The following is a 57,391-nucleotide window of genomic DNA, read 5'->3' on the forward strand; positions in this document are numbered from 1 at the left end:
CTTCCGACATCGCCAGAAGGAGACCGTCGGCGGAGACGACGACGGTGTGGGACACACCGGGGGTGTTGTCCACGAAGTTGGTGATCAACCAGTTGAGGTTCTGTGCCGCCTGGCTCATCTGGCTCAACTAACGCTCCTGCTGGTGAGTGGGGCTCGGGAAACTGCCGGTCTGACCGGTACCGGCCTGGCGACCCTGCGCGATGCCCCGACGGAGATTGGTCAGCCGGCCGCGTACGTCGTCAGGCGCACGCGAGACCTGCGGACCGGCTTGGTGCTGTTGCTGCTGAGCCGTGCCCGGAACGAGGTTCGCCCGGGGCACCCGGCGCGGCAGGCCGGAGGTGGTGACGCCGCCCGCCGCCGGCTGCCTGACACGCTCCGCCTGCCGGACGAGATCGTCGTTCGGGGAGGTGCGCCAGGAAGAGGTGGCGGGACGCTGTGAAGCCGCAGAGTGCTGCGGGGCCGCGGGAGCGGCAGGGGCGGCCGGAGCCTGCGGCTGCTGCGGGGCCGGTGCGGAGCCGTTGCTCTGCTGACCGCCCTGCTGGCTGCCGTGGAACCAGTTGGTCTCCAGAGTGTCGTACAGGGGCGTACGACCATCACCCGGGCCCGGCGCCGGCGGCAGTGCCTCGGGCTCCTGGCGGACGGGCCGCTGCTGCGGATGCTGCGGGGCCGGCGGCCTCGGAGCACCGAAGTCGCCACCCGGCTGCGGACGCTCGAACTGCCCTGGGTCACCGGGGTTCTGACGGCCCGGCAGGGAGTGCTGCCCGGTGGAGCCGTTGTCGTAGCCCGGCGTGGCGAACTGGCCCGTGGAGCTGCCGTCGTACGCCTGCGGACTCGCGAACTGTCCCGTGTTTGCGGGGTTGTTCGGGTTGTTCAGGTTGCTCTGGCCGCCTCGCCCGTTCTGGCCGGACGGAGCGCCGAAGACGTCCGAGCGGACGAACTGGCCCGTGTTCTGCGAACCGTTGCTGCTCGGCTGCTGCGCCCCGAAGTCCTGGGCGGCGAACTGGCCGGTGTGCTGCGGGTTGCCCGGCGCCGGGGCGCCGAAGTCGGGGCGCGCGAATTCCGAGGTGGAACCGGCGCCCTGACGGTCGTCGGACCGCGGGATCGCCGGCATCTCGGACGTCGAGTCGATGCGCGGCATCCGGGAGGTCTCGTCGTGGCCGCGCGGGGTGTCGAGCGAGTCACGCGGCACTGGCGGCTGCGCGTTCTCGTCACTCCAGCTCGGCCTGGACTGCGGGTTGCCGCCCGGCAGCTCGGCACGCGGACCGCCACGGCCCGGCAGCTGCGGCTGACGGCCACGTCGGCCGCGGCCCTGCTCCTTGCCGGCGTCGGCGTTGCTGGGGGACTGCGGCGGTACGGCGCCACGAGCGCCGCCGAAGCTGTCCTGCCCCATGCCCGCGGCCTGCAGGCCCTGCGGCGCACCAGGCGCCTGACCGAACCCGGCGCCCGCACCCGCGGGAGCCGGCCGGCCCTGCGGCGGGGCTGCCGGAGACTGCGGTCCACGCGGTCCGCCGGGCACACCCGGACGGCCGTCGCCGGCACCCGGCAGCGCGGCCCGCGGGCCCTGACCGGCACCGAGCAGACCACCACCGGAGGCACCGGCACCGAGGGCGCCACCACCGGGCGCACCGGCACCGGCCTGGCGCCGTGCGGCGGCCACACCTGCGGCGGCCTGCGCGGCGGCCGGACCGCCGGAGACACCGGGACCGCCCTGGCCGGGCTTGCCCGGAGCGGGCTTCTTGCCGCCCTGGGCGACATCGACGGGCAGCATGACCAGCGCGGTCGTACCACCGGAGTCGGACGGGCGCAGCTGGATACGGATGCCGTGGCGCTGCGACAGCCGGCCGACCACGAACAGACCCATGCGGCGGGAGACCGAGACGTCCACGGTGGGCGGCGAGGCGAGCCGCTCGTTGATCGCCGCGAGGTCCTCGGGGGAGAGACCGATACCGGTGTCGTGGATCTCGATCAGCACGCGGCCGTCGGGCAGCGCGTGACCGGTGACCTTGACCTTGGTCTGCGGCGAGGAGAACGAGGTCGCGTTCTCGAGCAGCTCGGCGAGGAGGTGCACGAGGTCGTTGACCACGCGGCCGGCGACCTCGGTCGTCGGCACGGCGGCCAGCTCGATGCGCTCGTACTGCTCCACCTCGGACGCGGCGGCGCGGAGCACGTCGACCAGCGGGACCGGGCGGGTCCAGCGACGGCCGGGCTCCTCACCCGCGAGGACGAGAAGGTTTTCACCGTTACGGCGCATACGCGTCGCGAGGTGGTCCAGCTTGAACAGCGAGGACAGCTGGTCCGGGTCGGCCTCACGGGACTCGAGCTCGGAGATCAGCGACAGCTGGCGCTGGATGAGGCCCTGGGAGCGGCGCGAGAGGTTGGTGAACATCGCGTTGACGTTGCCTCGCAGCAGGGCCTGCTCGGCGGCGAGGCGGACCGCCTCGCGGTGCACGTCGTCGAAGGCCGCGGCCACCTGGCCGATCTCGTCCCGGGAGTGCACACCGACCGACTCGACGGAGGTGTCGACGTCCTGCGGGTCCGACTCGGACAGCTGCTTGACCAGCTCGGGCAGCCGGTCCTGGGCGACCTTGTTGGCGGTCTCCTGCAGGCGGCGCAGGGAGCGGATCATGGAGCGGGCGATGACGAAGGCGCCGACGAGGGAGACGCCGAGCACGAGCAGGATCAGCGCACCGGAGATGATCGCCTCGCGCTCGGAGGCTGCACGCAGCTCGCGGGCCTTCTGCTCCATGTCCTCGAGCAGCGTGTGCTCGATCTTCTTCATCTGCTCGATCTTGGTCGAGCTGTCGTCCACCCAGTCCTGGTACGAGCGCTTCGGCAGGTCGTCCAGGGCGTTCTGGGAGGCGAGGGCACGGCTGGCGTACTTGTCGCTGGCCGTGATCGTCGTGTTGTTCTCCTCGATGGGCTTGAGGAGAGCGGTGGCCTTGTCGGTGCCGTAGATGCTCCGGAAGCTGCGCAGCTCGGACTTCTGGCTCTCCAGCGCCGACTGCGCGTACAGCCGGTCGTTCTCCGAGAGGTCGCCGACCACGGTGTTGTTCGCGGGGAGCGCCGCCGCCAGAACGGCGCGCTGCATCGACGCGTACTCCTTGGCGGAGGAGAAGGACGCCAGGGCGCGGGTGCGCTGGATCATCTCGGGGTTGCTGGTGGCCTCGGCCATGTCCTGGGAGAGGTCCAGCAGGTGCGTGACCAGACGGTGGTAGGCCTCGACCGTCTGGGTCGAGTTGTTCTTGGCCTGGTAGGCGCTGGAGCGGATCTTCGACAGCTGTTCGAGGTCGCCGACCACGCCGACGAGGCTCTCGCGGACGCCCTGGAGTGAGCCGTCCTTGTTGGAGGTGTCGATCTCCTCGGCCGCGTCGATGAAGTTGGTCTTGGCCCGGTCCGTCTTGTCCCGGTAGCCCTTGACCGTGTAGTCGCTCGCCCTGGAGCCGTGCGCCAGCGGACCGGAGGACAGGTCGCGCTCCTTCTGGAGCGCGTCGGCCAGCTCGGTGGCCTGCTTGGTCATGTCCGTCAGCAGCTTCATGTTGTCGAGCTGCTGGATGTCGTCCATGTTGTCGCTGATGCGCAGCGCGCCCAGCGAGGTGGCCGCCACCACGGGGAGCGCGAGCAGCGACACCAGGCGCGTGGAGATGCGCCAGTTGCGCAGTGCCACGCGGGATCCCGGACCGCTCGGGCCCTTGGGCGGCTTGACCGCCGGTGCGGCGGCGCCGGGGGACCCGGGAGGTGCCGACGCGCCGGGGCGCCCGGAGCGCTCTCCGCCGTCGCCGGACGGTGCCGGGCCCGGGTTCTGGGCGTGCTGGGGCGAGGAACTGCCGGCATTGGGGCCAGTCCCGCCGTGCGGCTCCGGCTCCGCCGAAGCACTGCCATCCCTCTTGAAACGTCCCTGCACTAGCGTCGCAACCTCTGGACCAGGCGCCCCTCCGCGTGAACGGAAAGACACGGTGTCGGCGTTTTTAGGCGGCGCCCTGAATGCGCCCCCATGTGGTCGTGAAGTGACCGGCGCTGGCTCCCCCTTCTCGCCGCAACGCGGCGCTCGTTGCGCCCCCTGTGCGCCGGCTCGATCCTGCGGCGGTCCGTGGAATTCCAGCACAGTGCCGGATCTCCAACAAGGGCCGAGCACTATGCCGTGACGCACGTGACTGCACGTGAGTGGAGGATTACCGGACGTAGAAAGTGATCTCGTCCATAACGGACTTATGCGGGCGAGTCATCCATGTGGGAGCGGTGTCCCAGTCGCCATGATCAGGAGCGGAATGATGGCTTCAGGGGGGCAATGTCCGTTTCGCGGGGGTCAATAGCGGGCCTGAATTGACCGTTTTGCCTGTCGCGTCGTGAGCAAACTCACATGCTGATCATGGGGTCTTCACGTCTTGGGAAGGGAATTGAATGTTTAGCCTGACGCTTTACAGGATGTAACACTTTGACAACCGCGCCTGCGCGAGGGGCCCGAGGGCCCGGCCGGGCGCCCGTAGACGACAAGGTCACGTACAACAGTGAAGACCACGATGATGTTCCGCAACATAGCCAACCCGCGGCGCACGACGCTGGCGCACCTCGAGGACGCCGACGCACTGCAGACGCCGCAGCAGCCGGAGCACTCCGTCGATCTCCCCACCCAGACCGCCAATCCCCGTCGCACCATCCTGGTGGAGGTCCCCGCCACGGCCTCCGTCGCGCAGTAGTACGCGCACCGGCCGTAGATCACTCACCGCGGCAGCGCACGCCTCAAATACGCGCGGCGCAGCCCTCTCACCGCGTTAGCCTGGAGCGTCAGACTCCAGCCGGCTCAAGTGAGGGGCGCAGGATCCCGTGCGCATCGCCAGGTTCTCCATCGACGGGAACGTCGCCTTCGGCGCGGTCGAGGGCGACAAGCCGGACGAGCTCGTCCTCGACATCATCAAGGGCATCCCGTTCGCGGACTTCGAGCTCTCCGGTACGAAGGTGCCGGTCAGCAAGGTCAGGCTGCTGCCCCCTGTGCTCCCCAACAAGGTCGTGGCCTTCGGCCGCAACTACGCCGAGCACGCGCGCGAACTCGGCAACGAGGTGCCCGACGCCCCGTTCGCCTTCTTCAAGCCCTCCACCTCGGTGATCGGCCCCGGCGACGAGATCCAGTACCCGCCCTTCTCCGAGGAACTGCACCACGAGGCCGAACTGGCCGTCGTCATCGGCCGCATGTGCCGCGAGGTCCCGCGCGAGCGCGTGGCGGACGTGATCTTCGGCTACACCTGCGCCAACGACGTCACCGCCCGCGACGTGCAGAAGCGCGAGAAGCAGTGGGCCAGGGCCAAGGGCTTCGACACCTCCTGCCCGCTCGGCCCCTGGGTGGAGACCGACCTCGACCTCGCCACCGCGTCCGACCTGACCGTCCAGCTCACGGTCAACGGCGAACAACGCCAGCTCGGCCGCACCAGCGAGATGATCCACTCCATCGAGGATCTGATCGTCAACATCTCCGAGGCCATGACGCTGCTCCCCGGCGACGTGATCCTCACGGGCACCCCGGCAGGCGTCGGACCGCTCACCGTCGGCGACGAGGTCGCCGTCACCATCGAAGGCATCGGCACTCTCACCAACAAGGTTGTCAAGCGTGGCTAGCGCACCCGGCTCCCCCGTACGCGTCCGTTTCTGCCCCTCGCCCACCGGTAACCCCCATGTGGGCCTGGTCCGCACCGCCCTGTTCAACTGGGCGTTCGCCCGGCACCACCAGGGCACCCTGGTCTTCCGCATCGAGGACACCGACGCCGCCCGCGACTCCGAGGAGTCGTACAACCAGTTGCTCGACTCGATGCGCTGGCTGGGCTTCGACTGGGACGAGGGCCCCGAGGTCGGCGGCCCGCACGCGCCGTACCGCCAGTCGCAGCGCATGGACCTCTACGCCGACGTCGCGCAGAAGCTCCTCGCCGCCGGTCACGCGTACCACTGTTACTGCTCCCAGGAGGAGCTGGACACCCGCCGTGAGGCCGCCCGCGCCGCCGGCAAGCCGTCCGGCTACGACGGCCACTGCCGCGACCTCACGGACGCGCAGGTCGAGGAGTACAAGGCCCAGGGCCGCACCCCGATCGTCCGTTTCCGCATGCCCGACGAGACGATCACCTTCACGGACCTGGTCCGCGGCGAGCTGACCTTCACACCGGAGAACGTCCCGGACTACGGCATCGTGCGCGCGAACGGCGCCCCGCTGTACACGCTCGTCAACCCGGTCGACGACGCCCTGATGGAGATCACCCACGTCCTGCGCGGCGAGGACCTGCTCTCCTCCACCCCCCGCCAGATCGCCCTCTACAAGGCGCTGATCGAGCTGGGCATCGCCAAGGAGGTCCCGCACTTCGGCCACCTGCCGTACGTCATGGGCGAGGGCAACAAGAAGCTCTCGAAGCGCGACCCGCAGTCCTCGCTGAACCTCTACCGCGAGCGCGGCTTCCTCCCGGAGGGCCTGCTCAACTACCTGTCCCTGCTGGGCTGGTCGCTCTCCGCGGACAAGGACATCTTCACCATCGAGGAGATGGTGGCTGCCTTCGACATCGCGGACGTGAACCCCAACCCGGCCCGCTTCGACCTCAAGAAGTGCGAGGCGATCAACGCCGACCACATCCGCCTGCTGGATGTGAAGGACTTCACGGAGCGCTGCGCCCCCTGGCTCAAGGCCCCCTTCGCCCCCTGGGCCCCGGAGGACTTCGACGAGGCCAAGTGGCAGGCGGTCGCCCCGCACGCCCAGACCCGCCTGAAGGTCCTCTCGGAGATCACGGACAACGTCGACTTCCTGTTCCTCGCCGAGCCGGTCTTCGACGAGCCGTCCTGGACGAAGGCGATGAAGGAGGGCTCCGACGCCCTCCTCCGCACGGCCCGCGAGAAGCTGGAGTCCGCCGACTGGACCTCCGCCGAGTCCCTCAAGGAGGCCGTCCTGGCCGCCGGTGAGGCTCACGGCCTCAAGCTCGGCAAGGCCCAGGCCCCGGTCCGCGTCGCCGTCACCGGCCGCACGGTCGGCCTGCCCCTGTTCGAGTCCCTGGAGATCCTGGGCAAGGAGAAGACCCTGGCCCGCATCGACGCGGCGCTGGTCAGGCTCACCGCAGGGTGACACCGGCCCGGTGACTCACAGGAGGGCGGCTTCCGCAACGGAAGCCGCCCTCCTGCCGTACACGGACTTGTCACCCGGAGTTCTCCCTTCCGTGCAACTCCCGATCCCCGGGCCGACGTTGCATGGTCGCCTCACAGGTGAGGCGCAAGCTCATCCTGCTCAGCATGTGACTTGGGGGAGGGGTCGTGACCCGTTCACGAAGATTTGCCGAGGCGGCGCTCACCGGGGCGGTGGCCCTGTCCTGCGCGGTGTCCGCCACACAGGCGCAGGCCGCGCCGAGCGCCGACACACCCGTGGCGACCGTGCAGTTGAGCAGGACCGTGCCGACCGAGGTGCAATACCGGTGGTCCGGGGCGTCCGGGTTCCAGTACTGGCTGCCCGAGGGCGGCTCGGGCGCGACGACGTCCGTCGACTACCCGGACTTCACCCCGCCGCAGCACGCCGGGCCCGACGACCTGGCCACCGGCAACGATGTCAGCAACACCCGCAGCGGCAGCACGGTCACGCAGAAGCACCTCTCCACCGGTGCCACCGCGACCGTGCAGATCCCGGACGGCCAGACCTACGAGGCCGCCACGGGCTGGAGCGTCCTCACCCAGGACGGCTCGGGCGCACCCCACGTCCTGCGCGCCGCCGCCGACGGCACCACCACCGACCTCCCGGTGACCGGCCTGCCCGCCGGCGCCAAGCCCACCAAGTACGTCACGGGCGGCTCGGTGCGCCGCGCCGCCGTCGTCTACACCGTGGACGGCACGACCGGCGTGGGCCTGGTCGACCTCGCGGACGGCTCCCTGCGCCCCTATGTGACCGGTCTGACCGCGGCACCCACGAAGGTCCTGTTCAACGACCGCTGGCTGGTCGCCGACAAGAAGGCGATCCGGGTGGACTCGGAGCCGGGCACCGCTCCCGGCACCATCACGGGCCAGTACTACGGCACCCCGCAGGCCGTGGTCGGCGACCACCTGCTCACCGGTATCAGCAAGGACGAGAACGACCCGATCTTCCTGCCCGCGGGAGTCGGCCCGGCCCTGTGGGACGTCTCACTCGCCGACAACAGCTCCCGGACGCTCCTCCCCGGCGCGGAGGGCCACTTCGGCATCACCCCGGACGGCGGCCTCCTCATCACCGCGGGCCCGTCCAGCGTCGACTGGCACGTCTACCGCGTCACGCCCACCGGCGACGGCGACGTCACCAGCAAGAACGTCCTCGACGTGCCGGCCTGGAAGACCCGTCCGGACGGCCTGGCGCTCGCGGGCGGCGAACTCCAGATGTACGGCAGCACCGGCAACACCGGCGCCTACGGCTTCTACACCATCCCGCTCGACACGACGGGCCGCCCGACCGCCCTCCAGACCCGCCGCGGCCCCGCGCTGGCCCCCGCGTCCCCGTGCCTGGCCGGCGACGCCGCCTGCCCGCAGATGGAGGCCCTCGGCGACGGCCGGGTCGCCTACCTGTGGACCGACTCCGCAGGCAAGGAGTCCATGAACGTCGTCGGCGAGGACGCGACCACCATCCGCAACCTGCCCACCGGCGACGCGGGCGGCCGCCTCCTCACCGGCACCGGCCGCTACGCGCTCTACAACGGCGGCACCGCCGGCGTGCAGGAGGTCGCCGACTTCCCGAAGGCCGCCGCCGGAACCATCATCCTGAACCGCACCCGCACCGCCGCCGCCCTCTGGGGCCAGCGCCTGTGGACCCCGGGCAGCACCCAGGGCACGGTCGTCGCCTACGACCTCAAGGCGAAGAAGAACGTGGCCACGGTCAGCACCGGCACCCCCTGCACCCCGAGCGAACTCCAGGCCGTGAACACCTGGCTGTACTGGAGCTGCGGCACCGCGGGACCGGCGGGCGTCTACGACCGCGCCACGGGCCGAGCGATCACCGTGCCCTCCGGCCCGGCCCGCCTCGCCGACGGCTACCTGGTCCGCGAGAACCGCACCACCCACGAACTGCTGCTCACCGACTTCCACACCGGTACGGCGACCACGCGCACCGTGGCCGTGCTCCCCACGACCGACCAGAACACCGGCGCCGGCAACGGACGGTGGGCCGTGGACCGCTTCGGCGGCAACGTCGCTTACCTCACGGACACGGCCAAGGTGGCGCTCGTCACCGCCAACGTCCCCACCTCGCCCCTGGCACAGATGGAGGCGCAGACGGACCCCGTGGCGGGCGGTCCGGCCACGTCCAACCCCTGGAAGCCGGTCTGGCAGCTCAGCAAGCCGTCGACCTGGACCCTGACCCTGACCACCGGCACCGGCACGCTCGTCCGCACCCTCACCGGCACCTCCACCGCCGCCACCGTCCGCGCCTCCTGGGACGGCTACCGCCAGGACGGCACCCGGGCCCCCGGCACCTACACCTGGACCCTCACCGCCGAACCCCGCGACGGCCAGGGCCCGAACCTCACCCTGACCGGCACGACCACGGTCAACTGAGAGACACGTCACGGACTGCCGCGTCACCGTCGGATCAAGCATTCGGCCGGGGCTGACCCCCGGACCCCCAGCCGGTCCGGGGGTACCGTCGGTGCCATGGTGATCAGAGCTGTCGTATGGGACGTGGACGACACCCTCTTCGACGCTGCGTACTTCGGGGGCTGACCCCCGGACCCCCAGCCGGTCCGCGGGTACCGTCGGAGTCATGGCGATCAGAGCTGTCGTATGGGACGTCGACGACACCCTCTTCGACTACACGACCGCGGACCGCGTCGGCATGGGTGCGCATCTCGCCGCCGAGGGCCTGCTCGACGGGTACGGCACCGTGGAGCAGGCCCTCGCCCACTGGCGTGAGATCACCGACCGGCAGTGGGCGCGGTTCTCGGCGGGTGAGGTGACCTTCGAGGGCCAGCGCCGCGATCGCGTAAGGGTGTTCCTCGGCGAGCAGTTGACCGATGCCCGGGCCGACGCCTGGTTCCAGCGGTACATGACGCACTACGAGGCCGCCTGGGCCCTCTTCCCGGACGTCCTGCCCGCCCTGGACGCCCTCGCCGCCAGCCACCGACACGCGGTGCTGTCCAACTCCAGCCTCACCGTCCAGGACCGCAAGCTGCGCACCCTCGGCGTGCACGACCGCTTCGAGGTCATCCTGTGCGCCGCCGAACTCGGCGTCTCCAAGCCCGAGGCCGGCGCCTTCCTGGCCGCCTGCGAGGCCCTGGAACTCGCACCGCACCAGGTCGCGTACGTCGGGGACCACCCGGAGATCGACGGGCGCGGTGCCGCCGAGGCCGGACTGCTGTCGGTGTGGATCGACCGCGACGGCGCGCACACCAGCGGTGACGCACCCACGGGCCCCCACCGGATCGCCTCCCTCGCCGAACTCCCCGCGATCCTCCGCGCCGATACCCGTTTTGGAGCCCCGTCCACCTTCAGGTAATGTTCTTCCTGCGCCGCCGGAGAGCGGGCCGAAAGGCCGGGAACCGGAGGAGCAAACTAGAACAAGATCCCCGCAAGGGCTTGCGTTCCAGTGGCCTATGGTGTAATTGGCAGCACGACTGATTCTGGTTCAGTTAGTCTTGGTTCGAGTCCAGGTAGGCCAGCTCGCGGAGCTCATCCGTAAACCGCGGATCCTTTCCGCAGGCCCCCGTTGTGTAGCGGCCTAGCACGCTGCCCTCTCAAGGCAGTAGCGCCGGTTCGAATCCGGTCGGGGGTACTGATCTCGATCAACTCGGGATCGCTAGGGCCCCCGTTGTGTAGCGGCCTAGCACGCCGCCCTCTCAAGGCGGTAGCGCCGGTTCGAATCCGGTCGGGGGTACAAACTGGTCTAAACCACATTGGTCTATGGTGTAATTGGCAGCACGACTGATTCTGGTTCAGTTAGTCTTGGTTCGAGTCCAGGTAGACCAGCTCGGACCTGCGGAAACGCAGGCTCCACGCCCCCGTTGTGTAGCGGCCTAGCACGCCGCCCTCTCAAGGCGGTAGCGCCGGTTCGAATCCGGTCGGGGGTACACCGAGAAGGCCCTTCGCTTCGGCGGGGGGCCTTCGCCGTGCCCTGCGACGGCTACGCGAAGCCGTACCGCCGCGTCGTCTCCTCCTCCTGCGCCAGTCGGTGCAGTGCCTGGAGCACCGGCTCGTTGAGGATCGCCCCCAGGATCGCGAACTCGATCTGCTCCTCCTGCTGCGAGGAGTGCGCCTCCATGTTGTCCAGGTCCTGGACCGCTGTCCGGTACATCAACTCGGCGTACGGCGTGAGCAGTTCGGTCCCGAAGTCGTAGCCGAGCCGGCGCAGCGCGGCCACTCCCACCACCAGTGAGCGGTATGCGGGGGAGAGGGACGTCAGCCGCTTGGCGTTCTGCCAGCCCAGCTGGTCCAGGAGTGCGGTGACCTCCTGGTGTGCGGCCTGGACGAACTCGTCGTCCTCGTCCGGCTCCGGCACCTGCGGCAACGCCCACACCGCGGCGCCGAGGCGGATCGCACGCGGCAGGGAGTCGTCGTCGACATGCCCCAGCACCTCCCGGACCGTCGCCACCGGCACCCGGCCCACCTGGATCATCGCCCGCACCAGCCGCAGCCGGCGCAGATGCTCCTCGTCGTACTCGGCCGTCGTGGCATTGATCTGGCGGCCCGGCGGCAACAGGCCTTCGCGCAGGTAGTACTTGATCGTCGCGGTGGACACCCCACTGCGCTCGCTGAGCTCGGCCAGCCGCATCTCTTGCGCCCTTCCTTGGGGAGTGCCACTATCCAAGCACCGAGCAGAAGGATAGTGCCGCTATCCGATGAGGGAACCAGGGGACCGCCATGTTCGCGAAGCCGGTACGAGGTCGCACGACCGCGGATGCGGAAGGTGATGTGGTGGTCCTGCTCATCGGCATGCGGGTGAACCACTTCTGGGCGGTGCACCAGTGGCTGCCGGTCATGCTGGCGATGTTCCGCATGCTTGGGGAGCTTGCGCGGAACCATGACCGGGGGCTGCTGGGGCATGTGATGCTGACGGCCTCGCCGCGGACGTACTACATCGTCCAGTACTGGGAGTCCAAGGAGAAGCTGTACGCCTACGCGCACTCGCCGGAGATGTTCCACCACCGGGCCTGGTCGATCTTCAACGGCAAGGAGCGCGCGGGGAAGGTGCACGGCCATGTGGGGCTGTGGCACGAGGCGTACGTGGTGCCCGAGGGGTCGTACGAGGCCATCTACTTCGACATGCCGGCCTTCGGACTCGCCGGGGCGCACGGACAGGTGCCGGTGGAGAAGCGGGGGCGGTACGCCAAGAACCGTTTCGCGTACCGGTCGGCGGCCGGGGCCGAGCAGAAGGCGGCCGAGAAGACCGGGTGACCAGGGGGGATCGGGGGAGCGGGGAGGGCCTGCCGCGGCGTTGAGGCGGGCTCTCCTCGCTGACGTTTCCCTGCGCCCTGTGGGTCAGCCCGTGCGGCGCAGCGCCTCGGAGAGGCGGGCGGCGGCGTCGATGACCGCCTGGGCGTGCATACGGCCCGGGTGGCGCGTCAGGCGCTCGATGGGGCCGGAGACGGACACGGCGGCCACCACGCGGTTGGACGGGCCGCGTACGGGCGCGGAGACGGACGCGACGCCCGGTTCCCGCTCGCCGATGGACTGGGCCCAGCCGCGGCGCCGTACGCCCGAGAGGGCGGTGGCGGTGAAGCGGGCGCCCTGCAGGCCGCGGTGCAGGCGCTCGGGCTCTTCCCAGGCCATCAGGATCTGCGCCGAGGAACCGGCCTTCATCGTGAGCGTCGAGCCGACCGGGACGGTGTCCCGCAGTCCGGACAGGCGCTCGGCCGCGGCGACGCAGATGCGCATGTCGCCCTGGCGGCGGTAGAGCTGGGCGCTCTCGCCCGTGATGTCCCGCAGATGCGTGAGCACAGGGCCCGCCGTCGCGAGGAGGCGGTCCTCGCCGGCGGCCGCGGCCAGCTCCGCCAGGCGCGGGCCGAGAATGAAACGGCCCTGCATGTCGCGTGCCACCATACGGTGGTGCTCCAGGGCCACGGCCAGTCTGTGGGCCGTCGGTCGTGCCAGTCCGGTGGCCGCCACCAGTCCCGCGAGGGTGGCCGGCCCGGACTCCAGGGCGCTGAGGACAAGGGCTGCCTTGTCCAGAACGCCCACGCCGCTGCTGTTGTCCATGAAACGATACTCACGTCTCACTCTGTGAAACGCAAGTTCCTTTTTTCGTGAGACGCGCAACCCTTGTATGCACAGCGGCCCGCTGACCGAACGGGCCGGATGACGGATGCCCGTGAATTGGGGCCGGGTGCCGTCTCTTCAAGATCTCTAGTTGGGCCGGTGGACGTTTGCCGGCCGGAGGGAAAGCGATGGGTAGGACACTCGCGGAGAAGGTCTGGGACGACCACGTCGTCCGGCGCGCCGAGGGCGAGCCCGACCTCCTCTTCATCGATCTCCACCTCCTGCACGAGGTGACCAGCCCGCAGGCCTTCGACGGCCTGCGTCAGAACGGCCGCCCGGTGCGCCGTCTCGACCTCACCATCGCGACCGAGGACCACAACACCCCGACCCTCGACATCGACAAGCCGATCGCGGACCCGGTCTCCCGGGTCCAGCTGGAGACGCTGCGCAAGAACTGCGCCGAGTTCGGCGTCCGGCTGCACTCGCTGGGCGACGTCGAGCAGGGCGTCGTGCACGTCGTCGGCCCGCAGCTGGGTCTGACCCAGCCCGGTACGACGGTTGTGTGCGGTGACTCCCACACCTCCACGCACGGTGCCTTCGGCGCGCTGGCGTTCGGCATCGGCACCTCGCAGGTCGAGCACGTGCTGGCCACCCAGACGCTGCCGCTGGCCCGTCCGAAGACCATGGCGATCACGGTCGACGGCGAACTGCCCGAGGGCGTCACGGCCAAGGACCTGATCCTGGCGATCATCGCCAAGATCGGTACGGGCGGCGGCCAGGGCTACATCCTGGAGTACCGCGGCTCCGCCATCGAGAAGCTCTCGATGGAGGCCCGCATGACCATCTGCAACATGTCGATCGAGGCCGGTGCCCGCGCGGGCATGATCGCCCCCGACGAGACCACCTTCGAGTACATCAAGGGCCGCGCCCACGCCCCCGAGGGCGAGGACTGGGACGCCGCCGTCGCGTACTGGAAGACGCTGAAGACGGACGAGGACGCCGAGTTCGACACCGAGGTCGTCATCGACGCCGCCTCGCTGTCGCCGTTCGTCACCTGGGGCACCAACCCCGGCCAGGGCGCGCCGCTTTCGGCGTCCGTCCCCGACCCGGCTTCGTACGAAGACGCTTCGGAGCGCCTCGCCGCCGAAAAGGCCCTGGAATACATGGGGTTGGAGGCCGGACAGGCGCTGCGCTCCATCAAGGTGGACACCGTCTTCGTAGGCTCCTGCACCAACGGCCGCATCGAGGACCTGCGGGCCGCCGCCGAGCTCGTGAAGGGCCGCAAAGTCGCCGACGGCGTACGGATGCTGGTCGTCCCGGGCTCCGCGCGGGTCGGTCTGCAGGCCGTCTCCGAGGGCCTGGACGTCGTCTTCAAGGAGGCCGGCGCCGAATGGCGGCACGCGGGCTGCTCGATGTGCCTCGGCATGAACCCCGACCAGCTGGCCCCGGGTGAGCGCTCCGCGTCCACCTCCAACCGCAACTTCGAGGGCCGGCAGGGCAAGGGCGGTCGTACGCACCTGGTGTCGCCGCAGGTCGCCGCCGCGACGGCGGTCCTGGGCCACCTGGCCTCCCCGGCTGACCTGTCCGACGCCGAGACCCGTACGCCCGCTGGAGTCTGAGAGTCATGGAAGCATTCACCACGCACACCGGCCGGGCCGTCCCGCTGCGCCGCTCCAACGTCGACACCGACCAGATCATCCCTGCTCACTGGCTCAAGAAGGTCACGCGGGACGGGTTCGAGGACGGGCTGTTCGAGGCCTGGCGCAAGGACGAGAACTTCATCCTCAACCGCCCCGAGCGGCAGGGCGCCACGGTCCTGGTCGCCGGCCCCGACTTCGGCACCGGTTCCTCCCGTGAGCACGCGGTGTGGGCGCTGCAGAACTACGGCTTCAAGGCCGTGATCTCCTCCCGCTTCGCCGACATCTTCCGCGGCAACTCGCTGAAGAACGGCCTGCTCACGGTGGTTCTGGACCAGAAGATCGTGGACGCGCTGCAGGAGCTCACGGAGAAGGACCCGCAGGCCGAGATCACCGTCGACCTGGAGGCCCGCGAGGTGCGCGCCGAGGGCATCACCGCCTCCTTCGAGCTGGACGAGAACTCCCGCTGGCGGCTGCTGAACGGGCTGGACGACATCTCCATCACCCTCCAGAACGAGGCCGACATCGCCGCGTACGAGGCCAAGCGCCCGTCGTACAAGCCGCGGACGCTCAAGGTCTGATCCGGAGCCCCTGAGCAGGTCGGGTTTCGGCCACCCGAACGCCCCCTCTGTACCCCCGATCAGCCCGATCGGGGGTACAGCCGTGTCCGGGCCCGAACGGACTCGGGGGCACTCGCGCTTGTTGCCAACTTCCCACGTTACGACGGTTGTTGCCGGGGTAGCCGAGCTGTGTAGGCGTGACTTCCGCCCGAGCCCGGAAGGCCGTTTGAGGCATCAGTTGCGACCCCCGCAGGCGACAACTCGCCCCAGATGGCACAATCTGTGCATGGAACACGACGGCCAACTCGAGCTCTATGCGGCAGTCGCGGACCAACTGAAGGAAGCGCACTCAAGGGTGCGCGCACTGCAAGTCCCGGAGGGCGTACGGATGGCGCTGACCCGGAAGCTGCTGGTCATTACGGCCGCGGCCAAGCACGATCTCGCCGACGCGGCAAGGCGTCTGGAGGCGTTCACCGTGGACCTCGACGAGGGTCGATTCCCTGAAGAGGACCGCTGAACGCGTTCGAGACAGCCGAGTTCGTTGCGGCGCACGGGTGATTAGCCCGTTTCGTGTTTGATTTGCGGTATATATCTGCCTAACGTGCGAAAAAGCTTGAACACTTTCGTTCTGGCAATGTCTCCGAAGGGGAAGACGTGAACAAGGCGCAGCTCGTAGAAGCGATTGCCGACAAGCTGGGCGGCCGCCAGCAGGCCGCCGAGGCTGTCGACGCGGTCCTGGACGCCATCGTCCGCGCGACCGTCGCCGGGGACCGGGTCTCGGTCACCGGCTTCGGCTCGTTCGAGAAGGTCGACCGTCCGGCCCGCTACGCCCGCAACCCGCAGACCGGCGAGCGGGTTCGGGTCAAGAAGACCTCCGTTCCGCGCTTCCGTGCGGGCCAGGGCTTCAAGGACCTGGTGAGCGGCTCGAAGAAGCTCCCGCGCGGCGGCGAGGTCGCCGTAAAGAAGGCGCCCAAGGGCAGCCTGACCGGTGGCGCTGCGGCGACCGTGAAGAAGGCGGCCGCAAAGAAGACCACCAAGGCGGCTGCCGCCAAGAAGACCACGGCGAAGAAGACGACGGCCAAGAAGACGACGCCCGCCGCGAAGAAGACGACCGCGAAGAAGACGACGGCCAAGAAGACCACGGGCGCCGCCAAGACCACCGCGGCGAAGAAGACCACGGCCAAGAAGGCGACCGCCAAGAAGGCCCCGGCGAAGAAGGCGACGGCCAAGAAGGCCCCCGCCAAGAAGTCGACGGCTCGCAAGACCACCGCCAAGACGGCCACGGCCCGCAAGAGGTAAGAGGTAAGGGCACAGGGGCACTCACGCGCCGGGCCGGACTCCGCATCGGAGTCCGGCCCGCGGCGTTTTTCGGGGGTCAGAGGGTCTGGAGTGTCACCAGGGTGATCCGGAGGCTGTCTTTGGCGCCCTCCGTCTCGATGCGGACCCGTTGCCCGGGGCGGAGCAGTCGCAGGCCGCCCGCGTCGAACGCCGGTGCGTCGAAGGGCACGGGGGTGCCGTCGTCCAGCAGCACGCTGCCGGTTCGGGTGTCGGCGTCGTACGTGTATGCGGTGGCTTGCATGGCGGCCAGCCTAATGTGCGCCGGTGCGGGATGCGCCGTAGGGGCGTAGGCCGTCTGCGGGGTGCGGATGTGTTGTGGCTGATCGCGCCCACGCGGCGGAGCCGCATATCGACACAGCCCCGCGCCCCTTCGGGGCGCTCAGCGTCACCTCAGGTCCCGGGAATCAGCAAACCCGCCGAAACAACAGCGGTGTACGGCCCCACCCCCAGCGCCAGCGCCGCGCGCAGGTCGGCACCCGTATCCACGTCCTGGCGTACGGAATCCACGCCCCCGAGCGTGAGCTCCACGGCTCCGGACGCCCGGTGCAGGGCGCGGGAATCCGGGCCGAATGCCGGCAGCAATTCCTGGGCGGGGGTTGCGGCCAGCAGCGTCGTGCCGATTGCTGCTGCGTCGGCGAGGAAAGCGCGGGGGAATTCCGCGGCCGCGTCCAGGACGCGGGACAATTCCAGCGGGCGTAGCGCCGGGAGATCGGCGTTCAGGGCCGCAACGGGGCTTGCAGGACGTGCGGCGCGTACGGCCGTCACTCCGTGCGTCAGGGCCGCGTTGAGGCCGCCCCGGGGCTCGTCGGGGACGATCCGGGCGCCCAGCGCGGTGAGCTCGCGGCCGGCCAGGGCGTCGTCCGTGACGACCGCCACATCCCCGACCACCGGGCAGGCCAGCGCCGCCGCCACGGTGTCCTGGGCGAAGGCGAGGGCGAGGCCGGGGCGCAGCCCGTCGGCCGCGGTGTCCGAGAGCCTGCTCTTGGCGCGCGTCAGGGGTTTCAGGGGTATGACCAAGGTCCACAGCACCGGCGTTCCGTCCCTCTCTTGTCGCGGCCATTGTCACTCAGCCGTCACCTGGACCATCTGGCGGTCGCGTCCTCGGGGCGTACCGTGTTCTCGACAGACCGGCGGCCTGGGGCGACACTTGTCCGGCCCCCAAGGCCCTAGAGGAAGGTGTCCGCGTGCCCCGCCGCAGAATCGGCTTCTGGTACCGCTTCGCAGCGGTGCTCTGCAAACCGCCACTGGTGGTTCTGATCAAGCGGGACTGGCGCGGAATGGAGCACATTCCGGCCGACGGCGGATTTATCACCGCGGTGAACCACAATTCCCATGTGGACCCCTTCGCGTATGCGCACTATCAGTACAACACCGGACGGGTTCCGCGATTCCTGGCGAAGAGCGGCCTTTTCAAGAAGGGATTCGTCGGCGCCGCGATGCGCGGCACCGGACAGATCCCCGTCTACCGCGAGACCACGGACGCGCTGAGCGCATTCCGGGCCGCGATCGCCGCCGTGGAGCGAGGCGAGTGCGTTGCGTTCTATCCGGAGGGCACCATCACCCGGGATCCCGCACAGTGGCCCATGACCGGCAAGACGGGGGCCGCGCGCGTGGCCCTGACCACCAAGTGCCCGGTGATTCCCGTCGCTCAGTGGGGCGCCAACGAACTGCTGCCGCCGTACGCCAAGAAGCCCAGCCTGCGCCCGCGCAAGACCCACCACGTGCTCGCAGGGCCGCCCGTCGATCTCTCGCGCTTCTACGACAAGGAGATGACCCCGGACCTCCTGAAGGAGGCGACCGAGGTCATCATGGCCGCCATCACCCGCCAGCTGGAGGAGATCCGCGGCGAGAAGGCGCCCGAGACGCCGTACGACCCGCGCCGCGAGCGGATCGAGCAGCGGCGCAGGACGCACGAGCAGAAGCAGGTCCAGGAGAGGGCCGAGCAGGAAGAGGGGCAGGGCACGTGAGCAAGCCCGTCAAGGCGGCCGTCTTCGGCACCGGTTCGTGGGGCACCGCCTTCGCCATGGTGCTCGCCGACGCGGGGTGCGAGGTCACTCTGTGGGGTCGGCGGGCCGAACTCGCGGATGCGGTCAACTCCACGCGTACGAACCCCGACTACCTTCCCGGTGTCGAACTTCCGGGCAACGTACGGGCGACGGCGGACGCCGCCGAGGCCGCCCGCGGCGCCGACTTCACCGTCCTCGCGATCCCCTCGCAGACGCTGCGCGGCAACCTCGCCGAATGGGCGCCGCTGCTCGCGCCAGGCACGACCCTCGTCTCCCTCATGAAGGGCGTCGAACTCGGCTCCGCCATGCGGATGAGCGAGGTGATCGAGGACGTCGCCAAGGTGGGTGCCGACCGGATCGCCGTCGTCACCGGGCCCAACCTCGCGCGTGAGATCGCCGCCCGGATGCCGGCCGCGGCCGTCGTCGCCTGCACCGACGAGGCGGTCGCCCAGCGGCTCCAGGCCGCCTGCCACACGCCGTACTTCCGGCCGTACACGAACACGGACGTGGTCGGCTGCGAACTGGGCGGTGCCGTCAAGAACGTGATCGGCCTCGCCGTCGGCATCGCGGACGGCATGGGCCTCGGCGACAACGCCAAGGGCTCGCTCATCACGCGCGGCCTCGCCGAGACCACCCGGCTCGGCGTCGCGCTGGGCGCCGACCCGCTGACCTTCTCCGGACTCGCGGGCCTGGGCGACCTGGTGGCGACCTGCTCCTCGCCGCTGTCGCGCAACCACACCTTCGGCACCAACCTCGGCAAGGGCATGACCCTGCAGGAGACCATCGCGGTCACCAAGCAGACCGCCGAGGGCGTCAAGTCCTGTGAGTCCGTGGCGGATCTGGCCCGCCGGCACGCCGTGGAGATGCCCATCACCGAGACCGTCGTGGACATCGTGCACGAGGGCAAGCCTCCCGTGGTCGCCCTCAAGGAGCTGATGTCGCGCAGCGCGAAGCCCGAACGACGCTGAGCGAACCTCCTGAGTCGACGCTGTATCGGGGCTCTACCAACGGGTACGCTCAACGCGATATGAGCACCGAGAACCTCCCCCAGAGCCCTGAGCAGCCGCCTCGCAAGCCGCGCGTGGCCGTCGTGTTCGGCGGGCGCAGCTCCGAACACGGGATCTCCGTGGTCACTGCCGGCGCCGTCCTCAAGGCCATCGACCGGACCAAGTACGACGTCCTGCCGATCGGCATCACGCGGGACGGCCGCTGGGCCCTCACCGCCGACGAGCCCGAACGCATGGCGATCACCGACCGCCGTACGCCCGAGGTGGAGGACGTGGCCGAGTCGGGCGAGGGCGGTGTGGTTCTCCCCCTCGACCCCGGCAACCGCGAAGTCGTCGTCAGCGAGCCCGGATCGGTGCCCAAGGCGCTCGGCGAGGTCGACGTGGTCTTCCCCGTCCTGCACGGCCCGTACGGCGAGGACGGCACCCTGCAGGGCCTGCTGGAGCTCTCCGGCGTCCCGTACGTGGGTTCGGGCGTGCTCGCCTCGGCCGTCGGCCAGGACAAGGAGTACATGAAGCGGGTGTTCACCTCCTTCGGGCTCAAGGTGGGCCCGTACGTGGTGATCCGGCCGCGCGAATGGGAGCAGGACGAGTCGGCCGCCCGCAAGAAGATCGTCGACTTCGCCGGCGAGCACGGCTGGCCGCTCTTCGTGAAGCCCGCGCGCGCGGGCTCGTCGATCGGCATCACCAAGGTCGACGACATCGCCGGTCTCGGCGAGGCGATCGCCGAGGCCCAGCGGCACGACCCGAAGATCCTCGTGGAGGCGGCGCTGCGCGGCCGCGAGATCGAGTGCGGGGTGCTGGAGTTCGCGGACGGTCCGAGGGCGAGCGTGCCCTCCGAGATCCCGCCGCCGGACACGCACGCGTACTACGACTTCGAGGCGAAGTACATCGACTCGACCCCGGGGATCGTGCCGGCGCCGCTGACGCCCGAGGAGACCGCCGAGGTGCAGCGGCTCGCGGTGGACGCCTTCGAGGCCGCGTCCTGCGAGGGCCTGGTGCGCGCGGACTTCTTCCTCACCGAGGACGGCGAGTTCGTGATCAACGAGATCAACACCATGCCCGGCATGACGCCGATCTCGATGTACCCGCAGATGTGGCAGGCGACCGGCATCAGCTACCCGGAGCTGGTCGACAAGCTCATCCAGGCTGCACTGCGCAGGTCCACAGGCCTGCGCTGAAGCGCCCCGGAAGGGGCGCGGGGCTGTATCTGATATGCGGCTCCGCCGCGTGGGCGCGACCAGCGCTCTGCGGCCCGCAGCCGGCGCACGGCCTCTCCGGCTACGGCGGCTAGTCGGCAATACCCGCCGGCACCGATTTCTTGATGGCAGGCGCCAGATCAACCAACGGCGCCATGCCATCGCCGGTACGCCCCGCAGGAATCGTCACCTCGACATACGCCTTCCGCAGCGTCGTCGTGAACCGGAACGATCCGTCGTTCTGCTTCTCCAGCAACCAGCCCACGCCGTTCACCTCGACCCCGTCGGCCTCGGGGTCACTCATCTTCGCGGGCCGCGCAACACCACAGCGCAGTATGATCGCCGGGTTCCCCCAGCCCGCGGTCAGCGTGGACGCGGGTGTGGGATCCCGGCGATCCTGACCGTCGACCTTGGCAGGCAGCGCCTTGTCCAGTTTCTGGCACAGCGCGGTGACCTTCGTGCCTGGACTGGGAACCGCAGCCCGGGCACCGTCGTCTGCTGATGAGCAGCCCGCCGCGGTGATCAGCAGGGCGAGCACGGGCAGACCGATGAGCCGGCGGCGCAAGAACTTCACCGGCCAAGGGTAGACGGGGGCTACAGATGGACGACCGGGCAGGTCAGGGTACGGGTGATGCCGTCCACTTGCTGGACCTTCGCGACCACCATGCGGCCGAGGTCGTCCACGGTGTCGGCCTGGGCCCGCACGATCACGTCATAAGGTCCTGTCACGTCCTCGGCCTGGATGACTCCAGGGATCTTGCTGATCGTCTCGGCGACGGTCGACGCCTTGCCGACCTCCGTCTGGATCAGGATGTACGCCTGTACCACGGAACCTCCAGGGCGGCCACGAGGATCATGTGGGGAAAAGGAACGCCACGGTATCGCGTCGCCGCTCGCCGCGGGGAGACCTGCGGAGGCCGGGGCTTGCGCGCCGGGGTGCGGGCACGGCAAAGGCTGACGGTCATCTCGACCGTATCGAGGACACTGATGACGCGCGACCGGGCACGGCCAGGGACAGAAGGGGAGCAAGGGCAATGAAGGGCACTGTTGGTGAGCTCGGGGAGTTCGGGCTCATCAGGGAGCTCACCTCCCGTCTCACCACCACCCCGGCGGTCCGGGTCGGCCCCGGCGACGACGCCGCGGTGGTGGCCGCACCCGACCGACGGGTCGTGGCCAGTACCGACATCCTCCTGGAGGGACGGCACTTCCGCCGCGACTGGTCCACCGCCTACGACGTCGGACGTAAGGCCGCTGCGCAGAACCTCGCGGACATCGCCGCCATGGGTGCCGTACCGACCGCACTGCTGCTCGGACTGGTGGTGCCCGCCGAACTCCCGGTGACCTGGCCGAGCGAGCTGATGGACGGCATCCGCGACGAGTGCCAGGTCGCGGGCGCCTCCGTGGTCGGCGGGGATGTCGTACGAGGCGACACGATCGTGGTGTCGATCACCGCGCTCGGCGATCTGCGCAACCAGGAGCCGATCACCCGGGGCGGCGCACAGCCCGGGGACCTGGTCGCGGTGACCGGCTGGCTGGGCTGGTCCGCCGCCGGTTACGCGGTGCTCTCCCGGGGCTTCCGCTCGCCCCGCGCTTTCGTGGAGGCGCACCGGCGCCCCGAACCGCCGTACCACGCGGGTCCCGCGGCCGCGGGGCTCGGCGCGACCGCGATGTGCGACGTCAGCGACGGACTCATCGCCGACCTCGGGCACATCGCCGAGGCCAGCAAGGTCCGTATCGACATCCGTTCCGGCGCGATCGACATCCCGTCCCAGATGAACGACATCGGGCAGGCCGTCGGCGTCGACCCCATGCAGTGGGTGCTGACCGGGGGAGAGGACCACGCGATCGTGGCGACCTTCCCGCCGGACGTGAAACTGCCGGCCCGCTGGAAGGTGATCGGCGAGGTGCTCAACCCCTCGGCGCTGCCCCAGGTGACGGTGGACGGGGCGCCGTGGACCAGCAAGGGCGGCTGGGACCACTTCGGGGACATCGAGTCATGAGCGCCCCGCCCAGGGTGCTGACGGTCGCGGGCTCCGATTCCGGCGGCGGGGCCGGGATCCAGGCCGACTTGAAGACGATGCTCGCGCTCGGCGTGCACGGCATGAGCGTCGTCACGGCGGTCACCGCGCAGAACTCCCTGGGCGTGCAGGGGGCTTGGGAGCTGCCGGTGGAGGCCGTGCGGGCCCAGTACCGGAGTGTGGTCGACGACATCGGCGTACAGGCGGTCAAGACCGGGATGCTGGCCTCGGCCGAACTCGTCGGGACGATCGCCGAGTTGATCGCCGCGACCGATGCTCCCGCGGTCGTCGACCCGGTCGGCATCTCGAAGCACGGTGACTCGCTGCTGGCGGCCTCCGCGCTGGACTCCGTACGGACGAAGCTGCTGCCCGCGGCGACCCTCGCGACGCCGAACCTCGACGAGGTGGCCCAACTCGCCGGTGTGCACGTCGGGTCGGAGTCGGATCTGCGCGAGGCCGCTGAGGCCGTGCTGTCGTACGGGCCGCGCTGGGTGCTCATCAAGGGCGGTCATCTGCCCGGTGACGCCGTCGACCTGCTCACCGACGGCACCGAGGAGCACTGGCTGCGCGCTCCCCGGCACGACAACCGGCACACGCACGGCACGGGCTGCACCCTCGCGTCGGCGATCGCGTCGCAGCTCGCCAAGGGGCAGTCCGTGCCGCAGGCCGTGACGGCGGCCAAGGAGTACGTCACCGGCGCGATCGCTGCCGGGTTCGCCCTCGGCGGCGGGATCGGGCCCGTGGACCACGGGTGGGCCCTCAGAAGGGGCATTCGCTCAGCTTGATGCCGGTGGCCGCGGGGGCCCGGCGGGCGGCTCCGCGCCGTACGGACCCGCGGGGTGAGGCGCTGCCTGGAGACCGCGTGACCGGCGCCCAGGAGCAGCGTTTTGGGCACAGCAAAAAGCCGGTCCACCGAGGTGGACCGGCTCAGTGCAGCGAACCAGCAGTGGCCGCGCGCTTAGCGGTGCGTCAGCGCGAGACCTTGCCGGCCTTGATGCACGAGGTGCAGGCGTTCACGCGCTTCGGCGTCCCGCCGACCACGGTACGAACACGCTGGATGTTCGGGTTCCAGCGACGGGACGTACGGCGGTGCGAAAACGAGACGCTGTTGCCGAAGCCCGGCCCCTTGCCGCAGACGTCGCAGTTGGCAGCCACGGGTCACTCCAAAGACTTCAGATGCACTTACGGTTAATCCCAGCATGCCGGGATCGAGATCGCAGGATCAAAGATCTGAGTGGCGGTGCCAGGGGAATGGCCCGATGTGGATCGGGCAACCGGAGCAGCATACAACGACTGCGCCAGTAAAACGAAACTACCATGGCTGATCAGGGCTCCGCTCCTGGCCCTCTTCCGGTGGTCACCCGCTCTGGGTCTACGCTGCGTCCAGTCCAGATCCTGAGGAGGCGCAGGTGGCGCAGGTGCCGCAGACATTCTTCGATGCTCTCGCGGTGCGCACCTGGTGCGGCCTCGCGCTCGAGGCGCTCGGCCGCGCCCGCGAGGAGATCGACGCGATCAACGTCTACCCCGTGGCCGACGGGGACACCGGCACCAATCTCTATCTGACCGTGGAGTCCGCCGTCGGCGCGGTGGAGGCCGTCTTCGCCGCCCATGAGGTGGACGGCGACGTCGCCGGGAAGCCTTCGCTGGCCGACGCCGCGCGCGCGATGGCGCACGGGGCGCTGATAGGCGCCCAGGGGAACTCCGGGACGATCCTCGCCCAGCTGCTGCGCGGCATGGCGCAGGTGCTGGCCGCCGAGGGTGAGACGCCTCACACCGACGGCTCCGGCCTCCGGCTCGCCCTGCGGCACGCGGCCGACGCCGCCCGCCAGGCCGTCGCCCACCCCGTCGAGGGCACGGTCCTGTCGGTCGCCTCCGCCGCCGCCGATGCGGCCATGGGAGCCGAGGGCGACTGCGGGGCGGTGGCACGCGCGGCCTACGAGGGAGCGCGCGCTGCGCTGGCCGCGACCCCGGGGCAGCTGGCCGTGCTGGGGCGGGCCGGGGTGGTCGACGCCGGCGGGCGGGGGCTGGTGGCGGTGCTCGCGGCGCTGGTGGAGACGTTCACGGGGGAGGTACCGGCGGCCGTCGCGCTTTCCGGCGGGCACGCGCGCGTGCAGACCGATACGGCCGCCGCCGAGAACCCCCTCGTCGCCGAGGACTGTGTCCTCCCTCCTCCGGCGGAGGGCGGCCCCGCCTTCGAGGTGATCTACCTGCTGGAGGCCGAGGACGCGGCCGTGGACCGGCTGCGGGCACGCCTCGACACCCTCGGGGACTCGCTCGTCGTGGTCGGCGGCGACGGCCTGTGGAACGTGCACGTGCACGTGGACGACGCGGGCGCCGCCGTCGAGGCGGGCGTCGAGGCGGGGCGGCCGTACCGGATCCGGATCACCCACTTCGGCGCCGGCGACGTGCACACCACCGGCGGGCAGCGGCCACCCAGGGAGCAGGTCCAGCGGGCGGTCGTGGCCGTCGTGCCGGGCGAGGGTCTGGCCGGGCTGTACACCGAGGCCGGTGCGACCACCGTGCTTGCGCGCCCGGGGGAGCCCCCTGCGAGCGGTGAGCTCGTCGACGCCGTACGGCGCGCCCACGCGCGCGAGGTCGTGCTGCTGCCCAACGACGCCGACCTGCGCCACACCGCCGCCGCGGCGGCCGAGCAGGCCCGGGTCGAGGGCATCCGGGTGGCCCTGATCCCGACCCGCTCCGCGGTCCAGGGGATCGCCGCGCTCGCCGTGCACGAGCCGGAGCGCCGCTTCGACGAGGACGTCGTGTCGATGACCTCGGCGGCCGGTGCGACCCGCTACGCCGAGGTCGCCGTCGCGGAGCGCCAGTCCTGGACCATGGCGGGAATCTGCCAGGCCGGGGACGTCCTCGGCCTCATCGACGGAGACGTGGCCGTGATCGGCACCGACGTCACGCTCACCGCCGAAACCGTCCTCGACCGCATGCTCCAGGCCGGCGGCGAACTGGTCACGCTCGTTCTCGGCGACGAGGCTCCCGACTCGGTCGCCGACCGCCTGGAGACACGCGTCCGCGAGTCGTACCTCGCCGTCGACACGGTGGTGTACCGGGGCGGCCGCCAGGGCGCCCTCCTACTGATCGGCGTCGAATAGCACCTCGACACCGTCCACGCTTGGCCTCTGCCGGCTCGCTACGGCTCTTGCGGTCCGGCGGCCTGCAGGCGCCGTTCGGCCGCCGCGCGGTGCTCGCCTTCCGGGCTTCCGGACTCCCCCCTCAGCCCGCCCCCTGCTCCTCCACCACCTGCAGCATCTGTTCTGCCTCCGCCTTTCGGTCCTGTGCCGTCTCGTCCTCGTCGTCCGCGCCGTCGTATGCGGCGAGGACTGCGTGCGCGCGTGCCGCTGCTCGGGTGGGGCGGGCGAGGTCGGCCTCCAGCCAGCCTGCGGCGAGTTCGGCGCCGGTGCGGCTGTCCAGGGCGTCGTCGCCGAGGGAGGCGAACACTGCGATCGCCTCGGTGACCTGGGACAGGGCGTCCTCGAGTGCCGCCCGGATCGAGTCGTCGTCGGCGTCCTCCGTGGCGGAGCGGGCGAGCAGGTCGCCGAACTGGCGGTGGGTGTGGCCGAGTTCGGCGACGAGCCGCTGCCGGGCCTCCTCGTCCGGGCCGGCGGTGCCCAGCGCCGCCTCGCACTCCCGCACCGCGCCCGCCATCAGTTCCCGTGCCGCGTCCGTTCCGTCCTCCGCGCGCAGCGCGAGCCAGGCACGCGCGCGCAGGGAGCGTACGAGGCCGTGGACGTTGCCGAGCGAGCGCCACAGTTCGCCCGCGCGCGCGTACGCCTGGTCCGCCTCGGCGGGCAGTCCCGCCGCTCCGAGGGACTCGGCCGCGAGGTGGGCGAGCGTGGCGTGGTCGTGCTGCTCGGGCCAGTGGCGGGCGATCTCGGCGGCCTGCAGCCGCCGTTCGGCCGCCTCGCGGTGCTCGCCGAGTTCGCTCAGACAGTCGCCGAGCCACCACTGCGTCTGCACGACGGCGCCGTCCCCGTGCGTCTCGGCACTCAGATCGGGCAGCGCCGACTCCAGCACCTCCGCCGCCTCGGCCCACCGCTCCTGCCGTAGCAGGAACCCGCCGAGCTGCTGCCGCGCCCAGGCGCCGATCGTCGGGCCCTCGCCCGCCTCGTCGGCCCAGTGCGCCGCCTCCAGGGCATGCTCGGCGGCCTCCACGGACAGCCCCCGGCCGCCCAGCACCTCGGCGAGCTGCAGGTGCAGCTGGGCCCGCCCGACCGCCTCCAGATGCGCCCCGCCGTGCTCCAGAGCCGCCCGCAGCGCCCGTTCCGCCCCCGAGATGTCGCCCAGGTGATGCGCCAGGCCGGCCAGCCGTGCCTCGTACTCCACCGCGAACCACGGCAGCCCGGCCCCGACGAACCCGGCCGTGGCCCGCCCGAACAGCTCCACGGCCGTCTCCAGGTCACCGCCGCGCACCGCCAGCTCCGCGAGCATGGCCTGAGCCTCGGCCTCCCGCGAGGCGATCCGCACATCGTCCCCGGTGTACCCGCCGACCAGCGCGAGCAGTTCACGTACGGCACTCTCGGCGTCGGCGAGAACCGTTTCCCCAGCCGGCTCGCCCGCCTCCTGCACCCGCCGCATCAGGATCCGCGCCCGGCCCATCAGCACGGACGCCGTCTGCCGTACGCCGGTGGCGTCGTCGGCGTACAGCGCCAGGACCTGGTCGTAGGGCTCGGCGACCGCCGCCAGCGCTTCGTCCACCCGGCCGGACAGTGCGCGTACGTAGGCCGCACGCGTGCGTGCCGCCAGCGCCTCACCGGGGTCGCCGGCCTCCGCGTACAGCTCGGCGGCCCGTTCGAAGAGTGCGGCGCCCTCCGGGCCCCGGTCCATCGCCTCGTGGTCCGCGATCTCCGCGCGGTCCCTGGCGTCCAGCTCGACGCCCTCGGCGGCACGCGAGACGGCCGCCCAGGCGTCCATGGCGTTCGGCTGGAGGGTGTGCGAGAGCCGGCGCGCCGCGGCCAGCAGGGCGGGCAGGTCCGGCGCTTCCTCCGTCACGGCGGTCGGCGCCGCCACCGGGGGCGCGGAGACCGGGCGCGTCGCCCGAACCCCGAGCGGCAGCCGATCGACCGGCGGCCGCTGCGCCATACGCGCGCGTGCCCGCTCGCTGACGTACGAGTTGCCGTTGCGCTCGTCGAAACGCGCGGCCAGGGCGAGCGCCTCGGTACGCGCGTGCGTGCCGAGTTCCCGCGCCGTCCACGTCCGGCCGGCCGGTCCGGGCACCTCACGGTCGCCCAGCTCCGCTTCGCCCAGCCGCTCCATGAGCAGCGCCACCACGCTCAGGAAGTCCAGCCTGCTGCGTGGATGCCCGGTGTCCGTGAAGTACGCCGGCCGCTCCGCGAGCAGTTCCAGGCCACGCGCCTCGTTGCCGGTCAGCGCGCAGAATTCCACGTGGTCCGCGTACGCGCCCCGCATGCTCTCCATGCCCCGCACCAGCCGGAAGCCCCGCAGATGGTTCGCGCGCGCCTCATCCGTGCGGCCCAGCCGCAGCAGGGGCACCAGGGACGACGCGAGCACCGTGTGCGGCTCGTGCGCGCACGTGAACTCGCCCTCCAGGACCGGCCGCCACAACAGCAGCGCCTCCGCGTCCCGCCCCTGCTCCGCCTGCCACCAGCCCTGCCCGTGCAGCTCGCACGCATGGCAGTCGGCCATGCTGTCCCGGTCGGCGGCCAGCCACGCGGCGTACGCCCGCTCCGCGCGCGCGATGTCCCCGATGTGCGCGGCCACGCTGAACTCGGCACTGCGCACGGCCCGTTCGGAGTGCCCGGCGAGCCGGTAGCGGTGCTCCATCTCGCCCAGCCACTTCTCGATCGAGGCGAGCGGCACATGCGGCTGGTCGAGCATGCCGGACGACATCCACTTGAAGACCCAGTGCAGCGAGTGCACCTCGTACTCGTCGAAGTCCCCGGGCCGCTCGTCCCACATACGCAGCAGACGCGCGAAGGGGACGAACATCTTGTCCTTCTCGGAGCTGTAGTTGTAGACCTTCAGCTGATGCCCGAGCGCCTCGATCACGGCGAGCGGGATTCCCAGCTTCTCGGCCTCGGCGAGCAGCTGCTCCGCGCGCGCGTTGCGTACGGGGCCCTCCGGCCGTTCGGAGTTCTCCGCCATCGCGCGGCGCAGGGAGTCGAAGTCCGTGATCCCGCTCATCAGTTGCCGTCCTCCCCGTGGGTCGCCCATTCCAGCAGGCCGATGAACGCCCGGTTCAGCAGCGCCGTGTCCGCCGGCCGCAGCGGGCGCTGCGCCATGAGCAGTGCCTGCCCGTACAGGGACTCGGTGGCGGTGCCGATCAGTTCCGGGTCGCCGAGCGAACTGATCCGCCGGATCAACGGGCTGAGGTGGTTGAGCACGAGACGCGCGCGTGGGGCGCTGCCGCGGAGCGACCCCAGGATGCCCGCCCAGAGGTCGTCGGCCTGTTCCTCGGCCTCGGCGCGGGCCTGTTCGTGGCGGGCCGCCCGGTCGTCCAGGTGCAGGGCGGGAACGGAGAGCGGGTGGAAGGCCCGCAGGACCACATCGCACCCCAGGGGGTCGAGTTTCGCCCGCGCGGCCGCCAGGAAGCCGGACAGGGCCAGCTCCTCGGCCGGGTCCACCGCGTCCAGATGCGCGGTCACCGTGTCGGCGTCCAGCTCCGCGACCACCGTCCCGGGCCGCACCGACGGCAGCGCCTCGACCAGCTCACTGTCGTACGTGTAACCGCCGTTGATCACCCCGACGCCCTGCGCGGACGCGATCGGTGCGACCTGCCGGTACTCCTCCACGGTCCGCGTGAAGTGCACCACCGGGTGCCGCTGCGCGAACTCCTCCAGCGACAGTTGTCCGTCGGTGGTCTCGAAGGGCAGCCACGGCAGCATCGTCCGCAGCATCTCCTTGTCGTGCCGCGCCAGGGACTTCACACCCAGGTGGTGCACCGACAGGAAGGCCGCCAGCCGTTCCGGATCGCCGGCCGCAAGCCCGGTCAGCCAGGACCGAATCCTTGTCCCCAGCGCCTCCCGTACGGCCGCCAGCGTCTCGTCCTCGTACAGCGACTCGCGCGAGGCCGTGGGCCGCAGACTGTCGGTGTCCAGCACGCACCGCACGAAGAACGCCCAGTCCGGCAGCAGCTGTTCGGCCCGCTCGGTCAGCAGCATGCCCTTCAGGTGCACGCGATGCGTCGCCCGCTGGGCGGGGCTCACGGCCGAAGGCAGAACGTACGCCACACCGCGGATCCCGGCGAGCGGCACGTTCAGCTCGATCGAGTCGAGCGGGGTGAAGCCGAACAACTCATGACAGTGCCGCGCCAGGGCCACACGCCGGTTGGCGGGGGAGGGGTACGACCGGTCCCAGGGCGCCGGGAGGTCGGTGACCGCCTCGTCGCCGACCCGGACGTCGTACGGCAGCAGTGACCCGAAGTCCCGCGCCAGGGTGAGCACCCGCTCGGGCGCGAGCCACTCGCCGGCCCCCGCCCGCGCCACCAGGTGCACGGTGGTGCCCGGTTCGGGCCGCGCCTCCTGGGGCAGCGTCCGCACGGTGTACGAACCGTCGTCGCTCGCCGTCCACTCCACGACAGCCGCGTCCGGCGTACGGGCGCTGCGGCTGACGACCCGGATCCGCTCGGCGACCACGAAGCAGGCCAGCAGTCCGATGCCGAACTGCCCGAGGAAGTCGGAGCGGACCTCCTGGATGCCGTCGGCGATCCCGTCGGTCCGCTTGGAACTGCGCCCGATCGTGGCCAACAGGGTGTGCACGTCAGCCTCGGTGAGCCCGACTCCTGTGTCCTCGACCCGGAGGGCACCCGTCTCCGCGTACAGCCGCACCCGCGCCGGCGCGTCGGGCTGCTCCGCGCGTCGGGCGGTGATGGCGTCCACGGCGTTCTGCAGCAGCTCCCGCAGATAGACCTTGGGACTGGAGTAGAGGTGATGGGAGAGCAGATCCACCAGCCCACGCAGGTCGACCTGGAACGTATGAGGCGGCTGGGGTGACTGGGACGGCTGGGATGACTTCGAGGTCTGGGAGTCCATCGTCGCAGCGCCGGTGGGGGGAAGTTCGCGACGGCGCGGGGTCGGGCGGTCCCAGGTGGGGCGGTGACCGCGGGGGATGGCCGGAGCGCGCCATCCTAAGGCCGGAACGAGCCGTCTGACCAGGGGTTTCACGGGACGTATACGGGATTGTCAGTGGCGTGGTGTGCAATGGATCTCGTGCCCGCACTGGAAGAACCACTGAAGCAACCACTGAAGTCAGTGCTCGGCCCCGCCACCGCGAAGGTGATGGCCGAGCACCTCGGCCTGCACTCCGTCGGCGACCTCCTGCACCACTACCCGCGCAGATACGAGGAGCGCGGTCAGCTCACCCACCTCGCCGACCTCCCCATGGACGAGCACGTCACGGTGGTCGCGATGGTCGCCGACGCCCGCCTGCACACCTTCGCCTCCGCCAAGGCCCCCCGCGGCAAGGGCCAGCGCCTCGAGGTCACCATCACCGACGGCAGTGGCCGCCTCCAACTGGTCTTCTTCGGTCATGGCGTCCACAAGCCCCACAAGGAACTCCTGCCGGGCACACGCGCGATGTTCGCGGGCAAGGTCTCGGTCTTCAACCGCCGCCTGCAACTCGCCCATCCCGCCTACGAGTTGCTACGAGGAGACAGTGACGAGACGGTCGAGACCTGGGCCGGCGCCCTCATCCCGATCTACCCCGCCACGGCCAAACTGGAGTCCTGGAAGATCGGCAAGGCGCTCCAGACGGTCCTGCCCACCGCCCAGGAGGCCATCGACCCGCTGCCGGAGGGACTCCGCGAGGGCCGCGGCCTGGTCTCCCTCCCGGAGGCCCTGCTCAAGATCCACCGCCCGCACACCAAGGCCGACATCGAGGACGCCCGCTCCCGCCTCAAGTGGGACGAGGCCTTCGTCCTCCAGGTGGCCCTCGCCCGCCGCAGGCACGCCGACGCCCAACTCCCGGCGGTCGCCCGCAAACCCAAACCCGACGGCCTCCTCACCGCCTTCGACGACCGCCTCCCCTTCACCCTCACCGAGGGCCAGCAGAAGGTCTCCAAGGAGATCTTCGACGACCTGGCGACCGAGCATCCGATGCACCGGCTGTTGCAGGGCGAGGTCGGATCGGGAAAAACCATGGTGGCCCTCCGCGCCATGCTCGCCACGGTGGACGCCGGCGGCCAGGCCGCCATGCTCGCGCCCACCGAGGTGCTCGCCCAGCAGCACCACCGGTCCGTCGTCGAGATGATGGGCGACCTGGCCGAGGGCGGGATGCTGGGCGGGACCGAGCACTCCACCAAGGTGGTGCTGCTGACCGGATCCATGGGCGCCGCCGCCCGCCGCCAGGCCCTGCTCGACCTGGTCACCGGCGAGGCCGGAATCGTGATCGGCACGCACGCGCTGATCGAGGACAAGGTCCAGTTCCACGACCTGGGCCTGGTCGTCGTCGACGAACAGCACCGCTTCGGCGTCGAACAGCGCGACGCCCTGCGCGGCAAGGGGAAGCAGCCCCCGCACCTCCTCGTCATGACGGCCACCCCCATCCCGCGCACGGTCGCCATGACCGTCTTCGGCGACCTGGAGACCTCCGTCCTCGACCAGCTCCCCGCAGGCCGCTCGCCCATCGCCTCGCACGTCGTCCCGGCCGCCGACAAGCCCCACTTCCTTTCCCGCGCCTGGGAGCGGGTCCGCGAGGAGGTGGGCAACGGCCATCAGGCATACGTCGTGTGCCCCCGCATCGGCGACGAGGAGGACGATCCGAAGAAGTCCGGCAAGAAGAAATCCCCGGAGGACGAGGCCGAGAAGCGCCCCCCGCTCGCCGTCCTCGAAGTGGCCGACCAGCTCGCCAAGGGCCCGCTCCAGGGCCTCCGCGTCGAGGTCCTGCACGGCAGGATGCACCCCGACGACAAGGACGCGGTCATGCGCCGCTTCGCCGCCGGCGACACCGACGTCCTGGTGGCCACCACGGTCATCGAGGTCGGCGTCAACGTCCCGAACGCCACCGCCATGGTGATCATGGACGCAGACCGCTTCGGCGTCTCCCAGCTCCACCAGCTGCGCGGCCGCGTCGGCCGCGGCTCGGCCCCCGGCCTCTGCCTCCTGGTCACCGAGATGCCCGAGGCGAGCGCAGCCCGCCAGCGCCTGACCGCGGTCGCCTCCACCCTCGACGGCTTCGAACTCTCCCGCATCGACCTGGAGCAGCGCCGCGAGGGCGACGTCCTGGGCCAGGCCCAGTCGGGCGCCCGCACCAGCCTCCGCGTCCTGGCGGTCATCGAGGACGAGGAGGTCATCGCGGAGGCGAGGGAGGAGGCGGCGGCAGTGGTGGCGGCGGATCCGGAGCTGAGCAGCCTTCCGGGCCTGCGTACGGCCCTGGACGCCCTTTTGGACGAGGAACGGGAGCAGTACTTGGAAAAGGGGTAAGCGGAAGCGCCCCTGTAAGGGGCGCGGGGCTGCACTCCATGTGCGGCTACCGCCGCCGGGGCGCGACCAGCCACAATGGACCTGAAGCCGCCCCACAAACGAGGACCAAAGATGACCCGCGTGATCGCCGGCGCAGCCGGCGGACGTCGCCTCGCCGTGCCGCCAGGCAATGGCACCCGCCCCACCTCCGACCGCGCACGCGAGGGCCTCTTCTCCACCTGGCAGTCCCTCCTGGGCAGCCCTCTGGAAGGCGAACGCGTCCTCGACCTCTACGCCGGCTCCGGCGCCGTAGGCCTGGAGGCCCTCTCCCGAGGCGCGAGCCACACCCTCCTCGTCGAGGCGGACGCCCGCGCCGCCCGGGTCATCCGCGAGAACGTCAGATCTCTCGGACTCCCCGGCGCCGAAGTAAGGGCAGGCAAAGCCGAACAGATCATCCAGGCCCCGGCGCCGACACCGCCGTACGACCTCGTCTTCCTCGACCCCCCGTACCGAGTCACGGATCACGATCTTCGCGAGATTCTCCTCACACTCCGCTCGGGAGGCTGGCTCGCGCCGGAGGCGATCGTCACCGTGGAGCGCAGCACCAGAGGCGGCGAATTCAGGTGGCCCGAGGGTTTCGACGCGGTCAAGGCCCGTCGCTACGGCGAGGGAACGTTTTGGTACGGTCGCGCCGCCTCTACGTGCGAAGACGCACGATGACCGGACCGGAGAGCGAGGGATCACTAGTGCGCCGCGCCGTCTGTCCCGGGTCGTTCGACCCGATCACCAACGGACACCTCGACATCATTTCCCGTGCCTCTCGTCTGTACGACGAGGTCTATGTCGCGGTCATGATCAACAAGTCCAAGAAGGGCCTGTTCGAGATCGACGAGCGGATCGACATGATCCGTGAGGTCACCGCCGAGTACGGCAACGTGATCGTCGAGGCCTTCCACGGTCTCCTGGTCGACTACTGCAAGGAACGCGACATCCCGGCCATCGTCAAGGGCCTCAGGGCGGTCAGCGACTTCGACTACGAGCTGCAGATGGCCCAGATGAACAACGGCCTCTCGGGCGTCGAGACGCTCTTCGTGCCGACCAACCCCACCTACAGCTTCCTCTCCTCCTCGCTCGTCAAGGAGGTCGCGACCTGGGGCGGAGACGTCTCCCACCTGGTGCCGCCGATGGTCCTGGAGGCCCTCAACAAGCGCCTCCGCAAGGACTGATGGGGCTACAGTCGTCCCGTCCGTCTCCAACACAGCTGTAGAGAGTGGCGAGCACACGGTGGACGTGCAGAAGAAGCTCGACGAGATCGTCGCCGCGGTCTCCGGCGCCCGGTCGATGCCCATGTCGGCCTCGTGCGTGGTCAACCGCGCCGACCTGCTCTCGATGCTCGAAGAGCTGCGCGAGGCGCTGCCCGGCTCCCTCGCCCAGGCCCAGGAGCTGATCGGCGACCGCGAGCAGATGGTCGAGCAGGCCCGTCAGGAGGCCGACCGCATCATCGGCCAGGCGCACCAGGAACGCGGCTCGCTGATCTCCGACACCGAGGTCGCCCGCCGTTCCCAGGCCGAGGCCGAGCGCATCCTCGCCGAGGCCCGTCAGGAGGCCGAGGAGGTCCGGGCGGAGGCCGACGACTACGTCGACTCCAAGCTCGCCAACTTCGAGGTCGTCCTCACCAAGACCCTCGGCTCCGTGGGCCGCGGCCGCGAGAAGCTCCTCGGCACCGGGCCGGGCCTCGACGAACAGGGCTACGAGGACGAGGACGCCCCCGAGCGCAGCCACGACCCCGAGACCCTGCGCAAGGACGCCGATGCCTACGTCGACGTCAAGCTCGGCGCCTTCGAGGCGGTCCTCGCCAAGACCCTGGAGGCCGTCGGCCGCGGCCGCCAGAAGCTGCACGGCCGTATCGCCACCGACGACCTCGGTGCCCTCGCCGACGACGTCACGTCCTTCCAGCACTCCAGCGACGCCGACTACCTGGCCGACCTCGCCGCCGTCGCGGAGCCGAAGCCCCCGGCCGAGCAGCCCGCCCAGCAGCAGGACTACGGCCGGCCGCAGCCGGCGTACGGCTATCAGCAGCAGACCGACCCGTACGGCGGCGCGTACCAGCAGCAGGCGTACGGCCAGCAGGACGCGTACGGCTACCAGCAGGCCGACCCCTATGCCTACCAGGGCTACGACGCCCAGCAGGCGGCGTACGACCCCGGCCAGGCGCAGCAGGGGCATCAGGCGCATCAGGCGCACCAGTCGTACGCCCTCGACGAGACCAGTCTCTTCGACACCGGCATGATCACGCCCGAGCAGCTGAGGGCCTACGAACAGGGGCGCGGCCAGTAAGCAGCCACCGGATTGGGCCGTGAGCGAATGGTCCAGTATCCTGGCTCTTCGGTCGCGTGTACGTCCGCGATCAGCGCTGCCCAGGGACACCGAGGGGCAGCGTCCCCCTGAGCTGGAAGATCGAAAGCAGGAATGGCTCTGAACGCCCGCCTCGACCACCGCAAGCCTCTCGTGTTCGACACACACGAGCTGGGGCGGCGGCCTGGTGCGCTGCAGCGCCTGACCCGCGAGATCGACGCTCCCAGGGATCTCGGGATCGCGGGAGTCATCGGAGTGCCGGAAGGCGCCCCGGTGGAGCTCGAACTCCGCCTCGAGTCGGTCATGGAAGGTGTGCTTGTCACAGGCACCGCCCGTGCACAGGCCGAGGGGGAGTGCGTAAGGTGTCTGGAGCCGCTTCAGCTGGACCTCGAAGCGGAATTCCAGGAGATGTTCTCGTACCCTGACGCCGATGACCGGGGCCGCCCCAAAGCGGAGCCGGCCGACGACGCCGAGGAAGACGAGGACAGGCTCTTCATCGAGGACGGCCTGTTCGACCTCGAGCCCGTGCTGCGCGATGCGGTGGTGCTCGCACTGCCGATGCAGCCGGTGTGCCAGGAAGACTGTCCCGGTCTGTGCTCCGAGTGCGGAGCACGGCTGGCGGACGACCCGGACCACCACCATGACGCCGTCGACATCCGTTGGGCGGCACTGCAGGGACTCGCCGGTTCACTCGGAGACGGCGAGAAGGACGAGATGAGCGGCGCCGAAGCGGGCGTCGACGAGAAGCAGGAGAAGTAGCCGTGGCTGTTCCGAAGCGGAAGATGTCGCGCAGCAACACGCGCCACCGCCGGTCGCAGTGGAAGGCTGCGGTCCCCACCCTGGTTGCGTGCGAGCGCTGCCACGAGCCCAAGCTGCAGCACATCGCGTGCCCGTCTTGCGGCACCTACAACAAGCGCCAGGTCCTCGAGGTCTGAGCGGCTGGTGAGAGGCACCGTGTCCACTGCCAAGAAGGCGGATGACGCCAAGGCGGACCCAACCGCCAGGAAAAAGTCGGACAACACAGCCTCGTCCCACACGCTTCTGGAAGGGCGGCTCGGGTACAAGCTCGAGTCCGCCCTTCTGGTGCGAGCGCTGACCCACCGTTCGTACGCGTACGAGAACGGCGGTCTGCCGACCAACGAGCGGCTGGAGTTCCTCGGGGACTCCGTGCTCGGTCTCGTGGTCACGGACACGCTGTACACCACCCACCCCGACCTGCCCGAAGGCCAGCTGGCCAAGTTGCGGGCCGCGGTGGTCAACTCGCGTGCGCTGGCGGAGGTCAGCCGAGGGCTCGACCTGGGCTCCTTCATCCGGCTCGGCCGGGGTGAAGAGGGCACGGGCGGCCGGGACAAGGCGTCCATCCTCGCCGACACCCTTGAAGCGGTGATCGGCGCTGTCTATCTCGACCAGGGTCTCGATGCGGCGAGCGAGCTCGTCCACCGGCTCTTCGACCCGCTGATCGAGAAGTCCTCCAACCTCGGAGCCGGCCTGGACTGGAAGACCAGCCTCCAGGAGCTCACCGCGACCGAGAGTCTCGGCGTGCCCGAGTACCTGGTCACGGAGACCGGCCCCGACCACGAGAAGACCTTCACTGCTGCCGCCCGCGTCGGAGGCGTCTCGTACGGCACCGGCACCGGCCGCAGCAAGAAAGAGGCGGAGCAGCAGGCCGCGGAATCCGCGTGGCGGTCCATCCGGGCCGCAGCGGACGAGCGCGCCAAGGCGGCGGCCGAGGAGGTCGCAGCCGAGAAGGCTGCCCAGGACGGCGAAGGACCGTCGTCCGTCTCCGCCTGACGAACGTCTCTGTCTGACGAACAGCGACCCGAGCGCCCATCCCACCCCGGGGCGGGCGCTCGGCTCATCCACAGTCCGTACGGGGGGTCCGATGCCCGAGTTGCCCGAGGTCGAGGTCGTCCGGCGCGGCCTGGAGCGGTGGGTCGCCCACCGCGTCGTCGCCGACGCCGAGGTGCTGCACCCGCGTGCCGTACGCCGTCATGTGGCCGGCGCCGACGACTTCGCGCACCGCCTCAAGGGTCACCGCATCGGCGTCCCCAGCCGCCGCGGCAAGTACCTGTGGCTGCCCCTGGAGGACACCCACCAGTCGGTCCTAGCTCACCTCGGCATGAGCGGCCAGCTGCTGGTCCAGCCGAACGCGGCCCCGGACGAGAAGCACCTCAGGATCCGCGTCCGCTTCGCCGACGACCTCAAGACGGAACTCCGCTTCGTCGACCAACGCACCTTCGGCGGCCTGTCGTTGCACGACAACACCCCCGAGGGCCTGCCCGATGTCATCGCGCACATCGCGCGCGACCCCCTCGACCCGCTGTTCGACGACGAGGCCTTCCACCAGGCGCTGCGCCGCAAGCGCAGCACCATCAAACGGGCCCTGCTGGACCAGTCGTTGATCAGCGGAGTCGGCAACATCTATGCGGACGAGGCCCTTTGGCGCGCCCGCATCCACTACGAACGTCCCACCGCGAGCTTCACCCGCCCGCGCACCGCCGAACTCCTCGGCCACATCAGGGATGTGATGAACCAGGCCCTCGCCGTGGGCGGCACCAGCTTCGACAGCCTGTACGTCAACGTCAACGGGGAGTCCGGCTACTTCGACCGGTCGCTGGATGCGTACGGCCGGGAGGGTCTGCCCTGCAAGAGGTGCGCCACGCCGATGCGGCGGCGCCCCTGGATGAACCGGTCCAGCTACTTCTGCCCGAAGTGTCAGAGGTCGCCGCGCGTGGTGTCGTAGCGCTCGCGTGCCGAAAGGACGTCGGTCATGCGGCCCTCCAGCAGGTGGATGAGGCTCAGCAGCCGCTCGGCGACCTCGTGTCCGAGAGGGGTCAGCTCGTAGTCCACGCGGGGCGGGTTCGTCGGCTGGGCCTCGCGGTGCACCAGGCCGTCGCGCTCCAGCGCGTGCAGGGTCTGGGAGAGCATCTTCTCGCTCACGCCGTCGACACGGCGGCGCAGCTCGTTGAAGCGCAGCGAGCCCTCGTGCAGGGCGCCGAGGGTGAGAGTGCCCCAGCGTCCCGTGACGTGCTCCAGGGTGCCGCGCGAGGGACACGCCTTGGCGAACACGTTGAACGGGAGGTCCTGCGCCTGCGGGCGCTCCTGCGTGCTGTCCATTCCTCAAGCGTACTCGAACGCAGCGCTAACCGGCAGGTTGCACTAACTGAAAGTTAGTGCTTTCCTTTCGTCATTGTCAGCGACCCGCTCATCTCAGGAGTACGCATCGTGACCATCCCTGTTGTCTCCATCGCCTACCACTCCGGCTACGGCCACACCGCCGTCCTCGCCGAGGCCGTCCGTGCCGGTGCCGTCGAGGCGGGCGCCGAGGTGCATCTGATCAAGGTCGACGAGATCACCGACGAGCAGTGGGCGCTGCTGGACGGCTCGGACGCCATCGTCTTCGGCTCGCCGACCTACATGGGTACGGCGTCCGGCGCCTTCCATGTCTTCGCCGAGGCGTCGTCGAAGCGCTGGTTCGGGCAGGACTGGAAGGACAAGCTGGCGGCCGGCTTCACCAACTCCGGCTCCAAGAGTGGCGACAAGCTGCACACCCTGCAGTTCTTCCAGATCCTCGCCGGTCAGCACGGCATGCACTGGGTCAACCTGGGCCTGCACCCGGGCTGGAACAACAGCGAGGGCTCCGAGCACGACCTCAACCGCCTCGGCGTCTTCGCCGGCGCTGCGGCCCAGACCAACGTCGACGAGGGCCCGGACGCCGTACACAAGGCGGACATCCAGACCGCCGAGCACCTCGGCCGCCGGGTCACGGAGACGGCGCGGGTGTTCCTGCTGGGTCACGCCGCCTGACGTCCGTAAGGGGCGTGAAGGGGAGCAGAAGGGAGTAGAGGGGAACAGAGGGGACTAGTACCCGAAGTCCTGCGTCCACCACGGGCCGCCCGACCCGAAGTGCACACCGACGCCCAGCGTCTTGAAGTCGCAGTTCAGGATGTTGGCCCGGTGGCCGGGGCTGTTCATCCAGGCCTCCATCACGGCGGCCGCATCGGTCTGGCCCCGGGCTATGTTCTCGCCGCCGAGGTTGGATATGCCGAGCTTCGCCGCCCGGTCCCACGGCGAGGCGCCGCTGGGGTCGGTGTGGTCGAAGAAACCGTCGGCGGCCATGGCGTCGCTGAACTTCTCCGCCAGCTCCGACAGGGTGCTGTTGGCGGAGACCGCGCTGCAGCCGACCTTGGCCCGCTCCTCGTTGACCAGCTTGAGCACCTCCGCCTCGGCGGCGGCCTGTGCGGAGACCGCCACCGGGGCGGTGGTCTGCTTGGGCGGCTTGGTCTGCTTCGCCGGAGGCGTCGTCTTCGGCTTCTTGGTGGGCGTGGTCTTCTGCTTCTTCGGCGGCGCCTCGGTCGGCGCGGCCGAAGAGGTCGAGGGGCTGGGCGAGGGTGAGGCCGAGCGGTCGGCGTCGCGGCTCGTCGAGGAGCCCTCGTCGCGGCCGGCGGCGCTGCCGGACGTGCCGCCCTGCTCGGTCGCCGAGTTGGTCGGCGTGTTCGCGGCCTGCACCTTGTCGGAGCTGCCGCTGCCGCCCAGCTTGTAGTTGTCGAGGCCGGGCATGGCACCCGTGGCGACCGCGACCGTACCGATGGCGACGGCGGCGGAGACCCCGAGCAGACCGGTACGCATCGGAGTCACGGCCTTCCTCCGGCGGCGCGATCCCCCTCGCCGGGAGCCCTTGTCGGGTGTGTACCCGTGCTCCGGGAACACCGTCGCGTAGTCGTCCTCGCTGGCGAACAGGTACGCGGCGCTTCGCGCGGAGGCCTCGGCGTACTCCGTGGAGTGCAGATACGGGGCGGTGCCCAGGGTGGGCCGCTCGTCGCCCGCGCCGGCCTCCGGCGGGTCGTAGCTGTACGAGTACTGCTGGGGGTCGTAGCTGCTCGCGTACGAGCCGTCCCTACCTGTGACCCCCGTGGCGCGGCCCGTGGCGGCGCGGCCGGCGGCGGAGCGTCGGTGGCGTCCCATGTCTTGGCCTTCCTCGTCCTTGCGATCAACGTGTCCCATATGATCTTGCGGGTGACCCAACTCACTCGATCGAGTGAGTTTCATATGAGATTCATTGGGTGGGGACGGTACCGCATGGCGTCAGAGGAGGAAGTGTCCCGAGAGACATTGGCCGGTTAGGTTGCACCCATGAGCGAGGATGTGCGACTGGTTGCCTGGGTGCGGGGACGCGTCCAAGGTGTGGGTTTTCGCTGGTTCACGCGGGCCAAGGCCCTCGAGCTCGGCGGCCTGAGTGGTTTTGCTCTCAATTTGGGCGACGGACGGGTCCAGGTGGTCGCCGAGGGCCCCCGGGAGCGGTGCGAGGGACTGCTCGGCTGGCTCCAGGGCGACGACACGCCCGGCCGCGTCGAGGGTGTCACCGAGATCTGGGACACACCTCGCGGGGGGTACGACGGCTTCGCCATCCGCTGAGCCGATTCTGTAAAGAGCCCCGGGTGCAAGCGGACGGACATGCCGCGGGCAGGTGCCCGGAGCAGAAATTGCCTGGTGGTTGCCAAGAACTGCTTGTCGTGGCAGGCTGCGCACCCAAGAATGATCGCCACGCCCTGAGAGCCCCGCAGGAGCCGCAGCGCCGCCGTCTCAGGCCGCGCGCCCACGGGTTGCCCGCCAATACAGGGCGTGATCGTGTTGACCGTCAAACTTTTTGGTGAGACGCTGAAAGCACCCCGCGCACCTTAGCTGTTTGGCATGGATGAACGGCAGCATGAACTCAAGAGTGTCAAGCACCGCGGGTGCGATTCCCTCACGACCCACACCGCTTCGGTCGGTCACTCAGTGTGGAGGACCATCCATCATGGCAAAGGCGCTTCTCGGTTACGTCGGCGGCTCCGACCCTCGACTCCTCGCCGAGATGCGACGGCTCCAGCAGCGCGTCCAGGACCTGGAATCCGAGCTCGTACGGATCCAGGCTGAGAACGACGCGCTCGCGGCTGCCGCTTCTCACGACAGGATCATGGAGAGCATCGACGCACACCAGGCGGAGCCTGCGCTCACCTGATCACTGCATCGCACCACGACAGCAGTGGTTGGGCCGCCCGTATCAACCGCTAAGTTGTCAGAGTTCAGAGTTTGCAAGGGACGCTTCGGCGTCCCTTCTTTCTTTCCCCCGCGCATCCTTTCACTCTCTTTAACGTTTGGTGTGCCCTGCACGTTCAAGGGTGAAACCGCGGGTTCATGGAGTGGGATACCGGCGGAAGGTAGAGTCCAGCGGCGTGCACCTCAAGGCCCTGACCCTCCGCGGGTTCAAGTCTTTCGCCTCGGCGACCACGCTCCGGTTCGAGCCGGGCATCACGTGTGTCGTGGGACCGAACGGCTCGGGCAAGTCCAATGTCGTGGACGCCCTGAGCTGGGTGATGGGCGAGCAGGGTGCCAAGTCGCTGCGCGGCGGCAAGATGGAGGACGTCATCTTCGCCGGCACCACCGGGCGCCCGCCGCTGGGCCGCGCCGAGGTGTCCCTCACCATCGACAACTCCGACGGGGCCCTGCCCATCGAGTACGCCGAGGTCACCATCACGCGGATCATGTTCCGCAACGGCGGCAGCGAGTACCAGATCAACGGCGACACCTGCCGTCTCCTGGACATCCAGGAACTCCTCTCCGACTCCGGCATCGGCCGCGAGATGCACGTCATCGTCGGCCAGGGCCAGCTCGACTCCGTCCTGCACGCCGACCCCATGGGCCGCCGCGCCTTCATCGAGGAGGCGGCCGGCGTCCTCAAGCACCGCAAGCGCAAGGAGAAGGCCCTCCGCAAGCTCGACGCGATGCAGGCCAACCTCGCGCGCGTGCAGGACCTGACCGACGAACTGCGCAGACAGCTCAAGCCGCTTGGCCGGCAGGCCGCCGTCGCCCGGCGGGCGGCCGTCATCCAGGCCGACCTCCGCGACGCGCGTCTGCGCCTCCTCGCCGACGATCTCGTACGGCTGCGGGAAGCACTGAAAGCCGAGGTCGCGGACGAGGCCGCGCTCAAGGAACGCAAGGAAGCCGCCGAGCAGGACCTGAAGAAGGCGCTGCAGCGCGAGGCGCTCCTGGAGGACGAGGTACGACAGCTCGCTCCCCGGCTCCAACGGGCCCAGCAGACCTGGTACGAGCTGTCGCAGTTGGCCGAGCGGGTGCGCGGCACGATCTCGCTGGCCGACGCGCGCGTGAAGAGCGCCACCTCGGCGCCGCCGGAGGAGCGCCGCGGTCGCGACCCCGAGGACATGGAGCGCGAGGCCGCCCGTATCCGTGAGCAGGAGGCCGAGCTCGAAGCAGCGCTGGAGGCGGCCGAGCGGGCGCTGGAGGACACGGTCGCGCACCGGGCCGAGCTGGAGCGCGAACTCACGCAGGAAGAACGGCGTCTGAAGGACGTCGCCCGTGCCATCGCCGACCGCCGCGAGGGCCTCGCCCGGCTGAACGGCCAGGTGGGCGCGGCCCGTTCGCGCGCCGCCTCCGCACAGGCGGAGATCGACCGCCTGGCAGCGGCCCGGGACGAGGCCCAGGAGCGGGCCGTCGCAGCGCAGGAGGAGTACGAGGCGCTCAAGGCCGAGGTCGACGGCCTCGACGCGGGCGACGCGGAACTGGGCGAGCAGCACGCGGCGGCGAAAGAGCAGCTGGCCGAGGCGGAGGCCGCCCTGACCGCCGCCCGCGAGGCGGCCACCGCGGTGGAGCGGAAACGGGCCGCGACGCAGGCCCGGCACGAGGCGCTCGCACTGGGCCTGCGCCGCAAGGACGGCACGGGCGCGCTCCTCGGCGCGAAGGACCGTCTCTCCGGCCTGCTCGGTCCGGCGGCCGAACTGCTGACGATCACTCCCGGCTACGAGGTCCCCCTGGCGGCGGCTTTCGGTGCGGCGGCAGACGCCCTGGCGGTGACCTCACCGTCGGCCGCGGCCGACGCGATCCGCTTGCTGCGCAAGCAGGACGGCGGCCGCGCATCGTTGCTTCTGGCGGGGGCGCCTGAGGAGCCGCCGCTGACGGACGCGGCCCATAGGGGCGCGGGGCTGTATCAATATGAGGCTCCGCCGCGGGGCGCGACCAGCCACAACGAACCCGCAGACGCCCAATCACCAAGCGCCCCCCTTCCTGCGGCGAACCTGGTCCGAGCTCCCTCCGACCTGATGGCCGCCGTGAGGCGCCTCCTGCACGGCATCGTCGTAGTCGACACCCTCGAAGACGCCGAAAACGTCGTATACACGCACCCCCACCTCACCGCCGTAACCGCCGAAGGCGACCTCCTCGGCGCACACTTCGCACACGGCGGTTCCGCAGGCGCACCCAGCCTGCTGGAGGTACAGGCCTCCGTCGACGAGGCCGCCGCCGAGCTCGAAGAGCTCGCCGTACGCTGCGAGGAACTCACCGAGGCCCAGCACGCGGCGGGGGAGCGGCGCAAGGAATGTGCCGCGACGGTCGAGGAGCTGGGGGAGCGGCGCCGCGCCGCCGACCGGGAGAAGTCGGCCGTGGCCCAGCAGCTGGGACGGCTCGCCGGGCAGGCACGGGGTGCCGCGGGCGAAGCGGAACGGACCGTCGCCGCTGCCGCACGGGCGCAGGACGCGCTGGACAAGGCCCTCGAAGAGGTCGAGGTCCTCGCCGAACGCCTCGCCGTCGCCGAGGAGATGCCCGTCGAGGAGGAGCCGGACACGTCGGTACGAGACCGTCTCGCCGCCGACGGCGCCAACGCCCGCCAGACCGAGATGGAGGCCCGGCTTCAGGTCCGTACGCACGAAGAGCGCGTCAAAGGACTCGCCGGCCGCGCCGACTCCCTCGACCGCGCCGCCCGAGCGGAGCGTGACGCACGCGCGCGTGCCGAGCAGCGCCGGGCGCGGCTGCGGCACGAGGCCGCCGTGGCGGAAGCCGTCGCCTCCGGTGCACGCCAGTTGCTCGCGCACGTCGAGGTCTCCCTCGCACGGGCCGAGGAGGAACGCACCGCGGCCGACGCCGCCAAGGCCCGGCGCGAGCAGGAGCTGACCGCTGCCCGGAGCGCCGGCCGCGACCTCAAGGGCGAGCTCGACAAGCTGACCGACTCCGTCCACCGCGGCGAGGTGCTCGGTGCCGAGAAGCGCATGAGGATCGAGCAGTTGGAGACCAAGGCGCTGGAGGAGCTGGGCGTGGAGCCGGCCGGGCTCGTCTCCGAGTACGGCCCGCACCAGCTCGTACCGCCCTCCCCGCCCGCCGAGGGCGAGGAGCTGCCCGAGGACCCGGAGCATCCCCGCAACCAGCCCAAGACCTTCCACCGCGCCGAGCAGGAGAAGCGGCTCAAGGCCGCCGAGCGGGCCTACCAGCAGCTCGGCAAGGTCAATCCGCTCGCCCTGGAGGAGTTCGCCGCACTGGAGGAACGCCACAAGTTCCTCAGCGAGCAGCTCGAAGACCTGAAGAAGACCCGCGCCGACCTGCTCCAGGTCGTCAAGGAGGTCGACGAGCGCGTCGAGCAGGTCTTCACCGAGGCCTACCGGGACACGGCCCGGGAGTTCGAGGGTGTCTTCAGCCGGCTGTTCCCGGGCGGCGAGGGGCGGCTGATCCTGACCGACCCCGACAACATGCTCACCACGGGTGTCGATGTCGAGGCCCGGCCGCCGGGCAAGAAGGTCAAGCGGCTGTCGTTGCTCTCGGGTGGCGAGCGCTCACTCACCGCCGTCGCGCTGCTGGTGTCCATCTTCAAGGCCCGGCCGAGCCCGTTCTACGTCATGGACGAGGTCGAGGCCGCGCTCGACGACACCAACCTGCAGCGGCTGATCCGCATCATGCAGGAGCTGCAGGAAGCCTCGCAGCTGATCGTGATCACGCACCAGAAGCGGACCATGGAGGTCGCCGACGCGCTGTACGGCGTCTCCATGCAGGGCGATGGTGTGTCGAAGGTCATCAGCCAGCGGTTGCGCTGAACATCAACTTCAAGAGTTGAACACATTCCCCTCACGAGTGCACTGAAAAGTCACAGACCTGCCCTCTTGACTTCGAAACTTGAAGGCATAGTCTCGGCAACGTTGTTTTTACCTTCAGGTATTACCTACCGGGAAGGGTCCCCCACCCGGCAGCGCTGCCGGTGGCCCGAGGAGTTGAACGTGACCAGCACAGTGCAGGCACAGAAGTCAGGAGCCAGAACGGCGCGTCCCGAGCACCTCGGGCGCGTCACCTTCATCGCGGCGGCGGCCGCGATGGGCGGTTTCCTGTTCGGCTACGACAGCTCCGTGATCAACGGCGCGGTCGAAGCCATCCGGGACCGCTACGGCATCGGCTCCGCGGCCCTGGCCCAGGTCATCGCCATCGCCCTGATCGGCTGTGCCATCGGCGCCGCGACCGCCGGCCGTATCGCCGACCGGATCGGCCGCATCCGGGTCATGCAGATCGCCGCCGTGCTGTTCACCGTCAGCGCCGTCGGCTCGGCGCTGCCCTTCGCGCTGTGGGACTTCGCGCTCTGGCGCGTCGTCGGCGGCTTCGCCATCGGCATGGCCTCCGTCATCGGCCCCGCCTATATCGCCGAGGTCGCCCCGCCCGCGTACCGCGGCCGTCTCGGTTCCTTCCAGCAGGCCGCGATCGTCATCGGCATCGCGATCTCGCAGCTGGTCAACTGGGGTCTGCTGAACGCCGCCGACGGCGACCAGCGCGGCAAGCTGATGGGCCTGGAGGCCTGGCAGGTCATGCTCGGCGTCATGGTGGTGCCAGCCGTCCTCTACGGCCTGCTCTCCTTCGCCATCCCCGAGTCGCCCCGCTTCCTGATCTCCGTCGGCAGGCATGAGCGTGCCCGCGAGATCCTCGCCGAGGTCGAGGGCGAGCACGGCAACCTGGACGCCCGCGTGAACGAGATCGAGCACGCGATGAAGAGCGAGCACAAGTCCGCCTTCAAGGACCTGCTCGGCGGTGGCTTCTTCTTCAAGCCGATCGTCTGGGTCGGCATCGGCCTCTCGGTGTTCCAGCAGTTCGTCGGCATCAACGTCGCGTTCTACTACTCCTCGACCCTGTGGCAGTCGGTCGGCGTCGACCCGACGGACTCGTTCTTCTACTCCTTCACGACGTCGATCATCAACATCCTCGGCACCGTGATCGCCATGATCTTCGTGGACCGCGTCGGCCGTAAGCCGCTGGCCCTGATCGGCTCGATCGGCATGGTGATCGGACTCGCGCTGGAGGCCTGGGCCTTCTCGTACCACTTGGTCGACGGCAAGCTGCCGGCCGCACAGGGCTGGACCGCCCTGATCGCCGCGCACATCTTCGTCCTCTTCTTCGCCCTGTCCTGGGGTGTGGTCGTCTGGGTCATGCTCGGCGAGATGTTCCCGAACAAGATCCGCGCCGCCGCCCTGGGCGTGGCCGCCTCCGCGCAGTGGATCGCCAACTGGGCCATCACCGCTAGCTTCCCGTCCCTGTCCGACTGGAACCTCTCCGCGACCTACGTGATCTACACGGTCTTCGCAGCGCTCTCCGTCCCGTTCGTCCTGAAGTTCGTCAAGGAGACGAAGGGCAAGGCGCTGGAGGAGATGGGCTGAGCAGCCCCGCACACTCGGGGAGAAGGGCCAAGTCCCCGCTGCCCCTCTCCTCGTACCGTCCGCCGCCCCCGCCCGGCACTGCCCGGGCGGGGGCGGCGGCCTCTTGTCTCACCAGATGAGGACGCCCCCGCCGATCTCCAGGGCCTTGCGGATGCTCTCCTCGATGATCCGCAGCCGCGTTTCGATCTGGTGCCGGCGCTCCTCGACCGTCCCCGGCCGGTCGGTGCGGTGGGCGAGCTCGTCGAGACGGGAGCGCAGCAGGGCGACCTCGCGCCGGAACTCCGGCACTTCCTCGGCCTCGACGCAGAGGTCGTCGTCCGCTAGCACCGGCAGGAAGCGGGCACCCAGCGAGCGTACGAACTCCGATCCCCACACCGTCGTACGCCAGGACTCGAACCCGCCGGACTGGTATACGTCGTCCGGTACGTCGAGGATCCGTATGCCGCCGTCCGGCTCGCGGGCGAAGACCTCCACCAACAGGCTCATGGGAGTCAGTGGATCACCCGTGCACCGGACCGGACCAGCGGATATCGCTCCGCATCAGCCCCCCAGCGCCGGAAGCACCCGCTCGGCGAACAGCCGCAGGCTCCGCCAGCCCTCCTCCACCGGCATCCCCCCGGCCAGCGGATGCAGTACGAGGTTGTCCAGCCCCTGCTCCACGCACTGGCCCGGCGTCAGGATCCGGTAGACGCCCTCCGCGCGCAGCTCGTCCACGCTCGTGGCCGCAGACTTCACCGCCGACCGGATGTCCCCGGACTGCCAGGAGGCGTACGTCCGCGCCTCGTGCAGGAAGTGCTCGCCGTGCTCGGCCCACACCCGGTCGGGATCCTCGGCGAGGTGCAGCAGCGGGGTCTCGGCGGCGGGCATCATGGTCCAGCCCTCGGTGCCGTACTCGACGAGCCGCTCCTTGTAGTACGCCTCCAGCTCCGGCAGATGCGCGCTAGGGAAGAAGGGGAGACCGAGGCGGGCCGCGCGGCGGGCGGCGGCCTTGGACGAGCCGCCGACCAGGAGCAGGGGGTGCGGCTCGGTGAAGGGGCGCGGGGTGACCCGTACCATGCGGCCCCGGTACTCGAACTCCTCCCCGGTCCAGGCCTTGAGCACCGTCTCCAGCAGCTCGTCCTGAAGCCTGCCGCGCCGCTTCCAGTCCACGTCGAACTGGGCGTACTCCTCGGGCCGGTACCCGATGCCGGCGACGGTCACCAGCCGGCCGCCGCTCAGCAGATCCAGTACGGCGATGTCCTCGGCCAGCCGCAGCGGGTCGTGCAGCGGGCCGATCACCGCCGAGACGGTGACCGCGATCCGGCGGGTCGCGCCGAAGACGGCGCCCGCGAAGGCGAACGGCGACGGCAGCCAGTTGTTGTCGACGCCGTGGTGTTCCTCGGTCTGCACGGTGGTGACGCCGTGCTCGTCGGCGTACGCGGCCATCTCCAGGGCGGCCCGGTAGCGGGCGCGGAGCGAGGCGGGGGTGGCACCGGGTTCGACGAGGTTGAAACGTACGACGGAGACGGGCATGGGGGTCCCCCTTCACCGGGCGGGTGTGCACGGGGACGTTAGCTGACGGAGTGTCAGACATCCAGAGGGGTGTCGCAGGACTCCATGACTGATACTGGACGCGTTATGGAAACCGTCATCCTTGCTGTAGTCATCGCCGTGGTCGTGCTCGGCGCGCTCGGCGGGCTCGTCATCGGCAGCCGACGGAAGAAGTCGCTGCCCCCGCCGCCGCCCGCCGCGCCCGACATCACCGCCCCTCCGGCCGAGCCGCACGTCGGCGACGAGGCCGAGACACCCCGCGACGAACCGCGCCGGACGATAGAGGAGGTGGATCTTCCGGACGGCTCGGCGCCGGTCGCCGTCGAGGAACCGCCCGCTCTCGAAATCCCCGAGATCGAGGTCCCGGAGCCGACGGCCGGACGTCTCGTCCGCCTCCGCGCCCGCCTCTCGCGCTCCCAGAACGCGCTCGGCAAGGGGCTGCTCACGCTCCTGTCGCGCGAGCACCTCGACGAGGAGACCTGGGAGGAGATCGAGGACATCCTGCTCACCGCCGACGTCGGCGTGGCTCCCACCCAGGAGCTGGTCGAGGGCCTGCGTGAGCGAGTGAAGGTGCTCGGCACCCGCACCCCCGCCGAGCTGCGCGGCCTGCTGCGCGAGGAACTCCTCAAGCTGGTCGGCACCGACTTCGACCGCACGGTGAAGACCGAGCCCGAGACCAGCAAGCCCGGCATCGTGATGGTCGTCGGTGTCAACGGCACCGGCAAGACCACCACCACCGGCAAGCTCGCCCGCGTCCTGGTCGCCGACGGCCGCAGTGTCGTCCTCGGTGCCGCCGACACCTTCCGTGCCGCCGCCGCGGACCAGCTGCAGACCTGGGGCGAGCGGGTCGGCGCCCACACCGTGCGCGGGCCGGAGGGCGGCGACCCCGCCTCCGTCGCCTTCGACGCGGTGAAGGAGGGCAAGGAGATGGGCTCCGACGTCGTCCTCATCGACACCGCCGGGCGCCTGCACACCAAGACCGGGCTCATGGACGAGCTCGGCAAGGTCAAGCGCGTGGTCGAGAAGCACGCCCCGCTGGACGAGATCCTCCTCGTCCTCGACGCCACGACCGGGCAGAACGGCCTGGTGCAGGCCCGAGTGTTCGCCGAGGTCGTCGACATCACCGGCATCGTGCTCACCAAGCTGGACGGCACGGCGAAGGGCGGCATCGTGGTCGCGGTCCAGCGCGAGCTGGGCGTGCCGGTCAAGCTGGTGGGTCTCGGCGAGGGCGCCGACGATCTGGCGCCGTTCGAGCCGGAGGCGTTCGTGGATGCGCTTATCGGCGACTGAGCGCCGGACACGTGGTTGTTTTACTACCCGCCCGGAATGCCCGAAATGTAAAGAAGCGCCCGCCCCCAAGGTGCAGTTGGGGCCGGGCGCTTCGCTGTGTACGTATGTGCAGATACGGCTATGCCCGCGACCGATGCGCCACATAGGCCAGCGTCCCCAGCAGTAGCCGGGCCGCCGGCGGTTTCGTGGCCGAATCCAGCGCCGGGGGCCGCAGCCAGCGCACCGGCCCCAGGCCGCCCCGGTCGGAGGGCGGGGCCGTGATGTACGTGCCGAGGCCCAGGCCGCGGAGGTCGAGGGAGGTCGGGTCGTCCCAGCCCATGCGGTACAGGAGCTCGGGGAGCTCGGCGGCGGCGCCGGGGGCGACGAAGAACTGGGCGCGGCCCTCGGGGGTCGCGGTGACCGGGCCGACCGGGAGGCCCATGCGCTCCAGGCGGACCAGGGCGCGGCGGCCGGCGGGCTCGGCCACCTCGAGGACGTCGAACGCCCGGCCGACCGCGAGCATGACCGACGCCCCGGGGAACTCGCCCCATGTCTTGGTCACTTCGTCGAGCGTGGCGCCGGCCTGGACCTGGGGCGCGAACTCCAGGGGATGCGCCCCTGGTGCGCTGCAGTCCGCCCGGCCGCAGGAGCAGTCGCCTGCCGCGGCCCGGGCCCCCGGGACCACGTCCCAGCCCCAGAGCCCGGTGAACTCGGCGACGGCGGTGCACTCCGAGGAGCGGCCGCGCCGACGCGAGCCGGAGCGGATCTCCCGGATGCCGCCGATCGTGAAGCCCATGCCCCCTCCAACGGGTCCGACGCGTCGGTGGTTACGACGCGGATGCGGATCGTGACCCTGTGTTTCCGGACGGCACCGGCCCCGCGTGGTCCGGGCGGCGCTGGGGGTGCCCCGGGTGGTGAACTCGGCGACGCGCGCCCCTGAGTGCTTCGCTCCGCCTACTCCCGATCGGTCTATGTCAAGTGAATCGCGTGGAGGCCACCGTGAGTTCATTCGAAGGGGTGGCGAATGGTGGCGTTTCTGGGATCGCCATGGCTGGACCAGTGATCGTAGGATTACTTTGAGTGCACGAGTCCTGGGGGCACATGCACTCGTGGGTATGCCGGAGGCAACTCGGCATCCCGTTCGAAGGGTGAGAACCGGCGGACGGGCAGCTGTATTTACCGGCATTCTGATAGGGCTTGGCGCACTCAGCGACAAGTGGTCTCAGGGATGGGGGCGTTCCAGTGAGCGGCAACGGCGGAAGCGGGACGACCGCGACCAGCACGGACAAGCGCCCCAACGAGTTGCTCACGTCCTGGTTCGTGCGCAGCGGCTGGTCGAAGGGCGAACTGGCCCGTCAAGTCAACCGCAGGGCGCGCCAGTTGGGTGCCAATCACATCTCCACGGACACCTCCCGGGTGCGCCGCTGGCTGGACGGCGAGAACCCCCGCGAGCCGATCCCCAGGATCCTGTCCGAGCTGTTCTCCGAGCGCTTCGGCTGCGTGGTCTCCGTCGAGGACATCGGCCTGCGCACGGCCCGTCAGTCACCCTCCGTGTCCGGCGTCGACCTGCCCTGGACGGGCCCGCAGACAGTGGCTCTGCTCAGCGAGTTCTCGCGCAGCGACCTGATGCTGGCGCGGCGCGGCTTCCTCGGTACCTCGCTGGCCCTGTCCGCGGGCCCGTCCCTCATCGAGCCCATGCAGCGCTGGCTGGTGCCCTCGCCCCAGGCTCCGCAGCCGGAGCCGGAGCCGGAGCCGTCGGCCGCGCCCCGTCGGCCCGGCCGGCTCTCCAAGCCCGAGCTGGACCTCCTGGAGTCCACGACGGTGATGTTCCGGCAGTGGGACGCCCAGTGCGGCGGCGGCCTGCGCCGCAAGGCGGTCGTCGGCCAGCTGCATGAGGTGACGGACCTCCTCCAGGAGCCCCAGCCGGAGACCACCACCAGGAAGCTGTTCAAGGTCGCCGGGGAGCTTGCGGAGCTGGCCGGCTGGATGTCGTACGACGTCGGGCTCCAGCCGACCGCCCAGAAGTACTTCGTCCTCGCCCTGCACGCCGCCAAGGAGGCGGGCGACAAGCCGCTCGGCTCGTACATCCTCTCCAGCATGAGCCGCCAGATGATCCACCTCGGCAGGCCCGACGACGCGCTGGAACTGATCCACCTCGCGCAGTACGGCAGCCGGGACTGCGCGAGCCCCCGCACCCAGTCGATGCTGTATGCGATGGAGGCCCGCGCCTACGCCAACATGGGGCAGCCCGGCAAGTGCAAGCGGGCCGTCCGGATGGCCGAGGACACCTTCGCGGACGTGGACGAGTGGGACGACCCGGACCCCGACTGGATCCGCTTCTTCTCCGAGGCCGAGCTGCACGGCGAGAACAGCCACTCCTACCGCGACCTCGCCTACGTCGCGGGCCGCAGCCCCACCTACGCGTCCCTGGCCGAGCCCGTGATGCAGCAGGCCGTAGAGCTCTTCTCCCGGGACACCGAGCACCAGCGCTCGTATGCACTGAACCTGATCGGCATGGCCACGGTGCACCTGCTGCAGCGTGAGCCCGAGCGGAGTGCGGTGCTGGCCGAGCAGGCCATGCACATCGCCAAGAAGGTCCGCTCCGAGCGCGTGAACACTCGTATTCGAAAGACGGTCGACACGGCCGTACGCGATTTCGGGGACCTCGCCGAGATCGTGGACCTCACCGAGAAGCTCGCCGTCGAGCTCCCGGAGACCGCCGAGGCGGTCTGAAATCCCTTGACCCCGGTCACGGCCGGCCCTCCCGAACTGCCCGACTCGGCTCCCCCCATGCCAGGTCATCGGAAGGCCGCCCGTGGCCGGTTTTCTTCCTCGGTGAAGGTTGCGCCACGATAACGATGAACTCACCCGACATCCGGCAGTTCATCGAGGCGTAACACACGGGGCGCCTTCGTCACGGCGGCGAAACAACGAGGGGCTTCCAACGAAACCGCGCTGCGCCAATCTCATGGCGCATAACCGGCCCACCCCTCATGACCGCTTCAGGCTTCGCCCGCACGGGGCCGTACCAACGACGAGGAGACGCCGATGGCACCAGCCATCACGCTTGCCGCGGAGGCACCCAAGCTGTCCTCCGCGAACACAGGCTTCATGCTCATTGCTTCTGCCCTGGTGCTGATCATGACGCCGGGCCTCGCCTTCTTCTACGGAGGCATGGTCCGCGTCAAGAGCACCCTGAACATGCTGATGATGAGCTTCATCAGCATCGGCATTGTCACCATTCTGTGGGTGCTCTACGGCTTCTCCCTCGCCTTCGGTACGAACAACAGTCTTATCGGCTGGGACTCCGACTGGTTCGGCCTGCGCAAGATCGGTCTGACGGAGCTGTGGCCCGGCTACACCATCCCGATCTTCGTCTTCATGGTCTTCCAGATGATGTTCGCCATCATCACTCCGGCCCTGATAAGCGGCGCCCTCGCGGACCGCGTCAAGTTCTCGGCCTGGGCGCTCTTCGTCGCCCTGTGGCTGACGATCGTCTACGTCCCGGTCGCCCACTGGGTGTGGGGTGCTGACGGCTGGGCCTTCAAGCTCGGTGTGATCGACTTCGCCGGTGGTACCGCGGTCCACATCAACGCCGGTGCGGGCGCGCTCGGCGTCATCCTCGTCATCGGCAAGCGCGTCGGCTTCAAGAAGGACCCGATGCGCCCGCACAGCCTCCCGCTGGTCATGCTCGGTGCTGGTCTGCTGTGGTTCGGCTGGTTCGGCTTCAACGCCGGCTCGTGGCTCGGCAACGACGACGGCGTCGGCGCGCTGATGTTCGTCAACACGCAGGTCGCCACCGCCGCCGCCATGCTGGCCTGGCTCGCCTACGAGAAGATCCGCCACGGCGCGTTCACCACGCTGGGCGCCGCCTCCGGCGCGGTCGCCGGTCTGGTCGCGATCACCCCGTCCGGTGGTGCGGTCTCCCCGCTCGGCGCGATCGCCGTCGGCGCCATCGCCGGTGTCGCCTGCGCCGCGGCCGTGGGCCTGAAGTACAAGTTCGGCTACGACGACTCCCTCGACGTCGTCGGCGTCCACATGGTCGGCGGCATCATCGGCTCCCTGCTCATCGGCTTCTTCGCCACCGGCAAGGGCCAGTCGACCGCGACGGGCGTCTTCTACGGCGACCACTCCTTCACCCAGCTGTGGAAGCAGTTCGCCGGTGTCGGCGCGGTCCTCGCCTACTCCCTGATCGCCTCCGCGGTCCTCGCCTTCCTCCTCGACAAGACCATCGGTATGCGGGTCACCGAGGACGAGGAGATCTCCGGTATCGACCAGGCGGAGCACGCCGAGACCGCATACGACTTCAGCGGTGCCGGTGGCGGTCTGGCCAAGACCGCCGTCCCGGCCGGTGTCGGCGCCGACAGCAAGAAGGTGGACGCATGAAGCTCATCACCGCCGTCGTGAAGCCCCACCGGCTCGACGAGATCAAGGAGGCCCTGCAGGCCTTCGGAGTCCACGGCCTGACGGTCACCGAGGCGAGCGGTTACGGTCGTCAGCGGGGCCACACCGAGGTCTACCGCGGTGCCGAGTACACCGTCGACCTGGTTCCCAAGATCCGTATCGAGGTACTGGCCGAGGACGACGACGCCGAGCAGCTGATCGACGTCATCGTCAAGGCGGCCCGAACCGGCAAGATCGGTGACGGCAAGGTCTGGTCGATCCCGGTCGAGACGGCCGTACGGGTCCGGACCGGCGAGCGCGGCCCGGACGCGCTCTAACAGAAGAAGTAAGGACAGGAGCTGCTGGGTGTCGAGCACGGACGTGCACAAGGAAGCGGAAGACTCGGGACCCAGCGGCTACGCGGCGGCCCGGCTGCACCTCCTCACCGAGGGGGCGCAGTCCGGGCCGCCGCGCCGTACAGCCCTGTCCGGGCTGACGGACGACTGGCTGACGGGCCTGTTCGCCGCGGGCGCCGAGGGACTGCGCGGGGTCTCCCTGGTCGCCGTCGGCGGCTACGGCCGCGGTGAGCTCTCCCCACGCAGCGACCTGGATCTGCTCCTCCTCCACGACGGCAGCGACACCACGGCGGTCGCCGCCCTGGCCGACCGCATCTGGTACCCCGTGTGGGACCTGGGCCTCGCCCTCGACCACTCGGTCCGCACCCCCGCCGAGGCCCGCAAGACGGCCGCAGAGGATCTGAAAGTTCAACTCGGTCTCCTGGACGCCCGCCACATCGCCGGTGACCTGGGCCTGACGGCCGGTCTGCGGACGGCCGTCCTCGCCGACTGGCGCAACCAGGCGCCGAAACGTCTCCCCGAACTCCAGGAGCTGTGCGCCGAGCGCGCCGAACGCCAGGGGGAGCTGCAGTACCTGCTGGAGCCGGACCTGAAGGAGGCCCGCGGCGGTCTGCGCGACGCCACCACCCTGCGCGCCGTCGCCGCCTCCTGGCTGGCCGACGCCCCGCGCGAGGGCCTCGACGACGCCCGGCGCCGGCTGCTCGACGTGCGCGACGCGCTGCACCTGACGACGGGGCGTGCGACCGACCGGCTCGCCCTGCAGGAGCAGGACCAGGTCGCCGCCGAGCTCGGCCTGCTCGACGCCGACACGCTGCTGCGGCAGGTGTACGAGGCGGCGCGGGTCATCTCGTACGCCAGTGATGTCACCTGGCGCGAAGTGGCGCGCGTGCTGCGGTCGCGCGCCGTGCGGCCGCGGCTGCGCGCCATGCTGGGCGGCGGAAAGCCCGTCCCCGAGCGCTCCCCGCTGGCCGAGGGCGTGGTCGAGCAGGACGGCGAGGTGGTGCTCGCCCGTGCCGCGCGCCCCGAGCGCGACCCCGTGCTGCCACTGCGCGCCGCGGCCGCCGCCGCGCAGGCCGGCCTCCCGCTCTCCCTGCACGCCGTCCGGCGCATGGCGGCGACCGTACGCCCCCTGCCGACGCCCTGGCCCGCCGAGGCCCGCGAACAGCTGGTCACCCTGCTCGGCTCCGGGCACCCCACCATCGACGTCTGGGAGGCGCTGGAGGCGGAGGGCCTGATCACACGGCTGCTTCCGGACTGGGAGCGGGTGCGCTGCCGCCCGCAGCGCAACGCCGTCCACATCTGGACCGTCGACCGGCACCTGATCGAGACCGCCGTACGCGCCTCCGAGTTCACCCGGCGCGTCCACCGGCCCGACCTGCTCCTGGTCGCCGCGCTGCTGCACGACATCGGCAAGGGCTGGCCCGGCGACCACTCGGTGGCCGGCGAGATCATCGCCAAGGACGTGGCCGCCCGTATCGGCTTCGACCGCGACGACGTGGCCGTGCTCTCCACCCTCGTACTCCACCACCTGCTGCTGGTCGAGACGGCCACCCGCCGCGACCTGGAGGACCCGGCCACCGTCCGCTCGGTCGCGGAGGCGGTCGGCTCGCAGTCCACCCTGGAGCTGCTGCACGCGCTGACCGAGGCGGACGCCCTGGCCACCGGGCCGGCCGCCTGGTCGTCCTGGCGCGCTTCGCTCGTCGCGGACCTGGTGAAGCGGGTTGCCGCCGTCCTCGCCGGGGACGTCCTCGACGAGCCCGAGGCCGCCGCGCCCACTGCCGAGCAGGAGCGGCTCGCCATCGAGGCGGTCGCCACCGGCAGCCCGGTGCTGTCCCTGCGCGCGCAGACCGAGCCGCCGACGGAGGAACAGCCGTCCGGCGACCCGGAGCCGCTCGGCGTCGAGCTTCTCATCGCCGTACCGGACCAGGAGGGCGTGCTGCCCGCGGTGGCCGGCGTCCTCGCCATGCACCGGCTGACGGTCCGTACCGCCGAATTGCGCACCCTGGACCTGCCGGACGGCGTCGAGGGCTCGGTCCTGCTGCTGAACTGGCGGGTCGCCGCCGAGTACGGTTCGCTGCCCCAGGCGGCCCGGCTGCGGGCGGATCTCGTACGGGCGCTGGACGGGTCCCTGGACATCGCCGGACGCCTCGCCGAACGTGACGCCGCCTATCCGCGCCGCCGCGGAGTCGTGGCGCCGCCACCCAGGGTGACGGTCGCCCCGGCCGCGTCCCGGCTGGCCACGGTGATCGAGGTGCGGGCGCAGGACGCCCCCGCCCTGCTGTTCCGGATCGGGCGGGCCCTGGAGGACGCGAGCGTACGGGTGCGCAGCGCGCACGTCTCCACGCTGGGCGCGAACGCCGTGGACGCCTTCTACGTGACCGGCCCCGAGGGTGCGCCCCTGCCGGGCGACGAGGCGGCTGCCGTGGCGCGCAAGCTGGAGGAGACCCTGCGCGGGTGATCGGGCCTGGGTGTCCCCGCGGCGCTGGAGGCTGTCCGGGTTCCTGGGCCGGAGGGTGCGCCCCTGCCGGGCGACGAGGCGTCCGCTGTAGGGCGCGAGCTGGGAGAGACCTTGTGTGGGTGATCCGGCCAGGTGGGCTCGTCGGTGCCTGGTGCCGTCCCCGGCCGCTGTATGTACCGGGCGGGGACGATTGCCTTGCGTGTCCGGATACCCTGGAAGACGCTCACACTGCCACCGACCCCGAGGACCGACGCCGCCGTGTTCGATACTCTCTCCGATCGCCTCTCAGCGACTTTC

51 protein-coding genes and 5 tRNA genes (2 of these 56 cut by a window edge) are annotated in these 57,391 nt (G+C 70.4%); 40 read left to right on the top strand and 16 right to left on the bottom strand.

What is annotated here, in order from left to right; genetic code table 11:
• Both IH68_RS0134620 and IH68_RS0134625 read right to left on the bottom strand, forming a co-directional pair.
• Positions 1–118 carry the start of a roadblock/LC7 domain-containing protein gene (locus IH68_RS0134620; protein ID WP_003973453.1) on the bottom strand. 296 nt of this gene lie to the left of the window's left edge, so 118 of the gene's 414 nt are visible here — the first part of the coding sequence; its start codon is at positions 116–118; its stop codon lies off the left edge, out of view.
• A gap of 9 nt (positions 119–127) precedes the next feature.
• Entirely contained in the window at positions 128–3,901 is a 3,774-nt protein-coding gene (locus IH68_RS0134625; RefSeq protein WP_030943004.1) for a nitrate- and nitrite sensing domain-containing protein, read from the bottom strand.
• Positions 3,902–4,505: 604 nt separating this feature from the next.
• Between IH68_RS0134625 and IH68_RS0134630 the strand changes: the two genes are divergently transcribed.
• The 10 genes from IH68_RS0134630 to IH68_RS0134675 all read left to right on the top strand — a co-directional run bounded on the left by IH68_RS0134630 (position 4,506) and on the right by IH68_RS0134675 (position 11,033).
• Entirely contained in the window at positions 4,506–4,694 is a 189-nt protein-coding gene (locus IH68_RS0134630) for a hypothetical protein (protein WP_030943007.1), read from the top strand.
• 127 nt (positions 4,695–4,821) lie between these two features.
• Entirely contained in the window at positions 4,822–5,607 is a 786-nt protein-coding gene (locus IH68_RS0134635; RefSeq protein WP_030943009.1) for a fumarylacetoacetate hydrolase family protein, read from the top strand.
• Positions 5,600–7,087 (top strand): glutamate--tRNA ligase, encoded by a 1,488-nt coding sequence (gene gltX / locus IH68_RS0134640; RefSeq protein ID WP_030943012.1) that lies wholly within the window; start codon positions 5,600–5,602, stop codon positions 7,085–7,087. The genes IH68_RS0134635 and gltX overlap by 8 nt, the downstream gene beginning before the upstream one ends.
• A gap of 185 nt (positions 7,088–7,272) precedes the next feature.
• Positions 7,273–9,525 carry a FlgD immunoglobulin-like domain containing protein gene (locus IH68_RS51970; protein ID WP_159403769.1) on the top strand — a complete coding sequence of 751 codons (2,253 nt, stop codon included), beginning with the start codon at positions 7,273–7,275 and terminating at the stop codon, positions 9,523–9,525.
• Between the two features lie 205 nt (positions 9,526–9,730).
• Positions 9,731–10,462, top strand: a complete 732-nt coding sequence (locus tag IH68_RS0134650; RefSeq protein ID WP_030943020.1) for an HAD family hydrolase — start codon at positions 9,731–9,733, stop codon at positions 10,460–10,462.
• Between the two features lie 91 nt (positions 10,463–10,553).
• Positions 10,554–10,625, top strand: a tRNA-Gln gene (locus IH68_RS0134655).
• A 40-nt stretch (positions 10,626–10,665) separates the two neighbouring features.
• Positions 10,666–10,738, top strand: a tRNA-Glu gene (locus IH68_RS0134660).
• Positions 10,739–10,767: 29 nt separating this feature from the next.
• A tRNA-Glu gene (locus IH68_RS0134665) sits at positions 10,768–10,840 on the top strand.
• Between the two features lie 20 nt (positions 10,841–10,860).
• Positions 10,861–10,932: transfer RNA gene (locus IH68_RS0134670), tRNA-Gln, on the top strand.
• A gap of 28 nt (positions 10,933–10,960) precedes the next feature.
• Positions 10,961–11,033 (top strand) — tRNA-Glu (locus IH68_RS0134675).
• Positions 11,034–11,086: 53 nt separating this feature from the next.
• On the opposite strand, the gene IH68_RS0134680 is transcribed toward IH68_RS0134675, so the two are convergent.
• A complete protein-coding gene (locus tag IH68_RS0134680) occupies positions 11,087–11,734 on the bottom strand; it encodes a MerR family transcriptional regulator (RefSeq protein ID WP_030943023.1) in 648 nt (215 codons plus the stop codon).
• An 89-nt stretch (positions 11,735–11,823) separates the two neighbouring features.
• Between IH68_RS0134680 and IH68_RS0134685 the strand changes: the two genes are divergently transcribed.
• Entirely contained in the window at positions 11,824–12,357 is a 534-nt protein-coding gene (locus tag IH68_RS0134685; protein WP_030943026.1) for a DUF4188 domain-containing protein, read from the top strand.
• 84 nt (positions 12,358–12,441) lie between these two features.
• Here IH68_RS0134685 and ndgR read toward each other — a convergent pair whose 3' ends face one another.
• Positions 12,442–13,158 carry an IclR family transcriptional regulator NdgR gene (ndgR, locus tag IH68_RS0134690; protein ID WP_007384919.1) on the bottom strand — a complete coding sequence of 239 codons (717 nt, stop codon included), beginning with the start codon at positions 13,156–13,158 and terminating at the stop codon, positions 12,442–12,444.
• Between the two features lie 188 nt (positions 13,159–13,346).
• On the opposite strand from ndgR, the gene leuC reads away from it, so the two are divergent.
• From leuC to IH68_RS0134710, 4 genes are all read left to right on the top strand, one after another.
• The gene (gene leuC, locus IH68_RS0134695) at positions 13,347–14,777 is read left to right on the top strand and encodes a 3-isopropylmalate dehydratase large subunit (RefSeq protein ID WP_030943029.1); all 1,431 of its coding nucleotides are present in this window, start codon (positions 13,347–13,349) and stop codon (positions 14,775–14,777) included.
• Positions 14,778–14,782: 5 nt separating this feature from the next.
• Entirely contained in the window at positions 14,783–15,376 is a 594-nt protein-coding gene (gene leuD / locus IH68_RS0134700; protein ID WP_030943034.1) for a 3-isopropylmalate dehydratase small subunit, read from the top strand.
• Positions 15,377–15,641: 265 nt separating this feature from the next.
• Positions 15,642–15,872 (top strand): hypothetical protein, encoded by a 231-nt coding sequence (locus IH68_RS0134705; RefSeq protein WP_030943037.1) that lies wholly within the window; start codon positions 15,642–15,644, stop codon positions 15,870–15,872.
• A 137-nt stretch (positions 15,873–16,009) separates the two neighbouring features.
• Entirely contained in the window at positions 16,010–16,654 is a 645-nt protein-coding gene (locus IH68_RS0134710) for an HU family DNA-binding protein (RefSeq protein WP_030943039.1), read from the top strand.
• 76 nt (positions 16,655–16,730) lie between these two features.
• Here the strand turns inward: IH68_RS0134710 and IH68_RS0134715 are convergent, their stop codons facing one another.
• On the bottom strand, positions 16,731–16,934 hold the full coding sequence (locus IH68_RS0134715) for a hypothetical protein (RefSeq protein ID WP_030943041.1): 204 nt from the start codon (positions 16,932–16,934) through the stop codon (positions 16,731–16,733).
• 149 nt (positions 16,935–17,083) lie between these two features.
• Positions 17,084–17,722, bottom strand: a complete 639-nt coding sequence (gene cofC / locus IH68_RS0134720) for a 2-phospho-L-lactate guanylyltransferase (protein ID WP_030943044.1) — start codon at positions 17,720–17,722, stop codon at positions 17,084–17,086.
• Between the two features lie 155 nt (positions 17,723–17,877).
• Here cofC and IH68_RS0134725 point away from each other — a divergent pair, with 155 nt between their 5' ends.
• Genes IH68_RS0134725 through IH68_RS0134735 form a run of 3 tightly spaced genes read left to right on the top strand, consistent with a single transcriptional unit; the run spans position 17,878 to position 20,884 of the window.
• Positions 17,878–18,660: a lysophospholipid acyltransferase family protein gene (locus IH68_RS0134725; RefSeq protein ID WP_030943047.1), complete on the top strand. Its 783-nt coding sequence runs from the start codon at positions 17,878–17,880 to the stop codon at positions 18,658–18,660.
• Complete coding sequence (locus tag IH68_RS0134730) at positions 18,657–19,667, top strand: NAD(P)H-dependent glycerol-3-phosphate dehydrogenase (RefSeq protein WP_030943049.1); 1,011 nt, start codon at positions 18,657–18,659, stop codon at positions 19,665–19,667. Before IH68_RS0134725 ends, IH68_RS0134730 begins: the two co-directional genes overlap by 4 nt.
• Before the next feature lie 59 nt (positions 19,668–19,726).
• Entirely contained in the window at positions 19,727–20,884 is a 1,158-nt protein-coding gene (locus tag IH68_RS0134735; protein WP_030943052.1) for a D-alanine--D-alanine ligase family protein, read from the top strand.
• Between the two features lie 109 nt (positions 20,885–20,993).
• Here IH68_RS0134735 and IH68_RS0134740 read toward each other — a convergent pair whose 3' ends face one another.
• Both IH68_RS0134740 and IH68_RS0134745 read right to left on the bottom strand, forming a co-directional pair.
• Positions 20,994–21,476: a DUF3515 domain-containing protein gene (locus IH68_RS0134740; protein WP_030943055.1), complete on the bottom strand. Its 483-nt coding sequence runs from the start codon at positions 21,474–21,476 to the stop codon at positions 20,994–20,996.
• Positions 21,477–21,496: 20 nt separating this feature from the next.
• On the bottom strand, positions 21,497–21,730 hold the full coding sequence (locus tag IH68_RS0134745) for an Lrp/AsnC family transcriptional regulator (RefSeq protein ID WP_003997603.1): 234 nt from the start codon (positions 21,728–21,730) through the stop codon (positions 21,497–21,499).
• Positions 21,731–21,936: 206 nt separating this feature from the next.
• On the opposite strand from IH68_RS0134745, the gene IH68_RS0134750 reads away from it, so the two are divergent.
• Both IH68_RS0134750 and thiD read left to right on the top strand, forming a co-directional pair.
• Positions 21,937–22,902, top strand: coding sequence for a thiamine-phosphate kinase (locus tag IH68_RS0134750; RefSeq protein WP_030943058.1), 966 nt, complete (start codon positions 21,937–21,939; stop codon positions 22,900–22,902).
• Positions 22,899–23,705: a bifunctional hydroxymethylpyrimidine kinase/phosphomethylpyrimidine kinase gene (gene thiD / locus IH68_RS0134755; protein WP_030943061.1), complete on the top strand. Its 807-nt coding sequence runs from the start codon at positions 22,899–22,901 to the stop codon at positions 23,703–23,705. The genes IH68_RS0134750 and thiD overlap by 4 nt, the downstream gene beginning before the upstream one ends.
• A gap of 184 nt (positions 23,706–23,889) precedes the next feature.
• Here thiD and rpmB read toward each other — a convergent pair whose 3' ends face one another.
• Positions 23,890–24,075 (bottom strand): 50S ribosomal protein L28, encoded by a 186-nt coding sequence (gene rpmB / locus IH68_RS0134760; RefSeq protein ID WP_030943064.1) that lies wholly within the window; start codon positions 24,073–24,075, stop codon positions 23,890–23,892.
• 254 nt (positions 24,076–24,329) lie between these two features.
• Here rpmB and IH68_RS0134765 point away from each other — a divergent pair, with 254 nt between their 5' ends.
• Positions 24,330–26,027, top strand: a complete 1,698-nt coding sequence (locus IH68_RS0134765) for a DAK2 domain-containing protein (RefSeq protein ID WP_030943066.1) — start codon at positions 24,330–24,332, stop codon at positions 26,025–26,027.
• Positions 26,028–26,148: 121 nt separating this feature from the next.
• On the opposite strand, the gene IH68_RS0134770 is transcribed toward IH68_RS0134765, so the two are convergent.
• Together IH68_RS0134770 and IH68_RS0134775 are read right to left on the bottom strand one after the other, a co-directional pair.
• Positions 26,149–29,076, bottom strand: a complete 2,928-nt coding sequence (locus IH68_RS0134770; protein WP_030943067.1) for a hypothetical protein — start codon at positions 29,074–29,076, stop codon at positions 26,149–26,151.
• Positions 29,076–30,923, bottom strand: a complete 1,848-nt coding sequence (locus IH68_RS0134775) for an HSP90 family protein (RefSeq protein ID WP_030943068.1) — start codon at positions 30,921–30,923, stop codon at positions 29,076–29,078. The genes IH68_RS0134770 and IH68_RS0134775 overlap by 1 nt, the downstream gene beginning before the upstream one ends.
• Before the next feature lie 168 nt (positions 30,924–31,091).
• Between IH68_RS0134775 and recG the strand changes: the two genes are divergently transcribed.
• The 8 genes from recG (at position 31,092) to mutM (ending at position 38,388) form a co-directional block, all read left to right on the top strand.
• The gene (gene recG, locus IH68_RS0134780; RefSeq protein ID WP_030943070.1) at positions 31,092–33,311 is read left to right on the top strand and encodes an ATP-dependent DNA helicase RecG; all 2,220 of its coding nucleotides are present in this window, start codon (positions 31,092–31,094) and stop codon (positions 33,309–33,311) included.
• 75 nt (positions 33,312–33,386) lie between these two features.
• On the top strand, positions 33,387–34,010 hold the full coding sequence (gene rsmD, locus IH68_RS0134785) for a 16S rRNA (guanine(966)-N(2))-methyltransferase RsmD (protein ID WP_078912748.1): 624 nt from the start codon (positions 33,387–33,389) through the stop codon (positions 34,008–34,010).
• Positions 34,011–34,036: 26 nt separating this feature from the next.
• A complete protein-coding gene (gene coaD, locus IH68_RS0134790) occupies positions 34,037–34,516 on the top strand; it encodes a pantetheine-phosphate adenylyltransferase (RefSeq protein ID WP_030943075.1) in 480 nt (159 codons plus the stop codon).
• Between the two features lie 58 nt (positions 34,517–34,574).
• A complete protein-coding gene (locus IH68_RS0134795; protein WP_030943079.1) occupies positions 34,575–35,627 on the top strand; it encodes an ATP synthase F0 subunit B in 1,053 nt (350 codons plus the stop codon).
• A 132-nt stretch (positions 35,628–35,759) separates the two neighbouring features.
• A complete protein-coding gene (locus IH68_RS0134800) occupies positions 35,760–36,404 on the top strand; it encodes a YceD family protein (RefSeq protein WP_030943084.1) in 645 nt (214 codons plus the stop codon).
• Positions 36,405–36,406: 2 nt separating this feature from the next.
• Entirely contained in the window at positions 36,407–36,580 is a 174-nt protein-coding gene (gene rpmF / locus IH68_RS0134805) for a 50S ribosomal protein L32 (RefSeq protein WP_007493396.1), read from the top strand.
• A 7-nt stretch (positions 36,581–36,587) separates the two neighbouring features.
• Positions 36,588–37,436 (top strand): ribonuclease III, encoded by an 849-nt coding sequence (rnc, locus tag IH68_RS0134810; RefSeq protein WP_037885739.1) that lies wholly within the window; start codon positions 36,588–36,590, stop codon positions 37,434–37,436.
• 91 nt (positions 37,437–37,527) lie between these two features.
• Positions 37,528–38,388 (top strand): bifunctional DNA-formamidopyrimidine glycosylase/DNA-(apurinic or apyrimidinic site) lyase, encoded by an 861-nt coding sequence (gene mutM / locus IH68_RS0134815; protein WP_030943090.1) that lies wholly within the window; start codon positions 37,528–37,530, stop codon positions 38,386–38,388.
• On the opposite strand, the gene IH68_RS0134820 is transcribed toward mutM, so the two are convergent.
• Positions 38,361–38,762 carry a winged helix-turn-helix transcriptional regulator gene (locus IH68_RS0134820; protein ID WP_030943095.1) on the bottom strand — a complete coding sequence of 134 codons (402 nt, stop codon included), beginning with the start codon at positions 38,760–38,762 and terminating at the stop codon, positions 38,361–38,363. The genes mutM and IH68_RS0134820 overlap by 28 nt on opposite strands.
• A gap of 108 nt (positions 38,763–38,870) precedes the next feature.
• Between IH68_RS0134820 and IH68_RS0134825 the strand changes: the two genes are divergently transcribed.
• Positions 38,871–39,452: a flavodoxin family protein gene (locus IH68_RS0134825; RefSeq protein WP_030943098.1), complete on the top strand. Its 582-nt coding sequence runs from the start codon at positions 38,871–38,873 to the stop codon at positions 39,450–39,452.
• A gap of 54 nt (positions 39,453–39,506) precedes the next feature.
• On the opposite strand, the gene IH68_RS0134830 is transcribed toward IH68_RS0134825, so the two are convergent.
• Positions 39,507–40,610: a CAP domain-containing protein gene (locus IH68_RS0134830; RefSeq protein WP_030943101.1), complete on the bottom strand. Its 1,104-nt coding sequence runs from the start codon at positions 40,608–40,610 to the stop codon at positions 39,507–39,509.
• 168 nt (positions 40,611–40,778) lie between these two features.
• Here IH68_RS0134830 and IH68_RS0134835 point away from each other — a divergent pair, with 168 nt between their 5' ends.
• The 4 genes from IH68_RS0134835 (at position 40,779) to IH68_RS0134850 (ending at position 47,098) form a co-directional block, all read left to right on the top strand.
• Positions 40,779–41,060, top strand: coding sequence for an acylphosphatase (locus IH68_RS0134835; protein WP_078912750.1), 282 nt, complete (start codon positions 40,779–40,781; stop codon positions 41,058–41,060).
• A 382-nt stretch (positions 41,061–41,442) separates the two neighbouring features.
• The gene (locus IH68_RS0134840) at positions 41,443–41,646 is read left to right on the top strand and encodes a hypothetical protein (protein ID WP_016432419.1); all 204 of its coding nucleotides are present in this window, start codon (positions 41,443–41,445) and stop codon (positions 41,644–41,646) included.
• Between the two features lie 214 nt (positions 41,647–41,860).
• Positions 41,861–45,499: a chromosome segregation protein SMC gene (smc, locus tag IH68_RS0134845; RefSeq protein ID WP_030943108.1), complete on the top strand. Its 3,639-nt coding sequence runs from the start codon at positions 41,861–41,863 to the stop codon at positions 45,497–45,499.
• Between the two features lie 180 nt (positions 45,500–45,679).
• Entirely contained in the window at positions 45,680–47,098 is a 1,419-nt protein-coding gene (locus IH68_RS0134850; RefSeq protein WP_030943111.1) for a sugar porter family MFS transporter, read from the top strand.
• Positions 47,099–47,206: 108 nt separating this feature from the next.
• Here IH68_RS0134850 and IH68_RS0134855 read toward each other — a convergent pair whose 3' ends face one another.
• Both IH68_RS0134855 and IH68_RS0134860 read right to left on the bottom strand, forming a co-directional pair.
• The gene (locus IH68_RS0134855) at positions 47,207–47,584 is read right to left on the bottom strand and encodes a hypothetical protein (RefSeq protein WP_030943115.1); all 378 of its coding nucleotides are present in this window, start codon (positions 47,582–47,584) and stop codon (positions 47,207–47,209) included.
• 54 nt (positions 47,585–47,638) lie between these two features.
• Positions 47,639–48,610 carry an LLM class flavin-dependent oxidoreductase gene (locus tag IH68_RS0134860; protein WP_030943118.1) on the bottom strand — a complete coding sequence of 324 codons (972 nt, stop codon included), beginning with the start codon at positions 48,608–48,610 and terminating at the stop codon, positions 47,639–47,641.
• Positions 48,611–48,715: 105 nt separating this feature from the next.
• On the opposite strand from IH68_RS0134860, the gene ftsY reads away from it, so the two are divergent.
• Positions 48,716–49,918: a signal recognition particle-docking protein FtsY gene (gene ftsY / locus IH68_RS0134865; protein WP_030943121.1), complete on the top strand. Its 1,203-nt coding sequence runs from the start codon at positions 48,716–48,718 to the stop codon at positions 49,916–49,918.
• A 118-nt stretch (positions 49,919–50,036) separates the two neighbouring features.
• Here the strand turns inward: ftsY and IH68_RS0134870 are convergent, their stop codons facing one another.
• Positions 50,037–50,693, bottom strand: coding sequence for a bifunctional DNA primase/polymerase (locus IH68_RS0134870; protein WP_030943125.1), 657 nt, complete (start codon positions 50,691–50,693; stop codon positions 50,037–50,039).
• Positions 50,694–51,139: 446 nt separating this feature from the next.
• Between IH68_RS0134870 and IH68_RS0134875 the strand changes: the two genes are divergently transcribed.
• The 5 genes from IH68_RS0134875 to ffh all read left to right on the top strand — a co-directional run.
• Positions 51,140–52,630 carry a hypothetical protein gene (locus IH68_RS0134875; RefSeq protein WP_030943128.1) on the top strand — a complete coding sequence of 497 codons (1,491 nt, stop codon included), beginning with the start codon at positions 51,140–51,142 and terminating at the stop codon, positions 52,628–52,630.
• A gap of 315 nt (positions 52,631–52,945) precedes the next feature.
• Complete coding sequence (locus IH68_RS0134880; RefSeq protein WP_030943131.1) at positions 52,946–54,283, top strand: ammonium transporter; 1,338 nt, start codon at positions 52,946–52,948, stop codon at positions 54,281–54,283.
• Positions 54,280–54,618: a P-II family nitrogen regulator gene (locus IH68_RS0134885; protein WP_009308760.1), complete on the top strand. Its 339-nt coding sequence runs from the start codon at positions 54,280–54,282 to the stop codon at positions 54,616–54,618. Before IH68_RS0134880 ends, IH68_RS0134885 begins: the two co-directional genes overlap by 4 nt.
• Before the next feature lie 28 nt (positions 54,619–54,646).
• Positions 54,647–57,094 carry a [protein-PII] uridylyltransferase gene (locus IH68_RS0134890; protein ID WP_030943137.1) on the top strand — a complete coding sequence of 816 codons (2,448 nt, stop codon included), beginning with the start codon at positions 54,647–54,649 and terminating at the stop codon, positions 57,092–57,094.
• Between the two features lie 258 nt (positions 57,095–57,352).
• A protein-coding gene (ffh, locus tag IH68_RS0134895; protein WP_030943140.1) for a signal recognition particle protein crosses the window boundary here: on the top strand, positions 57,353–57,391 show its beginning. The gene runs 1,515 nt beyond the window's last position; the window shows 39 of its 1,554 coding nt (coding positions 1–39); the start codon lies at positions 57,353–57,355; its stop codon lies beyond the right edge, outside the window.

The organism is Streptomyces sp. NRRL S-646 (genome assembly GCF_000720765.1).
Classification (GTDB): domain Bacteria; phylum Actinomycetota; class Actinomycetes; order Streptomycetales; family Streptomycetaceae; genus Streptomyces.

Coding starts and splice junctions, on each gene's coding strand:
- IH68_RS0134650 (WP_030943020.1), top strand. CDS start 9,731: ATGGCGATCAGAGCTGTCGTATGGGACGTCGACGACACCCTCTTCGAC.
- IH68_RS0134680 (WP_030943023.1), bottom strand. CDS start 11,734: ATGCGGCTGGCCGAGCTCAGCGAGCGCAGTGGGGTGTCCACCGCGACG.
- IH68_RS0134685 (WP_030943026.1), top strand. CDS start 11,824: ATGTTCGCGAAGCCGGTACGAGGTCGCACGACCGCGGATGCGGAAGGT.
- ndgR (WP_007384919.1), bottom strand. CDS start 13,158: ATGGACAACAGCAGCGGCGTGGGCGTTCTGGACAAGGCAGCCCTTGTC.
- leuC (WP_030943029.1), top strand. CDS start 13,347: ATGGGTAGGACACTCGCGGAGAAGGTCTGGGACGACCACGTCGTCCGG.
- leuD (WP_030943034.1), top strand. CDS start 14,783: ATGGAAGCATTCACCACGCACACCGGCCGGGCCGTCCCGCTGCGCCGC.
- IH68_RS0134705 (WP_030943037.1), top strand. CDS start 15,642: ATGGAACACGACGGCCAACTCGAGCTCTATGCGGCAGTCGCGGACCAA.
- IH68_RS0134715 (WP_030943041.1), bottom strand. CDS start 16,934: ATGCAAGCCACCGCATACACGTACGACGCCGACACCCGAACCGGCAGC.
- IH68_RS0134735 (WP_030943052.1), top strand. CDS start 19,727: ATGAGCACCGAGAACCTCCCCCAGAGCCCTGAGCAGCCGCCTCGCAAG.
- IH68_RS0134750 (WP_030943058.1), top strand. CDS start 21,937: ATGAAGGGCACTGTTGGTGAGCTCGGGGAGTTCGGGCTCATCAGGGAG.
- thiD (WP_030943061.1), top strand. CDS start 22,899: ATGAGCGCCCCGCCCAGGGTGCTGACGGTCGCGGGCTCCGATTCCGGC.
- IH68_RS0134770 (WP_030943067.1), bottom strand. CDS start 29,076: ATGAGCGGGATCACGGACTTCGACTCCCTGCGCCGCGCGATGGCGGAG.
- IH68_RS0134775 (WP_030943068.1), bottom strand. CDS start 30,923: ATGGACTCCCAGACCTCGAAGTCATCCCAGCCGTCCCAGTCACCCCAG.
- recG (WP_030943070.1), top strand. CDS start 31,092: ATGGATCTCGTGCCCGCACTGGAAGAACCACTGAAGCAACCACTGAAG.
- rsmD (WP_078912748.1), top strand. CDS start 33,387: ATGGACCTGAAGCCGCCCCACAAACGAGGACCAAAGATGACCCGCGTG.
- IH68_RS0134800 (WP_030943084.1), top strand. CDS start 35,760: ATGGCTCTGAACGCCCGCCTCGACCACCGCAAGCCTCTCGTGTTCGAC.
- mutM (WP_030943090.1), top strand. CDS start 37,528: ATGCCCGAGTTGCCCGAGGTCGAGGTCGTCCGGCGCGGCCTGGAGCGG.
- IH68_RS0134820 (WP_030943095.1), bottom strand. CDS start 38,762: ATGGACAGCACGCAGGAGCGCCCGCAGGCGCAGGACCTCCCGTTCAAC.
- IH68_RS0134830 (WP_030943101.1), bottom strand. CDS start 40,610: ATGGGACGCCACCGACGCTCCGCCGCCGGCCGCGCCGCCACGGGCCGC.
- IH68_RS0134835 (WP_078912750.1), top strand. CDS start 40,779: ATGAGCGAGGATGTGCGACTGGTTGCCTGGGTGCGGGGACGCGTCCAA.
- IH68_RS0134840 (WP_016432419.1), top strand. CDS start 41,443: ATGGCAAAGGCGCTTCTCGGTTACGTCGGCGGCTCCGACCCTCGACTC.
- IH68_RS0134855 (WP_030943115.1), bottom strand. CDS start 47,584: ATGAGCCTGTTGGTGGAGGTCTTCGCCCGCGAGCCGGACGGCGGCATA.
- IH68_RS0134860 (WP_030943118.1), bottom strand. CDS start 48,610: ATGCCCGTCTCCGTCGTACGTTTCAACCTCGTCGAACCCGGTGCCACC.
- ftsY (WP_030943121.1), top strand. CDS start 48,716: ATGGAAACCGTCATCCTTGCTGTAGTCATCGCCGTGGTCGTGCTCGGC.
- IH68_RS0134870 (WP_030943125.1), bottom strand. CDS start 50,693: ATGGGCTTCACGATCGGCGGCATCCGGGAGATCCGCTCCGGCTCGCGT.
- IH68_RS0134880 (WP_030943131.1), top strand. CDS start 52,946: ATGGCACCAGCCATCACGCTTGCCGCGGAGGCACCCAAGCTGTCCTCC.
- IH68_RS0134885 (WP_009308760.1), top strand. CDS start 54,280: ATGAAGCTCATCACCGCCGTCGTGAAGCCCCACCGGCTCGACGAGATC.